We start from the raw sequence: 53,050 nt of genomic DNA on the forward strand, positions 1-53,050 counted from the left end.
GGGCGAGTGGACATGGACCAACGCGGTAAGCGAGGACCCCCGACCTGCCCATGCGCGACCGGCTTGATTACGGCTTGCGCCAGGCGATCGCCTTTGCGGATGATGTACGTATCGTTCGGATAATATCCGAAATAATCCCACTCGTTCTCTAACGACATTTTCGAACCGAATGGCCGCCGAGCGGCCATTCCATGAAAATGCTCTAGGAGTATCGCCATGGCAATGAGTGCCGGAAAAGAAGATGGCGAACCGATGGTGGAAATGAACACGACGCCGTTGATCGACGTCATGCTCGTTCTCCTCATCATGTTCATCATCACCATCCCGATCCAAACCCACGCGGTGAAGATCGACCTGCCGCAGAACGCGCCGCCGACCGACAGCGTCATTGACCCTGTCAAGAACAAGGTGGCGATCGATCCCAGCGGCATCATCACCTGGAACGGCGCGGCCATCGACCTGCTGACCCTGCGTCAATATCTGCAGCAGTCGCTGCGGTTGCCGGTCGAACCCGAACTCCAGTTCCAGCCCAATGCCGAAACCCGCTATGTCGTCGTTGACGAGGTGCTGGCGGAGATCAAGCGTGCTGGCGTGACGAAGCTGGGCTTTGTCGGGAACGAACAGTACGGGCGCTTCTGACAAGATCGGGGACTGGCCTTGGCCTTGGCTGACCGTCAGTTCCCCGTGCTAACGTGACGGAAATGGGAGCGCGCGGTCTGGCTGTTTTCAGCCGGGGGCCATGCTCCAGCGGGCCGATACGCCGCCGCCGTCTGGCCGGGAATGTTTGACTTCCCGTTTCCGGGCGCGGGCAGGGGTGACGCAATCGGCCTGCAACTCTGCACAGACTGAGACGGGGCTGCTTCGGCGGCCCCTTATTTTATCTGTGGAATATGTCCCCTTAATGCTTCCTTCACCCTGGCGGCGCATGATCCGGATGGTCAAATTCGGTATGGGATCATGGGCGCCAAACTTCAGTCAGAACCCTATCGCAGTTCCAACCGTCTGACGGAGCGGTGGCCGGTGCTGATCGGCGTTCGGGTGCGGCGACCGGGTGAAACCTGGTTCAAGAGCCAGATTACGGACGTCACCACCCAGGGTTTCCGGCTCAAGAGCTTCATGAAGCTGGCCCCGGAGGACGACCTTTGGATCATGCTGCCGGGCTTCGAAGGACGGCGGGCTCGTGTGTTGTGGAGCCGGGCGCATGAATCGGGCTGCGTGTTCGAGCGTCCACTCCATCCCGCGATTCTCGATCACATCATCAGGATCAGCCAATAGGACCGCCCTCTGCAAAATTGCGCGATCGGCGGTTCCATAGGGCGGTGGTGCTCAAGCTCTCAAGTGTTTGTAAGGGGGCTTTAGGGTCGGATAACTGTCGGAGAGCACTTCTCTACGCCCCTCCTTGCAAATGAGCGGCGACCTTAGCAGGACGCCAACGCCAGCAGCCTCAGCCCGAGACAGCATCCTGAAACTGGAGGTTGGCCAGTCGCGCATACAGACCTTTGTGCGCCATCAGTTCCGCGTGGTCGCCCTGTTCCACCAATTGCCCTTCGTCGAGCACAATGATCCGGTCTGCGGCGCGGACGGTGGCAAGGCGATGGGCTATCACGATGGTCGTGCGCCCCTGCATCAAACGGCCCAGCGCGTCCTGAACCAGCCTTTCGGACTCGGCGTCGAGCGCGGAGGTCGCCTCGTCCAGCAGCAGGATCGGCGCGTCCCGAAGCAGGGCCCGGGCGATGGACAGGCGTTGGCGCTGGCCGCCCGAAAGGCGGGCGCCTCCTTCACCCAGAAAGCTGTCGAGTCCCTGCGGCAGGGCGCGCAGGAAAGCCTCTGCATTGGCGGCGCGGGCGGCGGCCCATATGTCATCGTCGCTGGCGTCCCATTTGCCGTAGCGAAGGTTGTCGCGGGCCGATGCCGCGAAAATGATGCTTTCCTGCGGCACCATCGCCATCATGGCGCGCACGGCCGCAGGATCGGCCTGGGGCAAAGCAACGCCGTTCAGGCGGATAGTACCCGAATCGGGATCGTAGAAACGCAGCGCCAGCTGGATGAGCGTCGATTTGCCGGCGCCCGAGGGGCCGACGATCGCCACCGTTTCACCCGGCAGGATATCAAGCGAAATGCCGTGAAGGGCGGCCTGATCCGGACGGCTGGGGTAGCGGAAATGCACATTCTCAAACTGAAGATGCGCGCCGTGGGTGGAACGTGGAACGGGCAGGGGATCCGGCGGCGCCAGAATCTGCGGGGCCGCCGTCATCAGTTCATGCAGCCGCCCGGCGGCGCCCGCGCCACGCAATAGATCGCCCCAGGTCTCTGACAGCGCGCCAAAAGCCCCCGCGACCAGACCGCCCGTGAGTACGAAGGCGGCAATGCTGCCGCCCGACAGCCGCCCTGCGGCAACGTCCAGCGCACCCTGCCACATGACCGCGGTGATCGATCCGAACACCAGGGCGATGACGATCGCCGTCATGCCCGCGCGCAGGGCAATGCGGCGGCGGGCGGTGGAGAATCCTGTTTCGACCGTGGCATCGAAGCGGGCCGCCTCCCGCGCTTCCTGCCCGAAAGCCTGCACGATCTTCATCGCGCCCAGCGTTTCCGACGTCACGCTGCCGACTTCGGCCAGCCGGTCCTGACTGGCGCGCGACAGCTGGCGCACGCGGCGGCCAAGTCCGACGATCGCAACCAGGATCATAGGAATGCCGAGCAGCAGCAGGCCCGCCAGCTTCGGCGCGAGGGCAAAGAGATAGATGAGGCCGCCCGTCCCCGTCACCAGATTGCGCAACGCGATGGAGACGGTCGATCCCACCACCTGATCGATGATCGCCGTATCGGCCGTCATGCGGGACGCGATTTCAGAGGGGCGATTTTCCTCGAAGAAGCGGGGTTCCTGCCGCAGCAGATTGGCCTGGGTCGCCGACCGGATGTCGGCAACGACCCGTTCGCCCAGCCACGACACGAAATAGAAGCGCGATGCCGTCGCGACGGCCAGCACCGCAACGATCAGGAACAGATATTCGAACCAGCGGCTGATGTCGCCGCCGCCCATGAACCCCCGGTCGATCACCAGCCGGAAGCCGCTGGGGATAGCCAGCGTTGCGGCGGAGGAGACGAGCAGCGCGGCGAGCGCTCCGGCAATGCGGCCGGGATAACGGCTGGCAAAGCGCCAGATCATCGCCAGGCTGCCAAGTGCGGGGCGCGCCCTGCCGCGCGGCGGTGATGGTTCGACCTCTTCCATGAAGGGGCGCTTAGCAGTCCGCTGCGCCCGCCTCAATGCGGATCGAGAGGCCAGAGGATCAGATCGCGGGCGCGATTTCCGCGGCAAGCGCCATGACGCGTTGCGGGCTGGCGCGGCCGGTCAGCGCATAGGCCATGTCGCCCGCTTCCCAATAGGCGATGACGTCCTTTGCGCGCCGGGCGAGCAGCGGGCGGGCTTCGGCAGGGGTTTCGGCCCGGTCGGCGAAGAAGGAAAGCTGTTCGCCCCGCGCCGTGGTGATCGAGACGGCAACCGCCGGACTGTCCGGTGTGGGATAGAGCTGGACATCGTCGATGCGCCATGCGGCGGGCAGGGGCGGCAGGACGATTCCGGTGGAGCGCTGAATCTCGACGGGGTTGAGCGTGGCGCTTTCGACCTGCGAGGCCATCGCCTTGCGGAGCAGGCCGGTGCGATGGGAGGCGGCGGCTTCATCGAGGAAGGTGTTGGCCTCTGCCGCCTGCGGGAATTCACCCAGCGCGCCGCGCGCGATCCAGCCGGTAGCGATCAGCGCAGCGATGCTCGCGGCACGGGCAAGGTGGCGCCAGCTGCGGCCCGCATCATCGTCATTGGCGACGGGAATGGAGGTGTCGCGGCGGCGGCCGATCAGTGTGCCCTTGGTCCCGTCATGCATCAGCCGGAAGTCGATATGCGGCCAACGTTTGCGCCAGCGCCGGGCGACGATGCGCTCGCCGGGACGGGCGGCGTCGTCGAGCAGGACCACGGCATTCGGGGACAGGCGGGCGAACAGCATATCCGCAGCGCCGCGCACCAGCGGATGGACGGCCCAGGGCGGGCCATCGATGATCAGCAGGTCGATGCTCTCGGGCAACTGATCGATGTGATACCAACGGCCCGGCCAGTCCTGACTTTCGCTGGTGAGCGGGGCGTGGCGCAGATCGGCATGCAGGCCCTGATCGGCCAGCCAGTTGCGGGTGGCGTCGACGAAGCCGCCATGCTGGTCGAAGCTGGTGAGCCGTCCGCCGCCGTGCAGTGTCAGTGCGCGGGCGGCGATCAGGGTGGAGGCGCCCGCGCCCAGTTCGACCACATGGGCCGGGCGGAGCCGCGCGATCTCGCGGACGATGTGGCGCAGGAAGCCGACATCAGCCTTCCAGCTGCCCAGATGCGGCAGCGCGTCATGCGGCAGGCCGAGTTCGTCGAGCAAGGCGCGCTTGTCCGCCTTGCGTCCGCCCGACAGGCTGGCGAGCAGCCATGGCCAACTGATCGCGCCGAAGCCGATGCGCCACATCATGTCCGATAGCCGGCGCTGGGCGTCCGAGCCGTCGGCGTCGCTGAGGGGCAGGAAGCCAGTCAATTCTCTGGAGGTCACGGGATCGCCTATCCTTGTATGTGCGGGCTCAGAGCGTTTTTGAAGTCGGCCGGGACAGCCGACGGGTCGCAAAATGCGGCAAACAAATGACTCTGGAGCATGATCCGATTCACTCGCACGGGATCATGCTCTAGAGTGGTTATGCGGCGGGATTGCCTGTTCGTATAGACCCGTCAATTGTCACCACAGGGAAGGCCGATGACCCGCATGATATCCGCGACTGTTGAACGCTGGCCAGTGGCGGGGGCCTTCATCATCAGCCGGGGCGCGAAGACGGTGGTGGACGTCGTGGTCTGCACCGTCAGCGATGGCGAGCATGTCGGACGCGGGGAAGGCACGGCGATCTATTATGAGGGCGAGACGGCGGAGGGCTGCGCGGCAGCGATCAACGCCTATGCCGGGCCGCTGGAGCGGGAGGCGCTGCTGGAGGCGATGCCGCGCGGCGCGGCGCGCAATGCACTGGACTGCGCGCTTTGGGATCTGGAGGCGAAGCGTGCCGGGATGCCGGTGTGGAAGCTTGCCGGGCTGGAGGAACCCGGGCCTTTGCCGACCGCTTTCACGATCAGCCTGGGCGCACCGGAGAAGATGGAGACCGATGCGCGGGCGGCGGCGGATCGCGGCTTTGGCCTGCTGAAATGCAAGCTGACGGGCGAGGGGGACCGGGCGCGGATCGCGGCGGTGCGGGCGGGCGCACCGGACGTGCGGCTGATCGTCGACGCCAATGAGAGCTGGCACGATCTGGATATCGTGGCCGAGGCACGGGCGCTGGCCGATCTGGGCGTGGAGATGGTAGAGCAGCCGATCGTCCATGGACGGGAAGAGAGGCTGGCAGGGATCAGGGCGCCGCTGCCTCTCTGCGCGGACGAGAGTTGCCATATGCGGGCCGATCTCGACCGGCTGGGCGACTTCGATGCAGTCAATATCAAGCTCGACAAAGCGGGCGGGTTGACCGAGGCGCTGGAGCTCTCCCGCGAGGCCAGAGCGCGGGGCTTCCGGGTGATGGTCGGCTGTATGCTGGGGACCTCGCTCGGGATCGCGCCGGCGGCGTTGGTGGCACAGGGTGCGGACTGGATCGATCTGGATGGAGCGCTTCTGCTGGCGAAGGACCGGGAGGGCGGGCTAGTCCTGCGGGATGGGCTGCTCCATCCCGGCCGGTTGTGGGGAATGGGTTAAGTTGCGGATATTCGGTACGGATCAAACCGGCCAATTCAGGACATCCCCCCTCCCGCCTGCGGGAGTTGATGACGACTCCCCACCCCATCCGGAAAATCAATAGCCCAGCGTCAGGCCGACGGCATAATATTTCGGCCCAACATTGGCCTTGGCATGCAACGTGGGGATCAGCGGCATGGCGATCGTGGCATAGGGCCGGGTGTTATCGCCGCTGAACCGCACGCCCGCGCCGATCGTCGCGAAAGCGGGCAGGCTGTAAGTCGCCTCGACCCGGCCATAGAGTCTGGTGTCGCCGTCGCGCAGATAGACGCCGCCGCCGGGCGTCAGGCTGAAGCCGCCGACATCCAGCGCATAGCCCGCGCCGATTTCCGTGCCCCAATGGCCGTCGGCGCGGCCATAGTTGAGTTCAGCGCCGATCCCTTCGGCATGGGCCGCAGGAGCGAAGGTCAGCGCGGCGATGGCCGCCAGCAGATAGGTGGATTTCATGATATTCTCGATCTGTCCATAGTCGGTGGGCCGGGCCTGACTCCCAAGGCCGCATCAGGCAAGCAGCCGCGGGACGGGCCGAGTCCGATATGCGGTCAGGCGAGTCGGTCGGTGTCGGTATGCGCCTCGGGATAGGGCATGATTGCGCGGCCATCGGGCGCGGCGGTGAAGCTGGTTTGCGTGGGATAGGCGAACTCGATCCCCTCTGCATTGAAGCGCTTCCAGATGGCGAGGCCGACCTTGTGCCGCGACTGGAAATAGTCGTGGGCGTCGGGATCGGGCACATCGAAATTGAGCTGATAGTCGAGCGAGCTGGCGCCGAAGCTCACCAGCCCCGCATTCACGAAAATATGCCCCTGCGCCTCGACAATCTCCCTGAGCATGTCGGGGATCGCCGCCGCCTTCTCCTCGGGCGTCTGGTAGATGATGCCGATCGCGAAGGTGACGCGCCGCTGCGCCAGCGTCTGAAGGCTGGTGATCTCCTTTTGCAGCAGATTGGCGTTGGAGATGACCTTCTTCTCGCCGCTCATCGCCCGCAGATGCGTGCTTTTGAGTCCGATATGCTCGACCCGCGCGGTGGTCTGGTCATAGGTGATCACCTCGCCCTGACGGAAAGGCCTGTCGAAGATGATCGAGAGCGCAGCGAACAGGTCGGAGAAGATGCCCTGCGCCGCAAGGCCGATGGCGATGCCGCCGATGCCTAGCCCCGCAACCAGACCGGTGACGTTGACGCCAAGATTGTCGAGCACCACGATCAGCGCGATGGCGAACAGCGCCACCGTCACCAGTACCCGGATCAGCCCCATCGCGTTGGCCAATGTTTCGCCATGTCCGTCATCGGCGGCGGTGCGCTTTTCGACCAGCCCCAGAATGATCTCCCGCGCCCAGATCGCGCACTGGAAGACGGTGGCGATGGTGAACAGGAATGCGACGGTCTTCAGCATCATCTGCGGCGGATTGGCGTAGCTCACCACCAGCCGCGCGGCGACCATCGCCATGAAGAAATGGGTGGTGCGCGCAAAGGCCCGCCCCGCGACATTGGCAAAGCCCAGCGTGTCGCCGGGCACCCCCTTCAATCTTCCGCCGACGCTCCGCAGCGCCGTCAGCAGCGAATAGATGACGACCGCCGCGCCGACGGCGATCAGTATTTGCAGGGAATGGAGCGAAAACCAGTGGATGGTCGATTGCCACATTTCCACCAGATTGGGCGGGCGCACATCAATGTCGGGAAGGGCGGCGGTGTCTTTGGCGGCCATGAATGTCCTTGCGGTTATAAGTCCGGATCAGGCCGCCAGCGGGAGAGCGGTCTTGCCGCTCATCTCCTCCAGAAAGGCGATCAGTCCGCGTTCATAGCGGGAGAGATAGCGGGTTGCGCGCGGCAGGCGAAGCCCTTTGCGCCATTCATTCTGCCCGTTGCGGCAAAGCTCTATCAGCGCGGGATGAATATAGCTTTTCCGGCTGATCGCGGGCGTGTTGCCGAGCGCCTGCGCCACCGGTGCGATCATCTGCTTCAGGGAAACGCTCTCCCGCGCCAGCGTCTCGAAGGCGATGGTGGAGGCGCCCCAGGTGCGGAAATGCTTTGCGGTGAAATCCCCGCTCATCGCTTCTGCGATATAGGCGTTGACGTCGCTGGAGGTGATCGGCCGGGCTTCCCCCTCCTCGTCGAGATACTGGAAGAGGTGCTGGCCGGGCAGGTCCTGCACTGCGCGCACGAATCGGGTGAGGCGGCGGTCGGTAAGGGTCAGTTCATGCTCCCGCCCCGATTTGGCGCGGTAACGCAGGCGCAGCGCTTGCCCCCGAATATCGACATGGCGGCGGCGCAGGGTGGTAGCGCCGAAGCTCTTGTTGGCAGCGGCATATTGCTCATTGCCGATGCGGACCTTGGCGAGATCGAGCAGGCGGACGACGGCGGCAAGGGTCTTTTCCTTGGCGAAACCACGGGTCGACAGGTCCGCCTCGATCCGGGCGCGGAGCTTTGGCAACGCTTCCCCGAAGGCGATGCAGCCCGCATATTTCTCGGCCTCCCGCGCGGCGCGGAAGTCGGCATGATAGCGATACTGCTTCCGGCCCCGGTCATCATAGCCGGTCGCCTGGATATGGCCGTTGCAGGTGGGACAGAACCAGCAGTCGCGATAGGCGGGCGGCATGGCGATGGCGTTCAGACGGTCGATCTCGTCGCGGTCGGTGATGCGTTGGCCGTCGGCGTCGAAATAGGCCCATCCCCGCTTCAGAGCGCGCCGCGTTATTCCGGGCAGACTGTCATTGGCATGGATGATTCGGCTTTGCGGCATGGGGTCCTTCTCATCCCCTCAAACCCGCTATCGGCCGCTTTCGTTCCTTATCTGAGGCCGGCCGGCCGCCGCATGAAGCGATGCACGCCGCCTGCCGGACGCCAGTGCAGCGGATGGCGGCGCATCACCGACAGGTGGGCGAGCGCCAGCGTCAGGCAGAGGATCGCAGCGGGAATTGCGACGCTTTGTGCGACGGGCATCAGCAGCGCGACGAGCATGGCGGCAACAGCGTTCCCCAAGGCGAACAGGGTAGCGCCGGTCTCGCCATCCGGCCCGCGCAGCCAGAAGACGCAGCCGCTGACCCCCAGCGCAAAGGCCATGGCGAAACGGGCGGTCTGTCCCTGTTCCGCCAGCCCGCAGGCGATCAGCAGCAGCAGGATCGCGCCCGCCAGCCCCCGGCGCGGCAGGCGACCGAGCAGATTGGCGATCACTGGATAGATCAGCAGTTCGCCCATCGCGATCGCGATCAGGATGGCGGCGGCCAACCGGGCCTGCTGCGGCCCGGCGATCACCGCGACCACCGCTATTCCGGCCCATGGCGCCAACCGCACCGGCGCCATGCGGATATGGCTGACCCAGCCCCGCAGCCCCGCCCGCGTTTCCCAGCGCCGGTCGGCCAGCCGTAACTGGAAGGCGGCGACGATGAACAGAGCTTCCACGCCCCAGGGCAGCAGCGAAGGCGCGATCAGCGGCGAAGCCAGCACCAGCCCCAGCAGCAGCCCGTGGGCAACGCCCAGAATCTTCAGTTCCCCCTTCATGCGGCACTCCCCTGCGCAGCCATTGGGGTGAAGAACGGCCGGCGCGCGGCAAACTTGCGCTTGCGGGTCAAATAGGTGTCGAGACCGATCTGCAACGACAGCATCATGAAGATGAAGGGCTGATAGGCGATACCCACGAACAAGGATCCGATCATGTAGATGACATGCCCCTGTTGCAGGGCGAGGGCGAAGGGCGCGACCCATGCTTCATCGCCATCCCGCCTGCGATAGAGGCGGCGGATCGCTTCGGTGCGGATGAAGCAGGTCAGGTGCAGCAGCGCCCAGAGGAAAAAGCCGAAATAGCCCTGTTCGCCCAGCATCTCGAAATAGGCGCTGTGATAGGCGCGGCCATGATCGGTGACGATGCGTTTTTCCATCCGTGAACCGGCGGCATCGCTGACCCGCTCCTGCATCACATAGGTAAAGCTGTTCTGGAGATAATTGTCGAAACCGCCGCCGCCCGGATGCTCCTTCACATAGTCCAGCGTCCATTTCCATACGGCCATGCGGGTGGATGCGCTCTCGTCCTGCTGGTGATTCTCGATCGTCGCCATGCGCTGGGTGAAGCTGGCGGGCAGGAAGGGGATTGCCGCCAGCGCCGCGATCGCCATCAGCGGGCCGTAGAGGAAACGCCGCTTCGAGCGCATCAGCATCAGCCCTGCGAGGATGGCGATGCAGACGAGGCCGGTGCGCGCCTCCGTGCCGATCGGCATCAACAGGCAGGCGAAGCAGAGCGCATAGGCGAAGCCCTTCACCCGCCAGTCGGGCGGGAAGATGGTGCCGTGGTTAGCGAGCCAGAGGATCAGCGGAATCAGCGAAATGGCGACGGTCGAAATGATGCTGCCTTCGTAAAGGCCGCTGTTATTGTCGACCATCAGGTTCAGCACGCCATAGCCGCCGCCCGACAGCGCCGTCTTCATGCCGCCATTGATGATGATGGTGCCGGCGCAGAGGACCATGAACAGCGCCAGCGCCTCAATCCGCAGGCGGGTGCGCAGGGTGATCGGCAGGAAAAGGGCGAAGACCATCGCCTTCCACACCCAGGCCCATTTGGTCGCGGCGTTGATCGGGAAATCCGCCGTCGCCGTCGTGTAGCCGCACCAGGCGAGCAACAGCAGCAGGATGACCTGCCGTGCGGAAAAGCGGCAATCCTTCTTGTCATCGACCAGCAGCCACGCGCCCACCGCCATGACGAAGGCAATGAAGCTGATGGGGATGCTGTTCAGCAGGAAATAGGAAAGCCGCTGGGGCGAAACGATGTCGATATAGGCATAGACCGCGATCAGCAGGAACGGGCGCTTGAGGCCCAGCAGGAAAAAGGCGCCGAGGAAAGCGACGAAGAACAGGTCACGCATCGCCGCTCTCCGTCTCAGGGTCGCGGTCGAGATCGGGGCGCGACAGCAGCCGCCAGGCCGCCAGCAGAATGACGCCATGGCTGATGAGCAGGGAGAGGGCGTCGATCATCGCTGGAAGAGTGAGTCCATGAACACGGCCTTCTTCCTAACGCGACAGAGTTGACGGGCCGTTAAACCTTTTCCGGCAAGACTCAGCGTCATGACACGGATTCTCCATGTGCTGGATCACAGCCTGCCGATGCATAGCGGATACACGTTCCGCACCCGCGCGATATTGCGGGCGCAGGTGGCCAAGGGTTGGGAGGTGCGCGGCATCACCGGCCATCGCCACACGATTCCGGGACGGCTGGAAGAGTTGGTCGACGGTCTCCACTTCCACCGCACCCCCGGCGAGCCGACAGCAGGCAATCCCCTGCTGCGTGAATGGCGGGACATCTCTGCCCATGCGGACGCGATCGAAGCGCTGGTGCGGGAGTGGCGGCCCGACATAATCCACGCCCATTCGCCGGTGCTGAACGCCATCGCCGCCCAGAAGGTGGCGAAGCGCCACAATATCCCGATGATCTACGAAATCCGGGCCTTCTGGGAGGATGCGGCGGTGGGCAACGGTACGGGCACCGAAGGCAGCCCGCGCTACTGGCTGACCCGGCAGCTCGAAACCCATGCCGTGCGCGCTGCCGATGCGGTCGCGGTGATTTGCGAAGGGTTGCGCGGCGATCTGGTCGCGCGGGGCATCGACGCCGCCAAGATCACCGTCTCGCCCAATGGCGTCGACATGGACCAGTTCGGCACGCCGGTTCCCCGCGACCCGGCGCTCACGGCGCGACTGGGGCTGACAGGCGCCGATGTCGTCGGCTTCATCGGCAGCTTCTATGATTATGAAGGGCTGGAAGACCTGATCGCAGCGCTGCCGAAACTGATCCGTGCCCGCCCGAAGGCGAAGCTGTTGCTGGTGGGCGGAGGCCCGCGCGAGCAGGCGCTGCGCGATCAGGCCATGGCCTCGCCCTTTGCCGACCATATCGTCTTCGTGGGCCGGGTGCCGCACGATCAGGTCGAGGATTATTATGCGCAGGTCGACATTCTCGCCTATCCGCGCAAGGCGATGCGCCTCACCGATCTGGTGACGCCGCTCAAGCCGTTGGAAGCCATGGCGCAGGGCCGTCTGGTGGCTGCGTCGAGCGTGGGCGGTCACCGCGAGCTGATCGAGCATGGCGTCACGGGCACGCTGTTCGCGCCCGATGATCCGGCGGCCATCGCTGCCGCGCTGGCAGGGATGTTCGCAGATCGCGGCTTCTGGGAGGAGCGCCGGGCAACGGCCCGCGCCTTTGTCGAGCGTGAGCGTAACTGGTCGTCAAACATTCTCCGCTACGAACCGGTCTATCAGCAGTTGCTGGGCCGTTCGCAGCGGGTGCAGGCAGCGGCCTGACCGCTATGCGGAAAAGGCCGCTGATCGTTGCGTTGCTGGGCGCGTCGGGCTTCGCGCTGGCGTTGCTGTCCCTGCCGGTCGGGCTGATCGAGACGGTGGTGGCATCAAGCGGCCTCAGCGAAGCGCTGCCCGCCGCAGCGCCGCCGCTGGGGATCAAGGCCAGACTGTTGCTGGCGGGCTTCGGCGCGGTGATGGCCTGGGGCCTGATTGCCGCCCGGCACGAAACAAGGCGCGTGCACCTGTTGACGCACGAAAAGGAAGGGCGCCCGCAGAGCGCCGCAGGAGTGAGCAAAATGGGTTTTGCATTGTCCAAGCTAAGCTGGCTGTCGCGCGGCCGTGGCTCCATGGGATCCGGCCCGGCGCTGCGCCGGGCCGACGCCCATCCTGACGCGCCGCCGCGGCCGCCGATCTTCGCCAGCCGCGATTTTGGGGGACTCGATATTTTTGCTCGTACCGTGCCGGGGCGCGGCGATGGGGAAGCGGAGTCCGAAATCGCGGCGGAGGATCAAACGCCCGCCGTCGGTCTCTCGATTCCCAGCACGCCGGAAGAGGTGACGGCAGAAGGGGCGTTCGCCCGCCTCCAGCGCGCTTTTTCGGCCGAAGCGGTTGATGCCGGCGATGAGCAGGTGGTGGGATCCTTCCAGCCGCAGGCCGCTTCTGCCCCTATCATGCACCCGTCTCTGGCCGAACTGACCGAGCGGCTGGAACGCGGCCTGGCGCAGCGCAAGCGGATGGGGCGGCCTGCCGCCGTGCTGGCCGACATGCCCGTCGAAGCCGCGGTGCCGGTGCGCGATCATGTCGAACAGAGCGCCGATGAAGCCCTGCGGGCCGCGCTGGGCACATTGCGGAACATGGCCGGGCGCGCCCGTTGAACTGAAGACTGGAGCATCGCGCGCAACGAACGATGCGACGGCCAAAGCGTGGAGCGCGCATGCCGGCGCGCTCCGATCATACCGGCTTACCAATCCTCGATGGTGAGCGCCGACAGCTCGACCCACTCGCCCCCCTCTATTGGATGGCTGTCGTCGATGCTGATGTCCGCGACGAAATGGCCCGCGAGGTTCCATTCGGCTTCCTCGATCCCTTGCATGAAAGCTGTCCGCCGCGCCCCTGCATCCGGGCCGGTCAGGCTGAGCGCGATGATATGGCGGCGTCCCTGGAAGAGGGCGCTGGCCCATGGACGGCTGACGGCGCGTTCCACCGTGGCGGGGTCGCCCGCGCGTTCCATCAACTGGGCCAAAAGCCGGGGGAGGGGATCTCGCCCCTGTCCTGCGCCTTCGCCATTTCGGAGCAGATTGGTCGCGACGGCTTTTATATCGATGCTTGTCATTGGCCAGCGCTCCTGCGATACATGTTCATGAAATGTTCTATCCGTCTTGTTATTCTCGCGCCCGGCTCGCGTCCTCTGCGCAGATCGAAGACCAGCCGTGGATCGCGAACGCTCTCGCGGCCGAACCTCGTCGCCGGGATGCCATTTTCGCGCAGAAATTTTTCGACCGCCCGCAACAGCATCTTCCTGTTTCTCCTCGCTCAATTCGATTCGCCCGCTGCGAATCCGTAGGAGATTTTCTTGTTACCCTATTTCCTACTTGTCTAGGAAAATTCCTATCATTATGGATGAAATATGGTCGGTAATGGAGAAGATCCGCGAATCGTGCTGGAGCGGCTCATCGCCGAGCGGGGAGACAGTTATTCGGATCTTTCCCGCCTGCTGAACCGTAACTCGGCCTATATTCAGCAGTTCATCAAGCGCGGCACGCCGCGCAAGCTGGATGAGGAGGACCGCAGGATATTGGCCCGCTATTTCGGCGTGGCGGAAAATGTCCTGGGGGGATCGGCGGCGCTGCCGGGTGCCGCGCCGGCCAGGATGCGGTCGCTGCCCTCGGTCGTCACCGTGCCGCGCCTGTCGCTGGGGGCTTCGGCCGGATCGGGATCGCTGGATGAGGATGAGCGGACGGCCGGAGTCATGGCGTTCGATGCCAAGTGGCTGCGCCATCTGGGCGTGCGGCCGCAAAAAGTGTCGATCATCCGCGTCGACGGCGAATCGATGGCGCCGACGCTCAGCGACGGCGATGAGATCATGGTCGATCATGATGATGATGCCGGTCGTCTGCGGGACGGGGTCTATGTGCTGCGGCTTGATGGCGTGCTGATGGTCAAGCGAATCGCCATGGGGCCGCGGAGGGGGCTGTTTTCAGTGCTGAGTGACAATCCGCATTATCCCGACTGGATCGATATCGATCCGGCGCTGGTTGTGATCGTGGGGCGCGTGGTCTGGACGGGACGGCGGCTGGTTTAGGAGGCAGGATCTTGAACGATGATGGCGTGGTTATCCGCAAGGCCATGGAATGGCAGGGTGCGCGGTTGGCGTTGGCGACCGTCGTGTCGACTTGGGGTTCCGCGCCCCGGCCGCGCGGCAGTCACATGATCGTGCATGAGGATGGGCGGTTCGAGGGCAGCATTTCGGGCGGCTGCGTCGAGACCGATGTGTTGCAACGCGCTGCCGAAGTGATCGCCGGACGTCCGGCGCATCTGGAGCGCTACGGCGTTGCCGACGGCGACGCCTGGGCGGCTGGCCTGCCCTGCGGCGGGGAGATCAGCGTTCTGGTGCAACCTGTCGGCGAAGCGGGCTTCGCCTCCGCGCTATTCGACCGCATCGCTGCTGAAAGCCGGAAGGGCAGGGCGCTCGTCCTGTCGACCGATCTGGCCACCGGCCTGACGCGGGAAGGTGCGATCGAAGGGCAGTTCCAGAACCGCTATGATCCGCCCCGCCGGGTGCTGATCGTCGGCGCCGTGCAGATCGCCCAGTCCTTGAGCGCGCTGGCGCAGGCGATCGGCGTCACGCCTGTCGTCATTGATCCGCGCGGCCGCTTTCTCACCGAGGAGCGCTTCCCCGGCGTCGAACTGGACGACCGTTGGCCCGACGAGGCAATCGCGGCGCGCTTTCCCGGCGAATCGACGGCGGTGGTGACGCTCAGCCATGACATGAAGGTTGACGATCCGGCGCTGGCGGCGGCGTTACGGGCGCCGACCGGCTATATCGCGGCGCTGGGATCGCGCAAAAGCCACGCGGCGCGGCTGGAGCGGCTGGCGGCCATGGGCTTCACCGCAGAAACGCTGGCGCGGATCGATGGCCCTGCGGGGCTGGACATCGGCGCGGTCGGGGCCGCTGAAATCGCGCTGTCCATCGCGGCGGGGATGATCGCAGGATTTAACGAAAAGCGCTGATCAACAGCATTTTCCGCCATTTTTCCCGCCATAGCGCGCTTCCTGCCGCTCGCGGAAAAAGGCGATGCGGTCCATCGGGGTGCGATCGGGATGATGTTCCCGCATGTGGCGCAGATAAATATCATAATCGGGCACCCCGACCATCATGCGCGCCGTCTGCCGCAGCCGATGAAGGAAGAGGCTCATTCGGCCGGAACCAGCTGAGCCGGTATTTCCCGCGCCGTGGGGGCCGCAACCCTGCGCGCTGCAAGGCAGGTGCGGATGGTGAAACCCAGTGTCGCCAGCACCACGAACAGGAAGATCGCCACCAAGCCGGCATCGACCCGGTCGTTGAAGATGATCGCGTTCATTTCCGCCATCGACCTGGCGGGCGCCAGCACCTCCCCCGTGCTGGCTGCTGCGCTGAACCTGGCCGCATGGGTCAGGAAGCCGACCTTGGCGTCGGCCGAAAACAGTTTCAGAAAACCTGCCGACAGGGTGCAGATCAGCAGCCAGGCGGTGGGGATCATCGTGACCCAGGCGAACCTGTCCCGTTTCATGCGGAACAGTACCGCCGTTCCCAGCATCAGCGCCATCGCCGCCAGCATCTGGTTGGAAATGCCGAATACCGGCCAGAGCGTGTTCACCCCGCCCAGCGGATCGGTGACGCCCTGATAGAGGAAGAAGCCCCAGGCCGCGACCGTCAGCGCCGTGGCGATGATGCCGGGCGCCATGCTTCTGCCCTCCTTGAACCCCGGCACGACGAGAGCGATCAGGTCCTGCAACATGAAGCGGCCGGCGCGGGTGCCTGCATCCACGGCGGTCAGGATGAACAGCGCTTCGAACAGGATCGCGAAATGATACCAGAAGGCCTTCATCGCCGGGCCGCCGACGACATGGGAGAAAATCTCCGCCATCGCCACCGCCAGCGTCGGCGCACCGCCCGCGCGGGAAATGATGCTATGCTCGCCGACATCCTTCGCGGTCTGGAGGATCAGGTCGGGCGCAATCGGAAAGCCCATGGCCGTCACCGCAGCGGCCGCGCTGGCCGCATCCTTGCCGATCACCGCGGTCGGGCTGTTCATAGTGAAATAGATGCCCGGATCGAGGATCGAGGCGCCGACCAGCGCCATGATCGCCACGAACGCCTCCATCAACATCGCGCCATAGCCGATCATCGGCGCATGGGCTTCGCTGGCGATCAGCTTGGGCGTGGTGCCGCTGGCGATGAGGGCATGGAAGCCGGACACCGCCCCGCAGGCGATGGTGATGAACAGGAAGGGGAACAGGCCGCCCGACCAGACCGGGCCATTGCCGTTCACGAACTGGGTGACGGCATGCATCTTCAGGGGCGGCGCCATGATGACGATGCCGATGGCCAGCGCCGCAATCGCGCCGATCTTCAGGAAGGTCGACAGATAGTCGCGCGGCGCCAGCAGCAGCCACACCGGCAGCACGGATGCGACTGCGCCATAGCCGATCAGTATCCAGCACAGCTGCACCGGCGTAAAGGTGAAGATCGGTCCCCAGACCGGCGACTGGGCGATGCTCTGCCCATAGACGATCGCCGCGAGCAGCCCGACCAGCCCCAGCAGCGACACTTCCCCGATCCGGCCCGGCCTGATCCAGCGCGAATAGGCGCCCATCAGCATGGCCAGCGGCACCGTCGCCGCCACGGTGAACATGCCCCAGGGACTTTCCGCCAGAGCCTTCACCACGATCAGCGCCAGCACGGCGAGGATGATGACCATGATCATGAAGGCGCCGAACAGCGCAATGGTGCCCGCGACCTGCCCCATTTCCATGCGGATCAGCTCGCCCAGAGACTTGCCGTCGCGGCGCATGGAAATGAAGAGGACCATGAAGTCCTGAACCGCGCCCGCCAGCACCACGCCCGCGATGATCCAGAGCGTGCCGGGCAGATAGCCCATTTGCGCCGCCAGCACCGGCCCCACCAGTGGCCCCGCTCCCGCGATCGCCGCGAAATGATGGCCGAACAGCACCACCCGGTCGGTCGCGACATAATCCAGCCCATCCGCCCGCCGGATCGCAGGCGTAGGCCGCGACGGATCGAGCCGCATCACATGGCGCCCGATATAAAGCGCATAATAGCGATAGGCGACGAGGAAGCTGCTGACCGCGGCCACCACGATCCACAACGCATTGACCGCCTCGCCGCGCGACACGGCCACCACCGACAGTGCCACCGCGCCGATGATCGCGATGATGATCCATGGAATATGCCGGGTCATCACTCTCTCTGATTGCCTGTTCGTCCAAAGCCGCCACAGTAAGGCCGAACCTTTCAAAGACAATCGTCTCTTGTCCGAAGGGAAATGAACGACCCCCGTATCTGGCGCGTTGGCTCTATGGGATCGGGAGAGGAATTGTTTGCGAAAGGACAGGCGATGTCGAAGAAGAAATGGTCGCAGGCCGTCACTGAAACCAGCGATGCGATGGACCTCAAGCGCGACGTGTTCACGCTGCACGATCCGCGCAGGATCGCGCTGTCGCTCAAAAAATCATCGGAAGCGAGCCACAGGCGAAAGAGCAGCCCCTTCCGATCGGCCATGTCGATGCTGACCTTCTACATCAACCGGGGAGGCAAGGGGCTGGACGAAAGGCAGCGCAAGATATTGGAGCAGGCGAAGGACGAATTGCGCGTCGCCTTCGACCGTCCGCGCAAGGCGTAAGGCGTCAGTCCTCGCGCCCTAACGGCCAGTCCGTGACTCCACTCGCCCAGAGCGCCCACCAGATGATGATCGGCTGCAACGCCAGCCGAGGGCCATGATACCACCAGCTCAGATGCACGCCGTTCAAGCCTATGTCGCTCAGCGCATGGTGGAAATTGGCCGGCCAGACGCACAGCGCATACAGCGCCAGCCCGATGCCCGCCGCTTTGCGCAGCGGCGGAATCATCAGGCCGATCGCGCCTGCAATCTCCGCCGCGCCGGTCAGCGCGACCACCAGCTCGGGCTCAGGCACCCAATCCGGCGTGATCGCGACGAAGCCGCCCGGCCGGGCCAGATGGGCGGCTCCCGCTATGCCATAGGCCAGCGCCAGAACCGTTCGCGCCATCCGTCTCCCGCGCCCCTCCGGCCTCGTGCGGTTTAAACTCATCCAAGCTCCAGTTCGGCCTCATTCTCGCCATCCCAGATATGGGCGCTCTGGACATGGGCTTTTATCATGAGGAGGCCGGGCGTCTCCGTTTCTTCCGCGACCCGTCCTGCCGTTGACTGTTCCAATGCGCCGCTGATTCGCGCGGGTCGCGCATTTGCAAACAGAATCTCAACCGTCGATCGTCACCGTGGAGGGATGGTGCCTGTCCAGATGTCTGCGGACGATCCGCAGATTCTTGGTATTGGACTTGTAGAGAAAGTCGAAAATATCCCCGGCAAAGGGGATGGCGCCGACCAGCGTGTCGACCCCGACATTGGCCGCCATCCGCGTCAGCTGCCATTTCGACATGCCCAGATTGCGCGCTTCCCACACGATCCATGCCCCCATCGCTGCGGTCGCAAAGTCGCCCACCACCGGGATCAATCCTACCAGACTGTCGAGACCCACGCGCCGATTGGTGCCGGGAATGACGAACAGCCCTTCCAGCAGCGCCTCCATCGCCTCGATCCGTCGCCGGATCGAGGCAGGGTCACGCCCGAAACCCGGCATGTCGCGCACGACCCGCTCGAACTGGTCCTGAGAAAGCGCCATTCTTTAGTCCTCCAAGGACTTTAGTTGGTGCTCTTGAACAGATGGTTCAATGGGTGCCGTGCGCGTGGCGACGCCATGAAGCCGGTCAGCCGCCTGGCCACAAGCGACCAGCGCACCGGCGCGCCCAAGGCGATGTAGCCATTATGCGCCTGCATCAGCGCCTCGGCCTGGGCCACCCGCGTCATGCGCTCCTCCAGGCTGCTGGCCAGACTGGCGGCCTGCAACGCGGCATCGGCCTCCGCCGAGCAATGTACCTTTCGCGCGCAGCCGATCCGGCCCAGATACCAGAGGGCGCTGTCATAAGCGGCGACTTCATCGACCAGTCGCAGATCGGCATCCTTCTCCATCCCGACCCGCTCGACCGCCAGCCCGATCTGCCCCAGACCATGCCGCACCAGCCCGAACAGCATCGTCGCCCCCGGACCCTGCGGCAAAGCCACGCGCAGCACCGGCGGATCCCCATTGTCGCTGCGCCAGCGCTTCATCACAGCCTGACCCTGTGCCCAGCGGTCCTCCATCGACAGGCCGGTCCAGTCCGGCACGGCGGGGGGCACCGGCAGGTCGAGTTGCCCCGGCACGATCTGCTCGGTCGTGGCCCAGCCGCCCACCGGGAACATCGCCGGCAACTGGCTGCGGTCGATCGCCATGTTGATCGCGCGCCGCACGCCGTCATCGTCCAGCAGCTTGCGCCTGCTGCCGCTCTCGTCCGCGATCGACAGCCCCAGCAGCCCCTGCACCGGATCGATCCGCACATCGTCGCGGTCGACCCCTGCGGGCACCAGCATCGGCAGGTCGGAAAAGCGGCCGCCCAGCACCAGGGCCGATTTGCCCTGCTGAAACCGGATGATGGCCAGCGCTGCCCGCTCGGCGCGTACGATTCGCGTCTGCCATGCGGGCACCGGCAGTTCGTCTCCGGACTCGTTGGTCGCGCGCTCCACCGGGGTCAGGACCAGCGCTCCGCCGGGCACCCTTTCGCGGGCCTCGCGGCGATAGGGACCGGTCCCGCCGTCGCGGGTCAGGATCGCCATTTGCGGCTGGGCCAGCATCTGCAGCACATAGGGCTGCGGCGCCGCGAGGCGGATTTCGATCACCTCGCCGGTCATCGCCACCACGTCCCGGATCGCGTCCAGCGGCCCATCGGGGTCCAGCCGCCGCAGCGTTTCGATCCGCGCGGTCAGCAGCCGCGCGACATCCCTGGCCGTCACCTTGGCCCCATCGGGCCAGAAGGCGCGGCGCAGGCGGAAAATATAGCTGCGCCCGTCATCCTCGACGATCCAGCGCTGGGCAAGCGCGGGCAATATCTCCCCGCTGGCGTCGAAGGCGACCAGCCCCTGCGCCGTCGCCTCCAGAAACAGCTTCGATCCCGGATTGGGAAGATTTTCCAGTGGCTTGGCGAAATCGGCCGCCGTGCCGATGACGCTGACCGTCACCGGGCCGCTGCCTTCGTCCGAACAGCCCGTCAACATCATGCTCACAAGAGCGACGCCCCCAAAGGCGAGGCGGGCGAGCGGCAGGCGGGGCGGAGCAAAAGCCATGGTTCCCGACAGGCTTAACCCGCAACCCGCCTATCGCCAACCGCCTTTGCAACCACCGGCCAATGCCCTGTCATCAGGGGCGGAGCGCGATGAAAGGCCTGTCCCATAGCGGAACAACTTTCCGTTAACCATGACTCGGCATTGGCCCCGCCATCCCAGCTGCCTATAACTTTCGATATGCGCGTCTTTTCGACCATCCTGCTGCTGTCGGCCGCCGTCACCGCGACTGCGTTGGCGCAGGGCGTGACATCGCCCTTCACCGTGGCTGAAAGCGGGCGCAGCTATGCGGCGCTGGGCGACGCGATCAAGGCGATCGGCAATGGCAGGGGCACGGTGCTGATCGCGCCGGGCAGCTATGCGCAATGCGCGGTGCAGCAGGGGGGCGACGTCACTTTGCGGGCGCAGAAGCCGGGCACGGTGATTCTGGACGGGGTGACCTGCGAGCAGAAGGCGGCGTTGGTGCTGCGCGGGCGGTCGAGCACGGTCGACGGCATCATCTTCCAAAATCTGCGCGTTCCCGATGGCAATGGCGCGGGCATCCGGCTGGAAAGCGGCAACCTCACCGTCACCAACAGCCTGTTCCGCAACAGCGAGGAAGGCATATTGACCGGCGATGCGCCGGGCAATGTCATCAGCATCGACAGGTCGACCTTCCGCCATCTGGGCCGTTGCGACCGCGATCTGGCCTGCGCGCATGGCATTTATGTGGGCCGCTACGGCAGCCTCAGCGTCACCCGGTCGCGATTCGATCAGGGCGATGGCGGCCATTATCTCAAGACCCGCACGCCGCGCGTCACCATCACCGACAACAGCTTCGACGACAGCGCGGGACGGCTCACCAACTATATGATCGACCTCTCCAATGGCGCGAGCGGGACGATCAGCGGCAATGAGATGGTGCAGGGCCGCGACAAGGACAATTACAGCGCCTTCATCACCGTCGCGCCCGAAGGGCGGGAACAGGACAGCAGCAGTCTCTCCATCGCCGGCAACAGCGCGTCCTTCGTGCCGGGCCTGCAGCGCAACAGCAGCTTCGTCGCCAATTTCACCGACGACGCGGTGAAGATCGGCCAGAACCGGCTGGCGAGCGGCATCAGGATCACCGATCGCCGCTGACGGGTTCTGGCCATTTTCCGTCATCCCAGCGAAGGCTGGGATCTCAGGAGAGGATGCGTAACCGGGCCGGAGACCTCGCCGGGAGTCATGTGCCTCCCAGCGACCTTCGCTGGGGTGACGGTTTGGGGGAGTGTCTTGAACCACCCAAAAAACACATTCGATCTGACTTGCGCCCTCTTCTCCCCAAGCTGATAATCGGCGGATGCGCACCACCTACAACTCGGCCACCGTCCGCCTCTATCATCTCAGCGATGCCGATGGCGGCGGCGCGGCGACGACGCTTTTCTATGGCCCTTTGAGCGAGGCGATGCTGATCGCCGAACAGCAGCCGCAGGATGTGCAGGACGGCCTGTTCCTTGCCACGGACAATGATGTGGTGGCTTATCTCGATCTTATAGAGGGTTAGCCTTTCGGCGCCATCAACGCTTCTGAAGGCCCGGAACAAAGCCCGTCGAGGCCGGTTGATCCCGCGTTGGCGGCGGGCGTCAGTTGCGGCTTTCGAAAGGGGGCCGTGAGGAGAGAGATGTCATGGTCACATTGACCCCGCTGGAAGTCGGTTTGGCGCTTCTGGCGCTTGTTCTGGTTGTCGCCATCACGATCATGATCGTGAACAATCGCCGTCGCGCCCAGCTTCGCGCCCGCTTCGGGCCGGAATATGAACGCACGGTGGAAATGACCGGCAGTTCGCGAAAGGCCGAGGCGGAATTGCACGAGCGCGAAAAGCGGGTCGCCGCCTTCACGATCCATCCCCTGTCACCGCAGCAGGCCGATGCCTTTACCGACGCCTGGGTGCGTGTGCAGGCTCAGTTTGTCGACGATCCGCAGGGCGCCGTGACCCGCGCCGATGCGCTGCTGACCGAAGTGATGGAAGTGCGCGGTTATCCGATCGTGGATTTCGAGCAGCGCTCCGCCGACCTGTCGGTTGATCATCCCGAGGTCGTCCAGAACTATCGGACGGCGCATGATATCGCCCTGCGTCATGCACGGGGCGAAGCGGATACGGAAGATCTCCGCCGGGCGATGATCCATTATCGCGCGCTGTTCGACGATCTGATCCATGAGCCGGTGGATCACCGCATGGCGCCGAGCATGTCGCGTTTGCGGCAGGATGATCTGCGCAGGCCCGACCTGCGCTGAATGGAAAAAAGGGGCTGACGGGTCCGGCGCAGGTCAGCCGGACCCGTCAAGACGGTCTACCCATTCGCGAAACCGAAGGGCGCGTGGGTCCGCCGGAAATCCTCCGGCAGCATGTCGCGCCCGATCGGTGGGGCGGATCGCGCCATGCACTGGCTGCGATGGCACAGGCGGCAGGTGACGCCGATGGGCGTGGGGTCGGGCGGCGCGGCGTCCGTCGCGTAGATCAGCCTATGGGCATGTTCCGCTGCGCAGCAGAGTGCTACGGCGCGCTCGACCTTCGGCGCATTCCAGCTCCCGCCACCCGCCGTCACCGTCCGCGCAATGGAAAAGAAGCGTTCGCCACCGGGAAGTTCCAGCCATTGCGTCAACAGTTCGCGCGGCCGTTCGAAGGCGTGATGGACCGACCAGAGCGGGCATGACCCGCCATGACGGGCAAAGGGAAAGCCTGCCCCGTCCAGCCGCTTGCTGACGTTGCCTGCCTGATCGACGCGCAGGAAGAAGAAGGGCACGCGTTCCTGCCCCGGCTTTTGCAGCGTCGTCAGCCGATGTGCGGTCTGTTCGAAACTGGTGCCGAACTGCCGGGCCAGCGCCTCGACATCGTAACGCCGCGCCTCCACCGCCCTGGCGAAGGCGCCATAGGGCATCAGCAGCGCCGCTGCCCCATAGTTGGCCAGCGCCCGCCGGGTCAGCCGCCGCCCGCCTTCGCTGGCAAATTGCCCGTCCTTCAGCAGCGCTTCGAAATCGCGGCGCATTTCCAGATAGGCGATTTGCAGGGCGAGCTGATATTGGGTGCTGGCCCCGTCCAGCGCATCGTCCAGCAGCACCGCATCGCGATGCCGGTCCAGCCGCCGCATAGACCCCGCCATGACATCGGACGGCAGCCGTCGCACGCGCAGATTATGCCTGGCCTTGAGCCAGCCCGCCAATCCCCCGGCGGCCTCGGCCTCCTGCGCCAGCTTTTCGGCCAGATCATCCAGCAGCGGAAAGCTGTTGCGCCGCGCGGCCAGAAAGCGGCGCGATTCGGCGACCGGATCGGGCGCGTCGATGGCATCGTCTCGCTCCGCCCCACTCAGCCCCGCATCCCGGTCGGCCAGCGCCAGCTGTTCCTCCCGATAGGCGGTGTGCAGTCGCAGCAGCGCTTCGGTAATGCCTGGATAGTTGACCGCCACATCTCCGGTGGCGAGCGCGGGCAAGTCGATATCGGCGAACATCGGGTCTTTCAGAACCGCCTGCAACCGCGCGGTCTGCTCGGCGCCTCCGTCACCCGCCAGCTCGCTCATGTCCATCTTGTAGGTGCGGGCAAGGCGCAGCAGCATGTCGGCGGTCAGCGGTCTCTGGTTGCGCTCCAGCAGTGCGACATAGCTGGCCGAAATCTCAAGGTCGGCGGCCATGTCCGCCTGCGTCAGCCCCAGCTCGCGTCGCAGCCGGCGCAGCCGCGGGCCCATGTAAACCGGACGATCCTTGGCCATTCGACAAGCGCTCCTGTGCAGCCTTTACAACTTTACACTCAATTATTGTAAAGTTCTACAACTGAACTTCGCGCCCTCTGCCCCGTCCGCGAGCCGACCCGTAAGACGACCCCATCAATTCGCCACTTGAAACGGAATCGACGCTCATGACCTACCAACAGGAAATCACCAAGGCTGGCACTGTCATCGGCGGCCAGGGCCATTGGGATGGCATCGCGCCCGAATCGGTTGCGCGCATGCGTCTGCAGAACCGGTTCCACACCGGTCTCGACATTGCGCGCCATACCGCCGCGATCATGCGACGCGACATGGCGGCCTATGATGCCGATCCGGCCAATTACACCCAGTCGCTGGGCTGCTGGCACGGCTTCATCGGCCAGCAGAAGCTGATCAGCATCAAGAAGCATTTCGGCACCACCAGGGGCAAATATCTCTATCTGTCCGGGTGGATGGTCGCCGCGCTGCGCAGCGAATTTGGCCCGTTGCCCGACCAGTCCATGCATGAAAAGACCAGCGTTCCCGCGCTGATCGAGGAACTTTATACCTTCCTGAAGCAGGCCGACTCTCGCGAATTGGGGATGATGTTCCGCGATCTCGACAAGGCGCGCGAGGACGGCAATGAGGTCGAAATCCAGCGCCTCACCAACGCGATCGACAATTATGAAACCCATGTCGTTCCGATCGTCGCGGACATCGACGCGGGCTTCGGCAATGCCGAGGCGACCTATCTGCTCGCCAAGAAGTTCATCGAGGCGGGCGCCTGCTGCATCCAGATCGAAAATCAGGTCTCGGACGAAAAGCAGTGCGGGCATCAGGACGGCAAGGTCACCGTGCCGCATGAGGACTTCCTCGCGAAAATCCGCGCGGTCCGCTACGCCTTCCTGGAACTGGGCGTCGACGACGGGATCATCGTTGCGCGCACGGACTCGCTGGGCGCGGGGCTGACCAAGCAGATCGCCTACAGCAAGGAAGAGGGGGATCTGGGCGACCAGTATAACAGCTTCCTCGATGTCGAGGAGGTTGCCGACATTTCCGCGCTGCGCGGGGATGTCGTTCTGGCCCGCGACGGCAAGCTGTTCCGTCCGAAGCGTCTGCCGTCCAACCTGTTCCAGTTCCGCGCCGGCACCGGCGAGGACCGCTGCGTCCTCGACTGCATCACCTCGCTCCAGAACGGGGCGGACCTGCTGTGGATCGAAACCGAAAAGCCGCATATCGAGCAAATTGCGGGCATGGTCGACCGCATCCGCGCGGTCGTCCCCAATGCGAAGCTGGTCTACAATAATTCGCCCAGCTTCAACTGGACGCTGAACTTCCGTCAGCAGGTGTTCGACCGCTGGACGGCGGAAGGCAGGGACGTCAGCGCCTATGACCGGGCTAGGCTGATGAGCGCGGACTATGACGCGACCGAGCTGGGCGTGGAGGCCGACGAGAAGATCCGCACCTTCCAGAAGGATGCGTCGGCGCGGGCCGGTATCTTCCATCACCTCATCACGCTGCCGACCTACCACACGGCTGCCTTGTCGACCGACAATCTTGCCCGGGAATATTTCGGCGAGGCAGGCATGCTGGGCTATGTCGAAGGCGTTCAGCGCAAGGAAATCCGTCAGGGTATCGCCTGCGTGAAGCATCAGAACATGTCGGGTTCCGACATTGGCGATGACCATAAGGAATATTTCGCAGGTGAAGCGGCCCTGAAGGCCGGCGGCATTCACAACACGATGAATCAGTTTGCGGCCTAAAGGCCGCGACAAAACCGGCTTGCGGTGCCAAACCGCTGAACGATCCGGATCGCGGAGCTGACGCTCCTTGCGATCAGGGTGGAAGGACCTGGCGGCCCGGAGTGCAGTCTCCGGGCCGTCTTTTCATAAGGGCAGCTTGTGAAGCCTTGCAGCGGTTCAGGCTTTTTCCGCGACGCGACGGTGTCTATTCGTGAAGCGCCTTTCAAGGGGAGAAGCCGATGTCCTACACTCTCATCACCGCCAACCGGAATTATTCAAGCTGGTCGCTGCGCCCATGGGTGCTGATGAGGGCGCTCGCCATCCCCTTCACCGATCGGATCGAGCCGTTTGAAGCGGCGGAAAACTACGCCGCCTTCCGTTCCTTCTCGCCCACGGGGCAGGTGCCCGCGCTGATCGACGGCGAACGAACGGTGTGGGACTCGCTGGGAATCACACTCTACCTTGCCGACCGCCATCCCGGCGTCTGGCCGCAGGAGGAGGCTGCGCGGGCCTGGGCGCAATCGGCTGCGGCGGAAATGCACAGCGGCTTTGCGACGCTGCGCAATGATTGTCCCATGAACGTCGGCGTTCGGGTCGAAATGCAACTGCCTTCGCCGGCGCTGAACCGGAACATCGCCCGCCTAACCGAGCTTTGGGGTGAGGGACTTGCTCGATTTGGCGGCCCTTTTCTTGCCGGGGACCAGTTCACGGCGGTGGATGCCTTCTATGCGCCTGTGGCGTTCCGGGTGCGGACCTATGGGCTGGAGGTCGGGCCGGTGGCGCGAGGCTGGGTCGATCATATGCTTTCCCACCCCGCCATGCGCGAATGGGAAGCCGCCGCGCTGGCCGAAACATGGCGCGAAGACAGCCACGAAGCCGAAATGGGCGCTGCCGGCCGCATAGTGGAGGACTATCGCGCGGCCTAGTCTGGTCTTAAGCCGTTGACGCTGCGTAACCGCAGGGCGGCTATCCGCGAAAACAGGAAAAATTGGCCGCTTTCCCTCTTTTCCCCTGTCCGGTCTGGGTCTAGGGGGAACAGACTATGGGTAAATCGCGCACGCTGTATGAGAAGATTTGGGACGCACACGTTGTTGAACGCCGTCCCGATGGAACCTGCCTGATCTATATCGATCGCCACCTCGTCCATGAGGTGACGTCGCCGCAGGCATTTGAGGGCCTGCGCCTTGCCGGGCGCAAGGTGCGCCGCCCCGATCTCACCATCGCGGTGCCCGATCATAATCTGCCGACGACCCCGCGCCGTGACGCAGCGGGCAATCGGATTCCGATCGCCGACCCGGAAAGCGCGCAGCAACTCGCCGCGCTGGAGAGGAATGCGCCTGAATTCGGTATCCGCTATATTGGCGACGCCGATCTTGAACAGGGCATCGTCCATGTCGTCGGGCCGGAACAGGGCTTCACCCTGCCGGGCACGACGCTGGTTTGCGGCGACAGCCATACCAGCTCGCACGGCGCTCTGGGCGCGCTGGCCTTCGGCATCGGCACCTCGGAAGTCGAGCATGTGCTGGCCACCCAGACGCTGCTGCTGAAGCAATCCAAGACGATGGAAGTCGTGGTCGAGGGCGAGCTGGGCTTCGGCGTCACGCCCAAGGATGTGGCGCTGGCGATCTGCGGCCGCATCGGCACTGCGGGCGGCACCGGCTATGTCATGGAATATCGCGGCTCGGCGTTCCGCGACATGTCGATCGAAGGCCGCCTGACTGTCGCCAACATGTCGATTGAGGCGGGTGCGCGCTCGGGCCTGTTCGCGCCGGATGAAAAAACCTTCGCTTACCTCAAGGACCGCCCGATGGCGCCCAAGGGAGCCGAATGGGATGCCGCCGTCGCCTATTGGAAGACGCTGGTGACCGACGAGGGTGCGGTGTTCGACAAGACCGTCGTGATCAACGCCGCCGACATCGTGCCCAATGTCACCTGGGGCACCAGCCCTGAGGATGTGGTGCCGGTGACGGGCACCGTCCCCGATCCGGAGGGCTTCGCCGATGCGTCCAAACGCGCCGCCGCGCAAAAGTCGCTTGACTATATGGGCCTCACCGCCGGACAGCGGATGGAGGACGTCGCGATCGAGCATGTCTTCATCGGCAGCTGCACCAACAGCCGGATCGAGGATCTGCGCGCCGCTGCCGACCTGCTCAAGGGGCGCCATATCGCCGCTGGCGTCAAGCATGCGATGGTCGTGCCTGGCTCCGGTCTGGTAAAGCGTCAGGCCGAGGAAGAAGGCCTCGACCGCATCTTCCTGGACGCCGGTTTCGAATGGCGCGAGCCGGGCTGCTCGGCCTGCCTCGGCATGAACCCGGACAAGGTGCCCGCCGGCGAGCGCTGCGCCTCGACCAGCAACCGCAATTTCATGGGTCGGCAGGGACCGGGCGCGCGGACGCATCTCGTCTCGCCCGTCATGGCTGCCGCCGCCGCCATCACTGGCCATCTGACCGACGTGCGCGAATTGTTGGGTGAAAAAAGGCAGGGAGAGGCGGTCGCATGAAGAAGGTTTTCTGGCTGCTGGCGCTGGGTGCGCTGGCAAGTGCTGCCATGGCGGCGACCCTGGGGCGCGCGGAAGAAAAGCCTCATTCCCAGATCAGGCAGGCGCACTGATGGAAAAGCTGAATATCGTTGAGGGCAAGGCCTATCCGTTCGGGATGAAGAATGTCGACACCGACATCGTCATCCCGGCGCACTGGCTCAAGACCATCAGCCGCGCAGGGCTGGGCAGGGGCGCGTTCGAGGTTTTGCGCAAGGAACCGGGCAATGTCTTTGACGACCCGGCTTATGCGGGCAGCCCCATCCTGATCGCGGGCGACAATTTCGGTTGCGGTTCCAGCCGCGAACATGCCGCATGGGCGCTCGCCGATCTGGGCATCAAGGTGGTCATTGCGCCGAGCTTCTCCGACATTTTCTCTGGCAACGCCTTCAAGAACGGCATCCTGACCGTCGTGCTGCCGCAGGAAGCGATCGACCGGCTGCTGGAAGTGGCCAGGACGGACCCGATCCATGTCGATCTGGAGCATCAGACCGTCACCACCCGGTTCCAGGACCGTTTCCAGTTCGAGATCGATCCGTTCCGCAAGCATTGCCTGCTGGGCGGTCTGGACGAGATCGGCCTGACGCTGGATCAGGCGGATACGATCAGCGCGTTCGAGGCGAAGGATGCCGGTGCGCGTCCCTGGCTCGTTCCAGCCGTTGCGTAAGCGGCCTGTTCAACCTATCTCGGACTGGACGATCCGTTTCTTTTACAGGGCAGAGGCATGACGACCTTCGACGACCGCGAAAAGGCCTTTGAAAATATGTTCGCGCACGATCAGGAGATGCAGTTCCGCATCCAGGCGCGCCGCAACCGGCTGCTCGGTGAATGGGCAGCTTTGAAGATGGGTCTCACCCCGGAAGAGACCGACGCCTATGCCAAGGCCGTCGTGCAGGCCGATTTCGAGGAAGCCGGCGACGAGGATGTCATCCGCAAGCTGTTGGGCGACATGACCCAGGCTGGCGTCGACATCGATGAAGCCGATGTGCGGACGGCTCTGGACGAGCAGCAGGTCATCGCCCGCCGCATGTTCATCGAATAAGCGCAAGGACCAATTGCCGTGCCGATGGCCGCCGACGAGATTGCGGAGATGATCCGCGCTGCGATCCCAGATGCTGAGGTCGAGATCACTGACCTTGCCGGGGATGGCGATCATTATGCGGCGCGCGTCGTCGCGGAAAGTTTCCGGGGCAAGAGCCGCGTCGCACAGCAGCGCGCCGTCTATGCCGCGCTGGGTGGGCGCATGGGCGGCGTCCTTCATGCCTTGCAACTTACCACTGCCGTTCCCAATTAGCGGCGATCACACATAGTGCGCGCCTTGAAGCATGGCGCCTGACAGGAATGGACCATCCAATGACCGACGCCGTGCAGCAGCGGATCGCCGATATCGTCACTGGCAATGACGTTGTGCTTTTCATGAAGGGGACCCCGCTCTTCCCGCAATGCGGCTTTTCCAGCCGGGCAGTGGCGATCCTCGAACATCTGGGCGTCGCCTATGAAAGTGTCGATGTGCTTCAGGATCAGGGCGTGCGTCAGGGCATCAAGGCCTTTTCCGACTGGCCGACCATCCCTCAGCTCTATGTGAAGGGCGAATTTGTCGGCGGCAGCGACATCATGATGGAAATGTATGAAGCTGGCGAATTGCAGCAGCTCATGGCGGATCAGGGCGTAGCCTCGGCCAACTGATCTTCGTCAGACCGACGACAGGCGGTCCGGTTTCCGGGCCGCTTTTTGTTTGTGCGGAGATGGGGGCCACCGGGTGGGGGAGGAGGCGGAGACTGCCTCATCCCCCGGGTAGTCGAACGGTGGGTAACGGTCCCTGTTACGCAATCGGCGTGCCAGATCGATGAAAGGGCGCAAAACCGCATGGAGCGAAGGTTAACCGTCGAAAGGCGACTCGGCTCCCTGTAAACTGCACCGACAGTGCGGCGCATCCTCGCCCAGGCGCACTTGACTACATTTGTAATCAATGCGATTACATCTGTAGTCGATTCAGGGTCGGAGCGGTATCCGGTGAGCGAAAAGATCAGCGAAGCGGAACTCGTGGTGATGGAGGCGCTCTGGCAGCATGCGCCCCAGACGGCCACCGAGGTCGCGGACAGGGTTGCCGCTGGTCGCGACTGGAGCGCCCAGACGGTCAAGACACTTCTCTCCCGCCTGATGGCTAAGGACGTGATTGCGGCCGATCAGGATGGCCGCCGTTTTTTGTATCGCCCGCTGGTCGCGCGCGAGGAGTATGTTGCCAGCGAGTCGGGTCGGCTGGTGAACCGGCTGTTCGGCGGGCGCGTGTCTCCGCTGGTGGCGCACCTCGCCAGTCAGGACCAGTTGACTGCGGAAGATATTGCCGAGCTTGAGGAAATCCTGAGAGGATTGAAATCATGAGCGTCTGGATCGCCGAAACGCTGATTGCCACGACCCTGCTGATGGCGTTGGTCATGCTGCTGCGGCGGCCGGCGGCGCGCTGGCTGGGGGCGGGCGCGGCCTATGCACTATGGCTGTTGCCGCTGGCGCGCATGGCGCTTCCCGCTTTGCCGCAGGAGGTTGCCAGCCCCTCTCCCTTGCAGCGGGCAGTGGATCAGGCGGGACTGCCGACCCTGCTCGACGCCGCGCCCGCGCTTCCGGTCCAGCCGGACTGGAGCATTCCCTGGCTGGAGATTGGCGCGTCGCTCTGGCTGCTCGGCGTCATGTTCTTTCTTGCGGCGCAATCGGTGGGTTATGCGCGCTTCCGGCGCTTTATCCTGTCGGGCGCGACTTTGCTCAGTCAGGAAGGCCGCATCCAGATCGTGGCCAGCCCGCGGGCGGGCGGGCCCATGGCTTTTGGCCTGCTGCGGCCGGTGATCGTCCTGCCAGCCGATTTCGCGCTGCGCTTCGACCGGCAGGAGCAGGCCATGGCGATCGCCCATGAGCGGGCTCATCATGAACGGGGCGATCTGGCGGCCAATATGGTGGCGCTGCTGCTGCTGGGCCTGCATTGGTGCAATCCCGTCGCCTGGCTCGCCTATCGCGCCTATCGCGCCGATCAGGAACAGGCCTGCGACGCTCGTGTGCTGGCGCTTTACGGGCGGGATCAGGCCCAGACCTATGGCCGGGCCATATTGAAGGCCGCCGGGGGTCGCCGGTTCGCGGCGGCCTGTCATCTCAATCGCATCACTGCGCTCAAAGGGAGGCTGAAAATGCTCTCTACCCATGAAATGTCGCTGCGCCGGATCAGCTGGGGCATGGTGGCGGTCGCTCTGGTTACCGTGTCGGGACTCGCTCTGACCGCTTCGGGCAGCCGCGCGGCGCAGCAGGTCGCAGCCATCACCGACAAGGTCGATTCGATGAACTTCGGTCGTCTCTCCGGTCTGGTCGCGCAGCCCGCCTCCGCCAGCGAGATGGCGGTGCCAAAGACGCCGGAAACGCCTGCGGCGCCCGCAGCCCCGGCTCCTGCCGCGCATCTCAAGGCAATCAGCAGCCATGACGTCGCTCCGCCGGTTTCCCCGGTTCCGCCTGCATCTGCGGCGGACATGGCGCCGCCCGCTCCCCCGGTGCCCCCGATGAGCTTGCGCGATGGCGACGCCCCCTTGATCCCCAGCGAAGCCGAAATCCGCCGCATGGTGCCGCGTGTCGACGTCGCCGACGGTTGCGAGGACGGCAAGAGCGTGACCCGGCGCGAGACGGTGGATGCCGATGGCCGCCGCCATATCCGTGTTCGCATCTGCCAGGCGCAGATCGAGGCGCAGGCCCACAGCGCCGCCCGCGCCGGACTGATCGCGGCCCGCGCCCAGATCGCCGCCGCCATGAAAATGTCGGACAAGGTCAAGGCCGATGTGCTGCGCGATCTCGACAGGGAGATCGCCCATATGGACGGCGAAGACTGAAGCCGGAATTGAGAGCCGTGATCTGATCCAGTCAGATCGAAACCCGCTCTAGACGGCCACCACTTCCGGCAGGATCGCGTCGAGCAGCAGCATGCCCGCTGGCTGGATGGTCAGACGCTGATCCTGTCGCCGGATAAGACCGTGCGGAGCCAGCCGGGCAATGGCTCCGTCATCGATCAGGGCGGAGACGGGCAGGCCCGACAGTCTCGCGATCCGGTCCAGATCGACCCCTTCCGCCAGCCTCAACCCCATCAGCAAAGCTTCCCGCGCCCGGTCGGCGGGAGCCAGCGGTTCCTCACTCTGCAAGCCATGCCCATTGCGGGCGACGGCGTTCATCCAGTTTTCCGGCTTCCTGTGTCGCAGCGTCGCCAGGCCTCTGCGACGGCCATGGGCGCCTGGCCCCACGCCCGCATAGTCGCCATAGCGCCAATAAGTGAGATTGTGACGGCTTTCCTGTCCCTTGCGGGCATGGTTGCTGATCTCATAAGCCGGGATTCCGGCCGTGGCCGTCATCGCCTGCGTCTGTTCATAAAGGGTGGCGGCATGGTCAGGATCCGCGGGGTTCAGCTTGCCCTGCGCCACCAGCGTCGCAAAGCGCGTCCCCGGTTCGATGGTGAGCTGATAGAGCGAAAGATGATCGGTGCCGAACGACAGGCCTCGTGCCAGTTCGGCTTCCCAATCGGCCTCGCTCTGGCCCGGACGGGCGTAGATGAGGTCGAAATTCACCCGGCCGAACACCGATTGCGCGACGTCCAGCGCCGCCAGCCCCTCGCGCACGTCATGGGCGCGGCCCAGAAAATGCAGCGCTTCATCCTCCAGCGCCTGAAGGCCGAGCGACACCCGGTTCACCCCCGCCGCCGCCAGATCGGCAAAGCGCGCCGCCTCGACCGAGCTGGGATTGGCCTCTAGCGTGATTTCAATGTCGGCCGTGGGCACCCAATGGCGCGCGGCCGCGTCGATCAGCGCTTCTACGATGCGCGGCGGCATCAGCGAAGGCGTTCCGCCGCCGAAGAAGATCGACGAAAGCGGGCGCCCCCCGTTCAGCGCCGCTTCATGGGCCAGATCGTCCAGCAATGCCGCGCGCCAGGCATCGCTATCGATGTCCGACCGAACATGGCTGTTAAAATCGCAGTAGGGACATTTCGAAACGCAAAATGGCCAATGCACATATAAAGCCATGGGGGCGGACGCGTCAGGCGCGGAAGCGGGGATAAAAGGGTCAGGCGACATGAATGGGGGCGTCTCTAAAGCATCCTGCGCAAAAGTGGGAAACGGTTTTGCGTCCAAAGGATGCGGCAACGGGAAATCGGAGCGCGTCACGCGCTCCGCAGGTCTTTGGCCTGCGTGGTTGGCGCTGGCGGTTGCGTTGCTGGCCGGCGCGGCGGGGCAGGTCGGAGCGGCGCCCGCGCATGCCCTGCGCTCCATGCCCCGGGCCATGCCCGCTTCCTATTATGGCATGGAAGAAGCGGAGCGGGATGATGGCCTGCTGCGCGAAGTCGCGCTGGGCATGCACAATGAGGAGCGCGAATCGCTTGGTCTTGCGTCGCTGGCCTGGGACAGCGCGTTGGCGGCGGACGCGGCGAGCTATGCCCGGCAGATGGCGCAGACCAACATCTTCCGCCATTCTGCGCGCACCAGCCGTGCCGTGCCCAGCGGCGAAAATCTGTGGATGGGATCGCGCGGCCTCTATGATTATGCGGTGATGGTGGGTTCGTTCCTGGACGAAAGGCGTTATTTCCGGCGCGACGGAAAATTGCCCGATCTCAGTTCCACCGGGCGCTGGGAGGATGTCGGCCATTATACCCAGATCATCTGGCGTGGCACGCGCAAGGTAGGTTGCGCACTCGCCGAAGGGCAAAGCTACGACTATCTTGTGTGCCGCTATTTCCCCGCCGGGAATGTCTTTGGTCAGAACCCGCTGGATCGGGATGACGGCGTACCCTCGCGCTACGCCGGCGGCGGGCGCTGACCCGGCGCGCCCGCTGGGTTTTTCAGAAGACTGCGGCCACCAGTTGCCGGAAGGCGTCGGCGCGGTGACTCATGCCGTGTTTCTTCTCCGGCTCCATCTCGCCGAAGCTGATGTTGTGACCGTGCGGCTGGAAGATCGGGTCATAGCCGAAGCCCTTATCTCCGCGCGGCGGCCAGCTGATGATGCCGTCGACCCGGCCTTCGAACACTTCGACATGGCCGTCGGGCCAGGCGAGCGCCAGCGCGCAGACGAAATGCGCATCATGCCCGGCGTCCGGTCCCTTCGCCTCGATATTGTCCCACACCAATTGCATGGCGAGGCCGAAATCCTTGGTCTCGCCAGCCCAGCGCGCCGAGAAGATGCCCGGATCGCCGTTCAGGGCCTCGACGCAAAGACCGCTGTCGTCGGCCAGCGCGGGAAGGCCGGACAGGTCCGCCGCCTGCATTGCCTTCAATTCTGCATTGGCGATGAAGGTGGTGCCGGTTTCGTCCGGTTCAGGCAGGTCGAGCTCGGCCGCCGACACGGTTTCAATGCCAAAGGGTGCCAGCAATTCGCCGATCTCGCGCACCTTGCCGGGATTGTGGCTGGCGATCACCAGCTTGCCGGGACCCAGTTTGCGGATCGCCTGTTCCTGTCCGAATTCGTCGCTCATCTTTTCATCCTACGGCCGCGTTGGACGAAGTCGAGATGGTTTCTCGACTTCGCCCGTTCAGTTCTCGGAGCCTGTTTGAGAATGCGCTTATCGGCGCCTCGGAAATCGCTCTTCCGCGATTTCTCAAACGGACTTTCAGCGGCCGGTTGCCTTGTCCTGCGCCGCGAAGATCTGTGCGCAGCCGATGCGGGCGAGGCGCAGCAGGCGCAGCAACTCTTCCTCGTCATAGGCCGCACCTTCCGCCGTTGCCTGCACTTCGGCAAACTTGCCGTCGCCGGTCAGGATCAGGTTGGCGTCGGTTTCGGCGTTGCTGTCCTCCGCATAGTCGAGATCGAGGACAGGCGTGCCGTTATAGATGCCGCAGCTGATTGCCGCGACCTTCTGCACGATCGGATCTTCCTTGAGCGCGCCCGACGCCATCAGCTTGTCGATGGCGATGCGCAGTGCCACCCAGCTCCCGGAAATGGCGGCGGTGCGGGTGCCGCCATCGGCCTGGATCACGTCGCAGTCGACGACGATCTGACGCTCGCCCAGCTTTTCGAGATCGACGACCGCGCGCAGCGAGCGGCCGATCAGGCGCTGGATTTCCTGCGTGCGGCCCGACTGCTTGCCCTTGGCGGCTTCACGGCTGCCGCGGGTGTGGGTCGCGCGGGGCAGCATGCCATATTCGGCCGTGACCCAGCCCGAACCCTTGCCGCGCAGGAAGGGAGGCACCTTTTCTTCGACCGAGGCGGTGCAGAGGACGCGGGTGTCGCCGAAGCTGACGAGGCAGCTGCCCTCGGCATGGATGGTGAAGCCGGGTTCCATGGTGATTTCGCGCATCTGGTCGGGCGCGCGGCCGGAAGGACGCATAAAATTTCTACTCCGAAGCGTTGATTGGGTGCGGCTTAGCGGCAGGCGCGCAGTCTTGCCAGTGGCGATAGAGCCGAAAAATGCTAGAGAGCGGGACATGGGGACGAAAACGAAAGTTATTTTGGCAGCCACGGCATTGCTGGGCGCATGCGCCACGGAGCAGGCGGAGCTGGAGAAGCCGACCAAGGTGGGCGATACCATCCGATTTTCCGCTGGTCCCTGTTTCGGCGCCTGTCCCAGCTACACGCTGCGAGTGACCCCGGATGGATCGGGATTGATAGAGCCGCAGCGCTTTACCGCTGTGCCAGGACCGACGCGCTTTACCGTGACGCCGCTGCAATATCGCCGCTTCCGTGCCGCGCTGGCACAGTTCCGACCCGCGCAGGGGACGGTCAAGCGGATCGGGCAGGGCGAGAATTGCGTCCGGTTCGCCACCGATATGCCCGGCTATGTCATCGAATGGACGCGTGGAGAGGCTGAACCGACAAGGCTGGAATTTCAATCGGGCTGCATGGATGCGGGCTATGGCAAGCTGCGCGCCACGATCGCGTCGATCCCTCGGATGCTCGACATCGCCGCGATGGTGAAGCCCATCGCCAAGGGCAAGTGACGGGCGGGCTTGAGCGTGATGGATTGCTTGCCTAGATAGATCGGATGGCGGTCACCCCGATCACCGAATTGAATGAACGCGCCCGCGACGTTTTCCGGCTGGTGGTCGAGAGCTATCTCGGCACCGGGCTGCCTGTCGGCTCGCGCACGATCAGCAAGCTGGCGTCCCTGAGCCTGTCGCCTGCCTCGATCCGCAACGTGATGCAGGATCTGGAGGAGCTGGGCCTGCTCGCTGCGCCGCATACGTCCGCCGGGCGGATGCCGACCGAAACGGGCTTGCGGCTGTTCGTCGACGGGATGATGCAGGCGGCGGAACCGTCGGTCGAGGAACGGCGCGCCATCGAAGCGGGCATTTCCGAGGGTGGCCCGATCGAGGAAGCCCTGTCCGCCGCGACCGCAGCGCTGTCGGGTCTTTCCGCCTGCGCGGGCATTGTGATGGTGCCCAAGCGCGAGCCGGTGCTGCGACAGTTCGGCTTCGTGCCGCTGAATGACCGGCAGGCGCTCGCCGTGCTGGTGGGGCAGGACGGATCGATCGAAAATCGCGTTGTCGACCTGCCCGCCGGCGTCACGCCGATGATGCTGAACGAGGCGGCGAATTTCATGTCGGCGCGCTTTGGCGGGCTGACGTTGGCGCAGGCTGGCGAAACCTTGCGGCGCGAGCTGGAGAGTGAGCGCCACGCGCTGCAGGGGGCGGCCCGGGAGCTGGTGGAGCGCGGCATCGCCATCTGGTCGCAGGATGCCGACGACCGGCCGGTGTTGATCGTCCGGGGGCAGGCGCATCTGTTGGACGACGGCACCGCCGCCGATCTGGAACGGGTGCGGCAGCTGTTGGAGCAGCTGGAGGGCAAACAGGAAATTTCCCGCCTGCTGGAAGATGCTCTGGCAGGCAGCGCGACCAAAATCTTCATCGGCTCGGAAAACAAGCTCTTTTCCCTTTCAGGTTCTTCGGTCATAGCCGCGCCTTACCGGAGCGGGGACGGCCGGGTGGTCGGCGTGGTCGGCGTAATTGGCCCCACGCGCTTGAACTATGCGCGAGTGATCCCCATGGTGGACTTCACTGCGCAGACGCTGTCGAGATTGATGAGATGAGCGAAGACAAACAGAATATCGAAAATACCGAACTGGTGGACGAACTGCCCGAGGATGCCGCGCCCGCTGGCGATGCGGCGGCCGAGCGGATCGCGGCGCTCGAAAATGAGCTGGCGACCGCCAGGCAGGACGTTCTCTACGCCCATGCCGAGACGCAGAATGTGCGGCGGCGGCTGGAAAAGGAACTGGCCGATGCGCGGGCCTATGCCGCGACGGCCTTTGCTCGCGACATGCTGTCGGTGGCGGACAATCTGGGCCGCGCGCTCCAGGCGATTCCCGCTGACCTGCGCGAGGATGAAAAGTTCAAGGGGCTGGTCGCCGGTCTGGAAGCCACCGGCCGCGAACTGGAAGGCGTTTTCGGCCGAAACGGCATCGAGAAACTGGTGTCGGTCGGCCAGCCGCTCGACCCCAACAAGCATCAGGCCATGATGGAGGTGCCCTCCGCCGATGCCGAGCCGGGCACGGTGCTGGTCGAGATGCAGGCCGGCTATACGATCAAGGACCGGCTGCTGCGTCCCGCGCTGGTCAGCGTGGCGAAGAAGCCCGACTGACCACTGCACAGGCATGAAAAGCCAAAGGCCTGCCGGACCCACTCCGGCAGGCCTTTTTCGTACCAGCCGTTCCGCGGCTGTTTCATAAGATGCAAAAAGATATATCGCAGTTCTTGACGCGTCCTATTTTAAGATATATCTAAATGCATCATGAAACAATTTAGAGAATCTCATATGCATGTTCATCATTCTCATCGCGGACGCAGCCATCATGGCCATGGGCGTGTCTACAGCCGCCTCTTCGGGCCGGATGGCTTCGATCGCGGCGGCGGTTGGGGCGGCCATTTCGACGGCGGGCCTCTGGGTGGCGGCCGGGGTGGTCGCGGGGGCGGCGGTCGCCGTCGCCTGTTCGGCAACGACGCGCTCAAGCTCATCCTGCTGAAGCTGATCGCGGAAAGTCCGCGCCACGGCTATGACCTGATCCGCGAGATACAGGCGCTGTCGGGCGACGTTTATGCGCCTAGCCCGGGCGTCGTCTATCCGACGCTGACCCTGTTGGCCGACATGGACCTGATCGCCGAGCAGCCGGGCGAAAGCAGCCGCAAGCTCTTCGCGATCACCGAGGCCGGCGCGGCCCATCTGGCTGGGCATGAGGCAGGCGTGAAGGAGGTCATGGACCGGCTGGGTTCACTCGCGCGGAAGGCGGAACGCACCGATGGCGCGCCGATCCGCCGGGCCATGCACAATCTGGGCATGGCTGTCCGGGCGCGGCTTGAAAAGGAAGGTGCCGATGCCCAGACCATGTTCGACGTCGCATCGCTGATCGACGAAGCCGCCAGCAAGATCGAAAGGCTCTGATCATGACCCTGACCGCTCATGTGCCAACCACCAGCGGCAGCCGCTATCTCCAGCAGCTCTGCAAACATTGGAGCCACAAGTTCGAAACGGACTTCGACGCGCAGCAGGGCAGCATCGCCTTCCCGATGGGACCGATCCGGCTGGCGGCCGGGCCGGACGCGCTGACGGTCACGATCGAACCGCAGGAAGGGGTCGATGTCGAACGCTTCAAGCAGGTGGTGGCCGACCATCTCGACCGCTTCGCCTTCCGCGAAGCGCCGCTGACTTTTGACTGGCGCTGATGGGAGATGGGCTCCCTTCCCATCCTGGCGGGAAGGGGGCGCTCATCACATTCAGGCGACTTGTTTGCCGAATTCGGAGGAGGCCATGCGCAGGCTGGAAAGCTTTCCTTCGACGCTCATGAAGCCGCGTTCAAGCTGATCGATTTCAGAGGCGACGACTTCGGTATCCTGTCGGATCGCGCTGATGGTCGAAGACATGGAGTCGGCGGCAAGGGCAGTTTCATCCACGGCGGCTGTGATCATCGTCACTGTCTGCGCCTGCGCATCCATGGCGTGGCGAATGCGTTCGGCGCTCGATTGGACCTCGCCCACCGTGTCGCGGATGCGCTCGTTGGTTTCAACCGACTGGCGGGTCGAAGCCTGGATGTCGGCGATCTTTCCCGCGATCTCGTCCGTCGCGCGGGCGGTCTGGTTCGCAAGGCTCTTCACTTCCTGCGCGACCACCGCAAAACCGCGCCCGGCATCGCCTGCGCGAGCGGCCTCGATCGTGGCATTGAGGGCGAGCAGATTTGTCTGGCCAGCGATGTCGCGGATCAGCCCGAGAATCGATTCGATCGACTTGGCATGTTCGGACAAGGTCGCCGACATGGCCACGGCGTCGCCCGACTGGCGCGCGGCCCGCTGCGCAACGCCCGCAGCGCTTTCCACCTCGGTGCGGGCATCCTCGATCGCGCGGATCAGGCCAGCCGATGTGCGGGCCGCCTCCCGCATGGCGAGGGCAGACTGTTCCGCGGCGGCGGCGACTTCGGATGCCTTGCCGAGCATCCCGCGGGTGGCGGCGGAAGCGTCCTTCGCCTGTTCGCGCAGCGACTCGCCCAACTGCGATGCGCCGTCGATTTCGCCCATGATCCGCTGCTCGAACATGGTGCTGTACCGCTGACGTTCATTGCGCTGGGCTTCGGCCTCGTCGCCGGCGACGGCGTTGGCCAGCCGCCCCGCATCCGTCATGCCGACATGGATCATGACGTCGACAAGACGGCGGCGCTCCGCATCGTCCGGCGCGCGTTCCCAGATGAGGTCGATCAGCTTTTCGTTGGCGGCCGCAACCGGCATCAGCACGGCGCGCGTCGGCGCGCCCTGCTTGCGGGCGTGGCGCACGCAGGCAATGGAGGAAATCGCCCATTCGCCCGCTTCATAATAGCCCAGCTTCTGGCGCACATATTCATGCGCTTCGGTCTCGATTTTCGCCAGCGTGGCTGGATTGAGTTTCGACTGAAGGCCGGTCTGTTCGACATAGGACTCGTAAAATGTGCGGGCAGCCAGATTTGCGCTGTCGCCCACCAGGTCGCGAATCTCGCGCAGGCCCTTGGCAAGTTCGCCCTGCGGGTCGATTTCCCTCAGCATGACGGCAATGGCGCTTCTGGATGTGGCGGCGGAAATCATGTGCGGCAGAACCCCAAATTCCTGTCGTTGGTAGATCGCCTGATAGCGCCATTTGGTTAATCACTTCTTAGAGACAAGTTCGTTGCGGGGGCGATATGTCTGTACGCCGCCGGGCGCGCGCGGCCATTTCACCGCCCGAACGGGGCGTCTTGCCCTCCGGGGCGTTCGTGCCTAAGGGGACGGGACTCGAGGGACAACATCAGGGACGTAGGGAAATATGGCGCGAACCACGAGCCGGCCGCTCTCGCCGCATTTGACGATCTGGAAATGGGGACCAGCAATGGCCGTTTCCATCATGCACCGTGTGACCGGCAATGGCCTGGCGACCGTGGGTGCGCTTGGTCTGGTCTGGTGGCTGATGGCCGCTGCGAGCGGGCCGGAAGCCTATGCGACCTTCGTCGCCTGCGCGACCTCACCCATCGGCTATCTGGTGATGGCGGGTTTGAGCTGGTTCTTCTTCCAGCATCTGTTCTCGGGGCTGCGCCATTTCGTGCTCGACATGGGTGCGGGCTATGAGCTGAAGAACAACAAGGTCTGGTCGCTGCTGACCTTCGTCCTGTCCACTCTCGCCACCCTGGCCTTCTGGGCCGCGATCTGCACGGGGAAATTCTGATGGGAACCGGAACCGGAATCGGCCGCGTACGTGGTCTGGGCTCGGCCCGTCACGGCGCGCATCACTGGCTGGCGCAGCGCTACACCGCCGTCGGCAACCTGTTGCTGGTGCTGTGGCTGCTGTTCAGCCTGATCGCCCTGCCGGGCCTCGACTATCAGAGCGTCCATAACTGGATCGCCCATCCGCTGGTCGCGGTGCCGCTGATGCTGATGCTCGTCAGCATCTTCATGCACCTGCGCCTCGGCATGCAGGTGATGCTGGAGGATTATGTCCATGACAAGGGCCTGGCCTTCTTCTCCATGCTGCTGCTGAACTTCTATGCCTTTGGCGGCGCGGCCGCGGGCGTCTTCGCGATCGCCAAGATCGCCTTCACGGGGATCGTCAAATAATGAGCGACGCCTACAAGATCATCGACCATACCTATGACACGGTCGTCGTGGGTGCTGGCGGCTCGGGCCTGCGCGCCACCATGGGCAGCGCCGAAGCCGGCCTTAAGACCGCCTGCATCACCAAGCTGTTCCCGACCCGCAGCCACACCGTGGCGGCGCAGGGCGGCATTGCGGCGTCGCTGGGCAACAACTCGCCCGACCACTGGACCTGGCACATGTACGATACCGTCAAGGGGTCGGACTGGCTGGGCGACCAGGACGCGATCGAATATATGGTGCGCGAAGCGCCTGCGGCCGTGATCGAGCTGGAACATGCCGGCGTGCCGTTCAGCCGCAACGACAACGGCACCATCTACCAGCGCCCCTTCGGCGGCCACATGCAGAATATGGGCGCCGGCCCGCCGGTGCAGCGCACCTGCGCGGCGGCCGACCGTACCGGCCACGCCATGCTTCACGCGCTCTATCAGCAGAGCCTGAAATATGATGCGGACTTCTACATCGAATATTTCGCCATCGACCTGATCATGGAAAATGGCGAGTGCCGCGGCGTCATCGCCATCTGCATGGAAGACGGTTCGATCCACCGCTTCCGCAGCAAGGCGGTCGTGCTGGCGACCGGCGGCTATGGCCGGGCCTATTTCTCCGCCACCTCGGCGCACAGCTGCACCGGCGACGGTGGCGGCATGGTGCTGCGTGCGGGCCTGCCGCTGCAGGATCTGGAGTTCGTTCAGTTCCACCCGACCGGCATCTACGGCGCGGGCGTGCTCATCACCGAAGGCGCGCGCGGTGAGGGGGGCTACCTCACCAATTCCGAGGGCGAGCGCTTCATGGAGCGCTATGCCCCCTCGGCGAAGGATCTGGCGTCGCGTGACGTCGTGTCGCGCTCGATGGCGATGGAAATGCGCGAAGGGCGCGGCGTGGGTCCGAACAAGGACCACATCTTCCTGCACCTCGATCATATCGATCCCAAGGTGCTGGCCGAGCGTCTGCCGGGCATCACCGAAAGCGGCAAGATCTTCGCGGGCGTCGACCTGACCCGCCAGCCGCTCCCCGTCACTCCCACCGTCCATTACAATATGGGCGGCATCCCCTGTAACTATCATGGGCAGGTGGTGACCAAGGTCGGCGACGATCCCGAAGTCGTTGTGCCGGGCCTCTATGCGGTCGGCGAAGCGGCATGCGTGTCGGTGCATGGCGCGAACCGCCTCGGCTCCAACTCGCTGATCGACCTTGTCGTGTTCGGCCGCGCCACCGGCCTGCACCTTAAGGAAACGATCAAGCCCAACGGTTCGCACCGTCCGCTGCCCAAGGATGCGGCGGATCTGGCGCTGTCGCGCCTCGACCATTATCGCAACGCCAAGGGCGGCTCGCCCACCGCGAAAATCCGTCTCGAAATGCAGCACACCATGCAGAAGCATGCCGCCGTGTTCCGTGACAGCGCGCTGCTGGCCGAGGGCGTCACCAAGATGGCCGACGTCAATGCGCGTATGCAGGATGTCGGCGTCAGCGATCGCTCGCTGATCTGGAACACCGACCTTATCGAGACGCTGGAACTGGACAATCTGATGTCTCAGGCGGTCTGCACCATGGTCAGCGCCGAAAACCGCAAGGAAAGCCGTGGCGCGCATGCGCATGAGGATTTCCCTAACCGCGACGACGACAACTGGATGAAGCATACTGTCAGCTGGTTCGAGGGCTGGGGCGGCAAGGGCGGCAAGGTAACGCTCGATTACCGTCCGGTGCACGATTACACGCTCACCGACGAAGCGGAGTATATCAAGCCCAAGGCGCGCGTTTACTAAGACGCGCTGTCAGCTGCGACATGATGAGGGGCGGGCTGCACGGCTCGCCCCTTTTTTGGATGGCAGGGAGAGGGCGATTCGCACCGAAGTTCACGGTGGGTGCGCGCGTGCGCGACGGGGCGATGCATTCTGACATTTCAAAGAGGGAAGCAGGATAGGCCCAATCGCGGGCAACAGGACCGGCTGGATCCCGTCCTGTTGAAGAAATAGGATTTTTTTGAGGGGGTTGCGACCATTGGGCTACAAATGGTCCTCGGCCGGTAAACCCGGCTTGGTCTGGATGCGTGAGGGTCTGACTTCGACCAATGCCGGACATTCCTGCTGCGTTCACGCAGACCCAGTAGCGGCCAGTCAGCGTTCTATGGTTTCGCAGCGCATGGAGGTTTTGCTGTGGCCTGATCCACGCGGGGAAGTGTGGAAAACGGATAAGCCGTCTCTGAGTAGGGCGAACGAGGCAACACAAGCCAATCTGTCGGGGACAGCCTTGTTCAGCACGACCTTAATGCCACCGTCGCGATACAGATCGAACGCGCATTGATGTCCTGTGCGCGTCTTACCGCATCTTAGTTCTTGAATGTGGAGGTCTGGAGCGGTGTCGTTGCCTGCCTGATACCAAAGTGAGGCAAGCCAGTTACCATTCCCGATCATCGCATTGAGTTGAAGGTCAGCCCATATCGCAGATTGAAGCTGGCCTTTCAAAGGCTCTGAAGGGGTCGTAAAGGTCGTCGATGCGGCGGCAAGAAGGATGGCAAGCATGACCGAGCAATAACATGCAGTCCGTCCGCTATCTACTTCTGGCTTGCCGAAAGAAGACAGCCCCTTTCCCACCCAACCTCGTCACCCCGGCCTTGAGCCGGGGTTTCGTTGCCTTTCAGGCGAGCAGGTCGAACATGTCCTGCCAGTCGGGGTTGCTGTGTTCGATCAGGTAGAATTTCCACGTCCGTCGCCAGCGCTTGAGACGTTTTTCCTGTTCGATGCAGGCTGCGATGTCCTCGCCATGTTCGGCCCAGACCAGGCGGGACAGGCCGTAGCGGGCGCAGAAATCGGAGCCGGCGCCGGAACGGTGCTGATCGATCCGGGAGGCGAGGTCGGAAGTCACCCCAATATAGAGCGTTCCGCGATAGCGGTTGCTCATGATGTAGACCCAGCCGCCTTTGAACGTTCGTTGCACAGGCGGCAGCTTCAAGAAACGGGACCCCGGATCAAGTCCGGGGTGACGGGAGGGAGAGAGCCGATCTCACGCCATGGCCACCCTTATACCCGGTCCGCCTGCACCACCGTATCCAGTGCGCGGAGCGCCGAGAGGATGCGGTTCAAGTGCTGGGCGTCGGCCACTTCCAGATCGATGATGTCGGTGTGGAAGGGGCCTTCGCGGTTCACCAGTTGCAGGTTCAGAATGTTCGCCTTGGTCGCGCCGAAGACGTTCGTCACCGCCGCCAGAGCGCCCGGCTGGTTCTTGACGATGACCTGGAGGCGCGCCGTGCCGCCCTTGGACTTGCTGTCCCAGCTGAGGTCGACCCAGTCGTCGTCCTGCCCGGCCTCCAGCGAGCGGCAGTCGATGGTATGGACCTCGATCGGCTCTCCGGTGCGGCGGACGCCGACGATGCGGTCGCCGGGGACGGGGTGGCAGCAATCGCCCAGATTATAGGCGATGCCCGGCGTCAGGCCGCGGATCGATACCGGAGCGTGCTGGCGCGGATGCGCTTCCTCCACCCCTTCCGCGCTGGTCGAGCCGGGGATCAACGCCTCCATCACTTCCGAATCGAGCAGGCGGTGTGTGGCGATGGCGACCATCAGCGAGGCGCGATCCTCCAGTCTCAGACGCTTCAGGGCAGCCTTCAGCGCCTTGTCGCCCAGTTCGCTCGCCAGTTCCGGCGAGAAACGGCCGATGATTTCCTCATAGAGCTTCTCGCCCAGCGCGACTTCCTCGCCGCGCTGTTTCTGGCGGATGTAACGGCGGATGGCGGCGCGGGCCTTGCCGGTGATGGCGAAGGTCAGCCAGCCGGGCTGAGGCTCCTGCCCCTCCGACTTCAGGATTTCGACCTGATCGCCATTTTCCAGCGGCGTGCGCAGCGGCACGACGCGGCCATTGACCTTGGCGCCGACCGTCTGGTTGCCGAGCGAGGTGTGCACTGCATAGGCGAAGTCCACCGGTGTCGACCCCTTGGGCAGCTGGTGCAGTTCGCCCTTGGGCGAGAAGGCGAAGATGCGGTCCTGATACATCGCCATGCGGGTATGTTCGAGCAGTTCGTCCGCGTCCTGACTTTGCTCCAGTATCTCGACCAGATCGCGCAGCCAGGCGGCATGGTGATCGCCCGCATCGCCCTTTTGCTTATAGGCCCAGTGCGCGGCGAGGCCGAGTTCGGCGTCATGATGCATGTCGCGGCTGCGGATCTGCACCTCGATCCGGGCATTTTCCTGATGGATGACCGTGGTGTGCAACGAGCGGTAGCCGTTGCGCTTGGGCGTAGAAATATAGTCTTTGAACCGGCCCGGCACCATCTTGTAGGTCCGGTGGATGACGCCCAGCGCGCGGTAGCAGTCGTCCTCCGTATCGGTGATCACGCGGAACGCCATGACGTCGGTCAGCTGTTCGAAGCTGATGTGGCGCTCCTGCATCTTCTTCCAGATGGAGTAAGGATGCTTTTCGCGGCCCGACACCGTGACCGACAGCCCCTTGCCGCCCAGCAGCAGTTGCAGCTCCGCGCCGATGCGGTCGACCTTGTCATGGCCGCCTTCCTTCAGCTGCTCCAGCCGCTTGGTGATGCTGTCATAGGCTTCCGGTTCCAGCTCGCGGAAGGCGAGGAGCTGCATCTCGCGCATGAAGTCGTACATGCCGATCCGCTCGGCCAGCGGGGCATAGATGTCCATCGTCTCGCGCGCGATGCGTCGGCGCTTCTGCTCATTCTTGATGAAGTGCAGCGTGCGCATATTGTGCAGCCGGTCGGCGAGCTTCACCAGCAGCACCCGGATATCGTCCGACATGGCGAGCAGGAATTTGCGCAGATTCTCCGCCGCCCGCTCATTTTCGGACATGGCCTCGATCTTCGACAGCTTGGTGACGCCGTCGACCATCCTGGCGACGTCCTTGCCGAAGGCGTGCTCAATCTCCTCATAGGTGACCAGCGTGTCCTCGATCGTGTCGTGCAGCAGCGCGGTCACGATCGTCTGGTCGTCCAGATTGAAGTCGGTCAGAATGCCGGCGACTTCGATCGGGTGGCTGAAATAGGGGTCGCCGCTGGCGCGTTTTTGCGAACCGTGCTTCTGGACGGAAAACACATAGGCGCGGTTGATCATCGCTTCGTCCGCATCCGGATCGTAGCGTTTTACCCGTTCGACAAGTTCATACTGGCGTAGCATTGCTTCCCGATTGTCCGCGATGCCCCTTGCAGTGCAACAAAAAAATCCCATTTAGCTATAAACGCGCTGCACTTTTGCAACAGCGATGGCTTTGAGCTATCTATGAGACCCATGAAACATAATCTGGCGCAGGATCTGGAACAATGCGCGCTGCCGAGCGCGCTGGAGGCGATGGGTGAACGCTGGTCGTTCCTGATTTTGCGGGGCGCCCTGTCGGGCATCCGCCATTTCGAGGAGTTTCAGTCGACCCTCGGCATTGCCCGCAACATTCTGGCCAACCGGCTTGCCCGGCTTGTCGAAAACGGCATCATGCTGCGCCAGCCGATGCAGTGCGACCGGCGGAAGGTCGAATATCGGCTGACCGAAAAGGGGCAGGATCTGGCCCCCGCCATGATCGCGCTGCGTCAGTGGGGCGAAAAATGGGGTTGCGGCCCCATGGCCTGTCAGGTGCTGGCGGACAGCCGCGACCGGCAGCCGATCCGCAAGATGACCATTCAGGCCCATGACGGCCGCGCGCTGGATCTCAGCGATCTCGTCTGGCTCTGCGTCGATGAAGAGACCCCCGTGGCGGCGGCGCCGTCGCCGGAGGTTGTGAAGGCGGCCTGACAGGCGCGGTTGTACCGGGAACCATGTCGCTTTTTGCAAAAAACCGGTTCCCACTTTTTTGCGTGATGCTCTAGTCTGGCCCCAATGTCAGTGCATCGCTTTCAGCCCCAGCCCTTCTTCGCGGACAAGAACCGCGCTTTCTGGAACCTCCAGTCGGTGGGCTGGGCCGGCGCCTTCCTGCTGCGCGGCTCATCGACCATCGCCAATGGGCAGCCGCTTTCCAGCCTGATTCCGGTGATGATATCGACCGTGTCGGGCTATTCGGTGACGCTGCTGATCGCGGTGGTCTTCCGTTTCCTGCAAAGGCAGCGGCCGATCATCACCTGGGGCGCGTCGATCGTGACGGTGGTGGTCGCGGCGGGACTGGTGGCGTTCATCGACGCCTGGGTCTTCTCGACCCAGAACCGGGGCAGCGATACGGCGGGCCTGCAGCTGTTCCTTGGCGCCTTCTATCTCAGCATGACGCTGCTGGGGGCGTGGTCGGCGCTCTATTACGCCATTAATTTCTATCTGACGGTGGAGGAGCAGGCGGACCAGCTTTTGCGGCTGGAAAATCAGGCGTCGAGCGCGCAACTCGCCATGCTGCGCTATCAGCTCAATCCGCATTTCCTCTTCAACACGCTGAACAGCATTTCGACGCTGGTGCTGCTGAAACAGACCGACCGCGCCAATGCAATGCTTTCACGCCTTTCCTCCTTTTTGCGCTATACTCTGATCAACGAGCCGACCGCGCAGGTGACGATCGAGCAGGAGATCGAGACGCTGAAACTGTATCTGGAGATCGAGAAGATGCGGTTTGAGGACCGTTTGCGGCCGGTGTTCACCATCGATCCGGCCGTCGCCCAGTCGCGTCTGCCCTCTCTGCTGCTCCAGCCTCTGGTCGAAAATGCGATCAAATATGCGGTCACGCCCAAGGAGGAGGGTGCGGAAATCTCCGTCACGGCGCAGCCTGCCGGTGAAAACGTCCGGATCATCGTATCCGATACGGGTCCGGGATTGAATGAGGGGTTCACCCGCCCGAACAATCTGGTCAGCGAAGGAACAGGCGTAGGTCTGGCGAATATCCGCGACCGGCTCATTCAGGCCTTCGGGGAACGACAGAGCTTCGAAACGCGTTCCACGCCAGGCGGTTTTTCGGTCACGATCGAAATGCCGCTGAATTTGGATGAACCATCGAGAGTGGCCGCATGACCATCAGAACAATCCTCGTCGACGACGAAAGCCTGGCTATTCAGGGCCTGAAGCTGCGTCTGGAAGCGCATGAGGATGTCGAAATCGTAGAAACCTGTTCCAACGGCCGTGAAGCGATCCGCGCCATCAAGACGCATAAACCCGACCTTGTGTTCCTCGACATTCAGATGCCCGGTTTCGACGGCTTTTCCGTCGTGCAGGGGCTGATGGAGGTCGAACCCCCGCTTTTCATCTTCTGCACCGCCTATAGCGACCATGCCATCCGCGCCTTTGAGGCGCAGGCGGTCGACTATCTGATGAAGCCGGTGGATGAAGGGCGTCTGGCCGACGCGCTGGACCGCGTGCGCCAGCGCCTGAGCGAAAAGAAGCAGGTTCAGGAAGCCGAAAAGCTGCGCGAGGTGCTGGCGGAAGTGGCACCCGACGCGATGAACGAATTCAGCGCCGCCGATGAGGATGCGCCGGCCGCCAATCGCTTCGAAAAGCTCATCAACATCAAGGATCGCGGGCAGATTTTCCGTGTGGACGTGGATTCGATCGAGCGGATCGACGCCGCGGGCGATTATATGTGCATCTACACCGCCGACAATTCGCTGATCCTGCGCGAAACGATGAAGGACCTCGAAAAGCGGCTGGATCCGCGCAATTTCCAGCGCGTGCACCGCTCGACCATCGTCAATCTCAGCCAGGTGCGGCAGGTCAAGCCGCACACCAACGGCGAATGTTTCCTGGTGCTGGAATCCGGCGCGCAGGTGAAGGTCAGCCGGTCCTATCGCGACGTGGTCGCGCGCTTCGTGCACTGATCATCTGAACACCCATTGCCGGTTGAGGCCGAACACCACGGCCGGCGTCACGAACAGCATGGCCGGGATGGGCGACCATTCCGGCCATTGCATATGGGTGACGCACAGCCACACCCAGAATGCGTTCAGCGCATAGCTGACCAGCGAAACCGCGACGAAGCGCACAGTGCGGGCAGCCTGATTGTCGCGGCTGCCATGGCCGCGGAAGGTGAAGGCGCTGTGCGTGACATAGCCGACCAGCACGGCCGCCAGATAGCCGATGCCGTTGGCGATCTGGGGATGCAGGCCGACGGGCGCGGCCAGGGTCCAGTAGATGGCGGCCTGACAGGCCGTCACGAACAGTCCGGTCAGGCCGTAGCGGACGATCTGCCAGAACAGGGCCTGTTGATGCGGTGTCAAGATCTGGAGGATTTTCATGCCGCCCCGTTGCGCTTTGATGCGGAGCCTCTAAGGCGGATTTCGCTTTCACGAAACCGCTTTGGATGTTTTTTTGATGCCGCATTTTCCGAGCCGCCGACCGATGCCGGTCGACTTGAAAATGCTCTGATCGAGCGCCCATGAACCTGCAAAGCTGGCCAGCCCTGCGCGCTCACGCCGCGTCCCTTGCGGCGACATCGTCCCTTTATGCCGAGCGGCACTGGAAATGGCTGACGCTGCTGCTGTGGATCGCGCTGATGGCCGGGTTTCTGGTGACGCGCTGGCCGCAAATTCACTGGCTGACGCTCAGCGACACTGACGACAATATGCGGATGATGCAAGTGCGTGGCCTGCTCGCCGGGCAGGATTGGTACGACCTTCGCCAATATCGGCTGAGCCCGCCGCAAGGCCTCGACATCCACTGGTCGCGGCTGGTGGACCTGCCGATCGCCGGGTTGATGCTGTTCTTCCGCGCCTTTCTGGATCAGGGACTGGCCGACCGGATGGCCTGCGCCATCGCGCCGATGATCCCGCTCCTGCCGCTGATGCTGGGGCTGGGCTTCATCGCCCGCCGGCTGGCCGGCGGCAATGGCTGGATATTGGCGGCCGCCGCGCCCTTCGCCGCGCAGATGGGCATCAGCATGTTCATGCCGATGCGAATCGACCATCATGGCTGGCAACTGGCCTTCACCGTGCTGATGCTGGCGGGGCTGATCGACAGAAACTGGCTGCGCGGCGGGATCGTCGTCGGGGTCAGCAGCGCGCTGTCCATCGCCATCGGCATGGAAATGATCGTCTATCTGGCCGCTGGCGGCGCGCTGATCGCCCTGCGCTGGGTGTTCAAGGAGGGCGCAGCGCGCCGGATGCTGCCTTATGCCCTCAGCCTGACCGGCGCGACGTCGCTCTCCTTCCTGATCTTCGCAAGCTATGCCAATCGCGCCATGGTGTGCGACGCGATCTCCCCCATATGGGTGGCGATCTTCGCGGCGGCGTCGGCAGGGATGGCGCTGCTGGCGCTGCTGCCGCTCAAAAGCCGGACCGCGCGGCTGGGCGCCGGGATCGTCGTCGGCGCGGCGGTGGCGGCCTTTGCCTGGCTGAACTGGCCGCAATGCCTGTCGGGCGCCTATCAGATCTCCCCGGAACTCGAAAAGCTGTGGCTCGCCAATATCCGCGAGGCCAAGCCCATCACGGTGCAGTCCTGGAGCCTGATCGTGCCGCTGATGGCGATCCCGGTCGCGGGCGTCATCGGTCTTGTCTGGGCCTTGTGGGAATCGCGCAAGGATGGCGACCGGCTTTGGGCCTGGGCGACGGTGGGGCTGATGATGCTCTTTTCGACCTCGCTGCTCTTCTGGCAGTTGCGGGCCGGGCCGGCCGCGCAACTGCTCGCCATTCCGCCTGCCGCCTGGGCGGCCTATCGCCTGCTTTGCCTCATCGCGACGGGACGGCCATGGGCGCGCGCGCTGGCAGTGCTGGGGGCAGCGCTGATCGCCATGGCGGTCTTTGCGACGCCGCTCTATCCGCAGATGAACGCGCTCTGGGCAAAGGCGACGGGCGAAGCGCCCAAGCCGCAAAAGCCCGCCGCAACGGCGCGCCGCGCCGCGATCAACAAGGCCAATGGCCGTTGCCGTTCGCTGCCCGCGCTGGAAGTGCTCGATCAGCTCCCGCCCGCGACCATCTTCACCATGGTCGATCTGGGGCCGCGTCTGATCGCGACCACCCATCACAGCGCGGTTGCAGGTCCCTATCATCGCAATGGCGCGGTCATCCTCGACATGCATCACGCCTATGACGGTCCGGCGGAGGCGTTCCGGCCGATCGCGGCCCGGCATCATGCGACCTATTTGCTGGTCTGCCCCGGATTTCCGGAAGGCACCATCTACCAGTCGCGCAGCCCCAGGGGGTTTTATGCCGGGCTGATCCGGGGCGACGTGCCGGGCTGGCTGAAGCCCGTGCCGCTCAGGACGGGGCTGACCCTGCCTTACACGCTCTACAGGATCGATTACAGCGCGCCGCGTTGACGGCGTCGCGCCGTCGTTTCTGGGTGCATCATTGCAGGCGCAAGCCGGCTCCCACTTTTTCCCTGATGCTCCGCTCAGCGCCGGGCGGCGAAAAAATCCCGCAGCAGCGCTGATGCCTCGGCAGCGGCCAGATCCCCATAGACTTCGGGCCGGTGCAGACATTGGGGCTGGGTGAAAAGGCGCGGTCCCTGCTCGATCGCGCCGCCCTTGGGATCGGACGCGGCATAATAGAGGCGCGTGATTCGGGCGTGGGAAATCGCCCCGGCGCACATGGGGCACGGCTCCAGCGTGACCCACAGATCGCAGCCGGCAAGGCGGAAATCCCCGATATGGGCCGCTGCGGCCCGGATCGCGACGATTTCGGCATGGGCGGTGGGGTCATTGTCGCGCCGGTTGCGATTTTCGCCCTCGCCGACGATGTGCCCGTCCAGCGTAACGACCGCGCCGATGGGCACTTCGCCCGCCGCCTGCGCGGCGCGGGCGAGGTCAAGCGCGCGCCGCATGGGATCGGGCAGGGGAAAGGGCGATGACATGCGTCGCCCTTACAGCATCGGCCCGGAAAGGGAAAATCAGGGCTTCTTGACGTCCACCGTCGGCACTTCGACCGTTTCCTTTCGCTTGCCGACCTCGACCCTGGCCACATTGGCCTCATATTTGGGAAGGGTGCCGCCCTTCACGGCGATTTCGGGCAGGCGCCCCTCCTGCGTCTTTTGCAGGTCGATGAAACCCGTCGCCACGCCAACGCCCAGCAACAGCAATATGATCAGCAAAAGGCCACCAATGAATCGCATTTCCGCCTCCTGTCGGTTAAGGGGAGAACGTCCCGGAGTCGGAAAGGGTTGCGCGAGTGGTCCTGAAAGCTCCCGGCGGGTTGACGACGGGAAGGAATCCCGTTATCGGCGCCGCTTTCCGAACGAACCCGAATTACAAGGTTGATTGACTATGTCGCGCATTTGCGAGCTGACCGGCAAGGGCCGCCAGGTGGGTCACAATGTTTCCCACGCCAATAACAAGACCAAGCGTGTGTTCCTGCCCAACCTGCAGAACGTCTCGCTGATCTCTGAAGCGCTGGAAACGACCGTGAAGCTGCGCGTGTCGACCCATGGTCTGCGTTCGGTCGAACATAATGGCGGCCTGGACAACTGGCTGCTGAAGACCAGCGACGACAAGCTTTCGCTGAAGGCTCGCCGCCTGAAGCGCGACATTGCGAAGAAGAAGGCTGCCGTCGCAGCCTGATTGCTTGTCATTCGTTCGCTCAGAAGCGGCCTGGCAACAGGCCGCTTTTTTGCGTTGCGCGATGGGACGGCTATCTTGG

At 64.1% G+C, this 53,050-nt stretch carries 60 protein-coding genes; 34 read left to right on the forward strand and 26 right to left on the reverse strand.

Translation table 11 applies throughout. The annotated features are described in order from the left end of the window. A partial coding sequence (locus tag ACFC3J_RS03265; protein ID WP_375194850.1) for a hypothetical protein occupies positions 1 to 290 on the reverse strand: 290 nt, incomplete at its 3' end. On the opposite strand from ACFC3J_RS03265, the gene ACFC3J_RS03270 reads away from it, so the two are divergent. Both ACFC3J_RS03270 and ACFC3J_RS03275 read left to right on the forward strand, forming a co-directional pair. Beyond that, entirely contained in the window at positions 217 to 639 is a 423-nt protein-coding gene (locus ACFC3J_RS03270) for an ExbD/TolR family protein (RefSeq protein ID WP_375194779.1), read from the forward strand. The genes ACFC3J_RS03265 and ACFC3J_RS03270 overlap by 74 nt on opposite strands. Positions 640 to 957: 318 nt before the next feature. Beyond that, positions 958 to 1,275, forward strand: coding sequence for a PilZ domain-containing protein (locus ACFC3J_RS03275; protein WP_375194780.1), 318 nt, complete (start codon positions 958 to 960; stop codon positions 1,273 to 1,275). Positions 1,276 to 1,444: 169 nt separating this feature from the next. On the opposite strand, the gene ACFC3J_RS03280 is transcribed toward ACFC3J_RS03275, so the two are convergent. Beyond that, positions 1,445 to 3,232, reverse strand: a complete 1,788-nt coding sequence (locus ACFC3J_RS03280) for an ABC transporter transmembrane domain-containing protein (protein WP_375194781.1) — start codon at positions 3,230 to 3,232, stop codon at positions 1,445 to 1,447. A 58-nt stretch (positions 3,233 to 3,290) separates the two neighbouring features. Further along, the gene (locus tag ACFC3J_RS03285) at positions 3,291 to 4,577 is read right to left on the reverse strand and encodes a class I SAM-dependent methyltransferase (protein ID WP_375194782.1); all 1,287 of its coding nucleotides are present in this window, start codon (positions 4,575 to 4,577) and stop codon (positions 3,291 to 3,293) included. Positions 4,578 to 4,775: 198 nt separating this feature from the next. Between ACFC3J_RS03285 and dgcA the strand changes: the two genes are divergently transcribed. Next, entirely contained in the window at positions 4,776 to 5,750 is a 975-nt protein-coding gene (dgcA, locus tag ACFC3J_RS03290) for an N-acetyl-D-Glu racemase DgcA (RefSeq protein WP_375194783.1), read from the forward strand. 96 nt (positions 5,751 to 5,846) lie between these two features. Here dgcA and ACFC3J_RS03295 read toward each other — a convergent pair whose 3' ends face one another. The 5 genes from ACFC3J_RS03295 to ACFC3J_RS03315 form a co-directional block, all read right to left on the reverse strand. Further along, positions 5,847 to 6,236, reverse strand: a complete 390-nt coding sequence (locus ACFC3J_RS03295; RefSeq protein WP_375194784.1) for a hypothetical protein — start codon at positions 6,234 to 6,236, stop codon at positions 5,847 to 5,849. 95 nt (positions 6,237 to 6,331) lie between these two features. Next, positions 6,332 to 7,492 carry a mechanosensitive ion channel family protein gene (locus tag ACFC3J_RS03300; RefSeq protein WP_375194785.1) on the reverse strand — a complete coding sequence of 387 codons (1,161 nt, stop codon included), beginning with the start codon at positions 7,490 to 7,492 and terminating at the stop codon, positions 6,332 to 6,334. Positions 7,493 to 7,519: 27 nt separating this feature from the next. Next, on the reverse strand, positions 7,520 to 8,527 hold the full coding sequence (locus ACFC3J_RS03305; RefSeq protein WP_375194786.1) for a DNA topoisomerase IB: 1,008 nt from the start codon (positions 8,525 to 8,527) through the stop codon (positions 7,520 to 7,522). Between the two features lie 47 nt (positions 8,528 to 8,574). Continuing rightward, positions 8,575 to 9,285 carry a hypothetical protein gene (locus ACFC3J_RS03310; RefSeq protein WP_375194787.1) on the reverse strand — a complete coding sequence of 237 codons (711 nt, stop codon included), beginning with the start codon at positions 9,283 to 9,285 and terminating at the stop codon, positions 8,575 to 8,577. After that, on the reverse strand, positions 9,282 to 10,640 hold the full coding sequence (locus ACFC3J_RS03315) for a putative O-glycosylation ligase, exosortase A system-associated (protein ID WP_375194788.1): 1,359 nt from the start codon (positions 10,638 to 10,640) through the stop codon (positions 9,282 to 9,284). Before ACFC3J_RS03315 ends, ACFC3J_RS03310 begins: the two co-directional genes overlap by 4 nt. A gap of 199 nt (positions 10,641 to 10,839) precedes the next feature. Here ACFC3J_RS03315 and ACFC3J_RS03320 point away from each other — a divergent pair, with 199 nt between their 5' ends. Together ACFC3J_RS03320 and ACFC3J_RS03325 are read left to right on the forward strand one after the other, a co-directional pair. Next, positions 10,840 to 12,066 carry a TIGR04063 family PEP-CTERM/XrtA system glycosyltransferase gene (locus ACFC3J_RS03320; RefSeq protein ID WP_375194789.1) on the forward strand — a complete coding sequence of 409 codons (1,227 nt, stop codon included), beginning with the start codon at positions 10,840 to 10,842 and terminating at the stop codon, positions 12,064 to 12,066. A gap of 5 nt (positions 12,067 to 12,071) precedes the next feature. Beyond that, positions 12,072 to 12,938 (forward strand): hypothetical protein, encoded by an 867-nt coding sequence (locus tag ACFC3J_RS03325; RefSeq protein ID WP_375194790.1) that lies wholly within the window; start codon positions 12,072 to 12,074, stop codon positions 12,936 to 12,938. 86 nt (positions 12,939 to 13,024) lie between these two features. Here the strand turns inward: ACFC3J_RS03325 and ACFC3J_RS03330 are convergent, their stop codons facing one another. Further along, positions 13,025 to 13,396: a hypothetical protein gene (locus ACFC3J_RS03330; RefSeq protein WP_375194791.1), complete on the reverse strand. Its 372-nt coding sequence runs from the start codon at positions 13,394 to 13,396 to the stop codon at positions 13,025 to 13,027. After that, positions 13,393 to 13,578 carry a hypothetical protein gene (locus ACFC3J_RS03335; protein ID WP_375194792.1) on the reverse strand — a complete coding sequence of 62 codons (186 nt, stop codon included), beginning with the start codon at positions 13,576 to 13,578 and terminating at the stop codon, positions 13,393 to 13,395. Before ACFC3J_RS03335 ends, ACFC3J_RS03330 begins: the two co-directional genes overlap by 4 nt. 112 nt (positions 13,579 to 13,690) lie before the next feature. On the opposite strand from ACFC3J_RS03335, the gene ACFC3J_RS03340 reads away from it, so the two are divergent. Both ACFC3J_RS03340 and ACFC3J_RS03345 read left to right on the forward strand, forming a co-directional pair. Then, positions 13,691 to 14,365, forward strand: coding sequence for a helix-turn-helix transcriptional regulator (locus tag ACFC3J_RS03340; RefSeq protein ID WP_375194793.1), 675 nt, complete (start codon positions 13,691 to 13,693; stop codon positions 14,363 to 14,365). Between the two features lie 11 nt (positions 14,366 to 14,376). Continuing rightward, positions 14,377 to 15,294: an XdhC family protein gene (locus tag ACFC3J_RS03345; protein ID WP_375194794.1), complete on the forward strand. Its 918-nt coding sequence runs from the start codon at positions 14,377 to 14,379 to the stop codon at positions 15,292 to 15,294. Here ACFC3J_RS03345 and ACFC3J_RS03350 read toward each other — a convergent pair whose 3' ends face one another. Both ACFC3J_RS03350 and ACFC3J_RS03355 read right to left on the reverse strand, forming a co-directional pair. Further along, positions 15,295 to 15,480, reverse strand: coding sequence for a YbdD/YjiX family protein (locus ACFC3J_RS03350; RefSeq protein WP_375194795.1), 186 nt, complete (start codon positions 15,478 to 15,480; stop codon positions 15,295 to 15,297). Then, positions 15,477 to 17,525, reverse strand: coding sequence for a carbon starvation CstA family protein (locus ACFC3J_RS03355; protein ID WP_375194796.1), 2,049 nt, complete (start codon positions 17,523 to 17,525; stop codon positions 15,477 to 15,479). The genes ACFC3J_RS03350 and ACFC3J_RS03355 overlap by 4 nt, the downstream gene beginning before the upstream one ends. A gap of 156 nt (positions 17,526 to 17,681) precedes the next feature. Here ACFC3J_RS03355 and ACFC3J_RS03360 point away from each other — a divergent pair, with 156 nt between their 5' ends. Next, complete coding sequence (locus ACFC3J_RS03360) at positions 17,682 to 17,966, forward strand: DUF3175 domain-containing protein (protein ID WP_375194797.1); 285 nt, start codon at positions 17,682 to 17,684, stop codon at positions 17,964 to 17,966. A 4-nt stretch (positions 17,967 to 17,970) separates the two neighbouring features. Here the strand turns inward: ACFC3J_RS03360 and ACFC3J_RS03365 are convergent, their stop codons facing one another. The 3 genes from ACFC3J_RS03365 to ACFC3J_RS03375 all read right to left on the reverse strand — a co-directional run bounded on the left by ACFC3J_RS03365 (position 17,971) and on the right by ACFC3J_RS03375 (position 20,519). After that, positions 17,971 to 18,351: a DoxX family protein gene (locus ACFC3J_RS03365; protein WP_375194798.1), complete on the reverse strand. Its 381-nt coding sequence runs from the start codon at positions 18,349 to 18,351 to the stop codon at positions 17,971 to 17,973. 210 nt (positions 18,352 to 18,561) lie between these two features. Then, positions 18,562 to 18,984, reverse strand: a complete 423-nt coding sequence (locus ACFC3J_RS03370; RefSeq protein WP_375194799.1) for a DUF4112 domain-containing protein — start codon at positions 18,982 to 18,984, stop codon at positions 18,562 to 18,564. A gap of 20 nt (positions 18,985 to 19,004) precedes the next feature. After that, positions 19,005 to 20,519, reverse strand: coding sequence for an ABC transporter substrate-binding protein (locus tag ACFC3J_RS03375; protein WP_375194800.1), 1,515 nt, complete (start codon positions 20,517 to 20,519; stop codon positions 19,005 to 19,007). 177 nt (positions 20,520 to 20,696) lie between these two features. On the opposite strand from ACFC3J_RS03375, the gene ACFC3J_RS03380 reads away from it, so the two are divergent. The 3 genes from ACFC3J_RS03380 (at position 20,697) to ACFC3J_RS03390 (ending at position 22,772) form a co-directional block, all read left to right on the forward strand. Beyond that, on the forward strand, positions 20,697 to 21,635 hold the full coding sequence (locus tag ACFC3J_RS03380; RefSeq protein WP_375194801.1) for a right-handed parallel beta-helix repeat-containing protein: 939 nt from the start codon (positions 20,697 to 20,699) through the stop codon (positions 21,633 to 21,635). Between the two features lie 202 nt (positions 21,636 to 21,837). Further along, positions 21,838 to 22,041: a hypothetical protein gene (locus tag ACFC3J_RS03385; RefSeq protein ID WP_375194802.1), complete on the forward strand. Its 204-nt coding sequence runs from the start codon at positions 21,838 to 21,840 to the stop codon at positions 22,039 to 22,041. Positions 22,042 to 22,163: 122 nt separating this feature from the next. Beyond that, positions 22,164 to 22,772: a hypothetical protein gene (locus tag ACFC3J_RS03390; protein ID WP_375194803.1), complete on the forward strand. Its 609-nt coding sequence runs from the start codon at positions 22,164 to 22,166 to the stop codon at positions 22,770 to 22,772. Between the two features lie 56 nt (positions 22,773 to 22,828). Here the strand turns inward: ACFC3J_RS03390 and ACFC3J_RS03395 are convergent, their stop codons facing one another. Continuing rightward, the gene (locus tag ACFC3J_RS03395) at positions 22,829 to 24,241 is read right to left on the reverse strand and encodes a short-chain fatty acyl-CoA regulator family protein (RefSeq protein WP_375194804.1); all 1,413 of its coding nucleotides are present in this window, start codon (positions 24,239 to 24,241) and stop codon (positions 22,829 to 22,831) included. Between the two features lie 146 nt (positions 24,242 to 24,387). On the opposite strand from ACFC3J_RS03395, the gene ACFC3J_RS03400 reads away from it, so the two are divergent. The 9 genes from ACFC3J_RS03400 to ACFC3J_RS03440 all read left to right on the forward strand — a co-directional run bounded on the left by ACFC3J_RS03400 (position 24,388) and on the right by ACFC3J_RS03440 (position 32,355). Further along, entirely contained in the window at positions 24,388 to 25,980 is a 1,593-nt protein-coding gene (locus ACFC3J_RS03400) for an isocitrate lyase (RefSeq protein WP_375194805.1), read from the forward strand. A gap of 218 nt (positions 25,981 to 26,198) precedes the next feature. Then, entirely contained in the window at positions 26,199 to 26,885 is a 687-nt protein-coding gene (locus ACFC3J_RS03405; RefSeq protein ID WP_375194806.1) for a glutathione S-transferase family protein, read from the forward strand. A 116-nt stretch (positions 26,886 to 27,001) separates the two neighbouring features. Beyond that, entirely contained in the window at positions 27,002 to 28,459 is a 1,458-nt protein-coding gene (gene leuC, locus ACFC3J_RS03410; protein ID WP_375194807.1) for a 3-isopropylmalate dehydratase large subunit, read from the forward strand. 109 nt (positions 28,460 to 28,568) lie between these two features. Beyond that, positions 28,569 to 29,162: a 3-isopropylmalate dehydratase small subunit gene (gene leuD, locus ACFC3J_RS03415; RefSeq protein ID WP_375194808.1), complete on the forward strand. Its 594-nt coding sequence runs from the start codon at positions 28,569 to 28,571 to the stop codon at positions 29,160 to 29,162. A gap of 57 nt (positions 29,163 to 29,219) precedes the next feature. Continuing rightward, positions 29,220 to 29,537: a DUF1476 domain-containing protein gene (locus ACFC3J_RS03420; RefSeq protein WP_375194809.1), complete on the forward strand. Its 318-nt coding sequence runs from the start codon at positions 29,220 to 29,222 to the stop codon at positions 29,535 to 29,537. An 18-nt stretch (positions 29,538 to 29,555) separates the two neighbouring features. Then, entirely contained in the window at positions 29,556 to 29,789 is a 234-nt protein-coding gene (locus tag ACFC3J_RS03425; RefSeq protein WP_375194810.1) for a BolA/IbaG family iron-sulfur metabolism protein, read from the forward strand. A gap of 59 nt (positions 29,790 to 29,848) precedes the next feature. Continuing rightward, positions 29,849 to 30,181: a Grx4 family monothiol glutaredoxin gene (grxD, locus tag ACFC3J_RS03430; RefSeq protein WP_375194811.1), complete on the forward strand. Its 333-nt coding sequence runs from the start codon at positions 29,849 to 29,851 to the stop codon at positions 30,179 to 30,181. 327 nt (positions 30,182 to 30,508) lie between these two features. Next, positions 30,509 to 30,877: a BlaI/MecI/CopY family transcriptional regulator gene (locus tag ACFC3J_RS03435; RefSeq protein WP_375194812.1), complete on the forward strand. Its 369-nt coding sequence runs from the start codon at positions 30,509 to 30,511 to the stop codon at positions 30,875 to 30,877. After that, complete coding sequence (locus tag ACFC3J_RS03440; protein ID WP_375194813.1) at positions 30,874 to 32,355, forward strand: M56 family metallopeptidase; 1,482 nt, start codon at positions 30,874 to 30,876, stop codon at positions 32,353 to 32,355. Before ACFC3J_RS03435 ends, ACFC3J_RS03440 begins: the two co-directional genes overlap by 4 nt. A 48-nt stretch (positions 32,356 to 32,403) precedes the next feature. Here the strand turns inward: ACFC3J_RS03440 and hemW are convergent, their stop codons facing one another. Then, a complete protein-coding gene (gene hemW / locus ACFC3J_RS03445) occupies positions 32,404 to 33,585 on the reverse strand; it encodes a radical SAM family heme chaperone HemW (RefSeq protein ID WP_375194814.1) in 1,182 nt (393 codons plus the stop codon). A 205-nt stretch (positions 33,586 to 33,790) separates the two neighbouring features. Here hemW and ACFC3J_RS03450 point away from each other — a divergent pair, with 205 nt between their 5' ends. Next, on the forward strand, positions 33,791 to 34,324 hold the full coding sequence (locus ACFC3J_RS03450; RefSeq protein ID WP_375194848.1) for a CAP domain-containing protein: 534 nt from the start codon (positions 33,791 to 33,793) through the stop codon (positions 34,322 to 34,324). A gap of 22 nt (positions 34,325 to 34,346) precedes the next feature. Here ACFC3J_RS03450 and rdgB read toward each other — a convergent pair whose 3' ends face one another. Together rdgB and rph are read right to left on the reverse strand one after the other, a co-directional pair. Next, a complete protein-coding gene (rdgB, locus tag ACFC3J_RS03455) occupies positions 34,347 to 34,976 on the reverse strand; it encodes an RdgB/HAM1 family non-canonical purine NTP pyrophosphatase (protein ID WP_375194815.1) in 630 nt (209 codons plus the stop codon). 135 nt (positions 34,977 to 35,111) lie between these two features. Then, positions 35,112 to 35,828 (reverse strand): ribonuclease PH, encoded by a 717-nt coding sequence (gene rph / locus ACFC3J_RS03460; RefSeq protein WP_375194816.1) that lies wholly within the window; start codon positions 35,826 to 35,828, stop codon positions 35,112 to 35,114. A 97-nt stretch (positions 35,829 to 35,925) separates the two neighbouring features. On the opposite strand from rph, the gene ACFC3J_RS03465 reads away from it, so the two are divergent. The 5 genes from ACFC3J_RS03465 to ACFC3J_RS03485 all read left to right on the forward strand — a co-directional run bounded on the left by ACFC3J_RS03465 (position 35,926) and on the right by ACFC3J_RS03485 (position 39,156). Then, positions 35,926 to 36,438 (forward strand): DUF6438 domain-containing protein, encoded by a 513-nt coding sequence (locus ACFC3J_RS03465; RefSeq protein ID WP_375194817.1) that lies wholly within the window; start codon positions 35,926 to 35,928, stop codon positions 36,436 to 36,438. A 44-nt stretch (positions 36,439 to 36,482) separates the two neighbouring features. Further along, entirely contained in the window at positions 36,483 to 37,526 is a 1,044-nt protein-coding gene (hrcA, locus tag ACFC3J_RS03470) for a heat-inducible transcriptional repressor HrcA (RefSeq protein WP_375194818.1), read from the forward strand. Then, positions 37,523 to 38,077, forward strand: a complete 555-nt coding sequence (grpE, locus tag ACFC3J_RS03475) for a nucleotide exchange factor GrpE (protein ID WP_375194819.1) — start codon at positions 37,523 to 37,525, stop codon at positions 38,075 to 38,077. Before hrcA ends, grpE begins: the two co-directional genes overlap by 4 nt. Before the next feature lie 174 nt (positions 38,078 to 38,251). After that, the gene (locus ACFC3J_RS03480) at positions 38,252 to 38,875 is read left to right on the forward strand and encodes a PadR family transcriptional regulator (RefSeq protein WP_375194820.1); all 624 of its coding nucleotides are present in this window, start codon (positions 38,252 to 38,254) and stop codon (positions 38,873 to 38,875) included. A gap of 2 nt (positions 38,876 to 38,877) precedes the next feature. Next, positions 38,878 to 39,156 carry a DUF2218 domain-containing protein gene (locus ACFC3J_RS03485; RefSeq protein ID WP_375194821.1) on the forward strand — a complete coding sequence of 93 codons (279 nt, stop codon included), beginning with the start codon at positions 38,878 to 38,880 and terminating at the stop codon, positions 39,154 to 39,156. A 51-nt stretch (positions 39,157 to 39,207) separates the two neighbouring features. Here ACFC3J_RS03485 and ACFC3J_RS03490 read toward each other — a convergent pair whose 3' ends face one another. Then, positions 39,208 to 40,539, reverse strand: coding sequence for a methyl-accepting chemotaxis protein (locus tag ACFC3J_RS03490; RefSeq protein WP_375194822.1), 1,332 nt, complete (start codon positions 40,537 to 40,539; stop codon positions 39,208 to 39,210). A gap of 217 nt (positions 40,540 to 40,756) precedes the next feature. Between ACFC3J_RS03490 and sdhC the strand changes: the two genes are divergently transcribed. Genes sdhC through sdhA form a run of 3 tightly spaced genes read left to right on the forward strand, consistent with a single transcriptional unit; the run spans position 40,757 to position 43,343 of the window. Beyond that, the gene (sdhC, locus tag ACFC3J_RS03495) at positions 40,757 to 41,152 is read left to right on the forward strand and encodes a succinate dehydrogenase, cytochrome b556 subunit (protein ID WP_375194823.1); all 396 of its coding nucleotides are present in this window, start codon (positions 40,757 to 40,759) and stop codon (positions 41,150 to 41,152) included. Then, entirely contained in the window at positions 41,152 to 41,541 is a 390-nt protein-coding gene (sdhD, locus tag ACFC3J_RS03500; protein WP_375194824.1) for a succinate dehydrogenase, hydrophobic membrane anchor protein, read from the forward strand. Before sdhC ends, sdhD begins: the two co-directional genes overlap by 1 nt. Further along, positions 41,541 to 43,343 carry a succinate dehydrogenase flavoprotein subunit gene (gene sdhA / locus ACFC3J_RS03505; RefSeq protein ID WP_375194825.1) on the forward strand — a complete coding sequence of 601 codons (1,803 nt, stop codon included), beginning with the start codon at positions 41,541 to 41,543 and terminating at the stop codon, positions 43,341 to 43,343. The genes sdhD and sdhA overlap by 1 nt, the downstream gene beginning before the upstream one ends. Positions 43,344 to 43,694: 351 nt before the next feature. Here the strand turns inward: sdhA and ACFC3J_RS03510 are convergent, their stop codons facing one another. The 3 genes from ACFC3J_RS03510 to ACFC3J_RS03520 form a co-directional block, all read right to left on the reverse strand. Continuing rightward, on the reverse strand, positions 43,695 to 44,099 hold the full coding sequence (locus ACFC3J_RS03510) for a hypothetical protein (RefSeq protein WP_375194826.1): 405 nt from the start codon (positions 44,097 to 44,099) through the stop codon (positions 43,695 to 43,697). Positions 44,100 to 44,214: 115 nt separating this feature from the next. Continuing rightward, a complete protein-coding gene (locus ACFC3J_RS03515; RefSeq protein WP_375194849.1) occupies positions 44,215 to 44,514 on the reverse strand; it encodes a GIY-YIG nuclease family protein in 300 nt (99 codons plus the stop codon). 83 nt (positions 44,515 to 44,597) lie between these two features. Beyond that, the gene (locus ACFC3J_RS03520) at positions 44,598 to 46,703 is read right to left on the reverse strand and encodes a RelA/SpoT family protein (protein ID WP_375194827.1); all 2,106 of its coding nucleotides are present in this window, start codon (positions 46,701 to 46,703) and stop codon (positions 44,598 to 44,600) included. A 111-nt stretch (positions 46,704 to 46,814) separates the two neighbouring features. Between ACFC3J_RS03520 and ACFC3J_RS03525 the strand changes: the two genes are divergently transcribed. The 3 genes from ACFC3J_RS03525 to ACFC3J_RS03535 all read left to right on the forward strand — a co-directional run bounded on the left by ACFC3J_RS03525 (position 46,815) and on the right by ACFC3J_RS03535 (position 49,300). Further along, the gene (locus ACFC3J_RS03525) at positions 46,815 to 47,309 is read left to right on the forward strand and encodes a winged helix-turn-helix transcriptional regulator (protein WP_375194828.1); all 495 of its coding nucleotides are present in this window, start codon (positions 46,815 to 46,817) and stop codon (positions 47,307 to 47,309) included. An 84-nt stretch (positions 47,310 to 47,393) separates the two neighbouring features. Then, positions 47,394 to 48,500, forward strand: a complete 1,107-nt coding sequence (locus ACFC3J_RS03530) for a histidine kinase (RefSeq protein WP_192667727.1) — start codon at positions 47,394 to 47,396, stop codon at positions 48,498 to 48,500. Next, complete coding sequence (locus ACFC3J_RS03535; protein ID WP_192667728.1) at positions 48,497 to 49,300, forward strand: LytTR family DNA-binding domain-containing protein; 804 nt, start codon at positions 48,497 to 48,499, stop codon at positions 49,298 to 49,300. Before ACFC3J_RS03530 ends, ACFC3J_RS03535 begins: the two co-directional genes overlap by 4 nt. Here the strand turns inward: ACFC3J_RS03535 and ACFC3J_RS03540 are convergent, their stop codons facing one another. Further along, positions 49,301 to 49,717, reverse strand: coding sequence for a GtrA family protein (locus ACFC3J_RS03540; protein ID WP_375194829.1), 417 nt, complete (start codon positions 49,715 to 49,717; stop codon positions 49,301 to 49,303). A gap of 140 nt (positions 49,718 to 49,857) precedes the next feature. Here ACFC3J_RS03540 and ACFC3J_RS03545 point away from each other — a divergent pair, with 140 nt between their 5' ends. Next, entirely contained in the window at positions 49,858 to 51,735 is a 1,878-nt protein-coding gene (locus tag ACFC3J_RS03545) for a hypothetical protein (protein ID WP_375194830.1), read from the forward strand. A 74-nt stretch (positions 51,736 to 51,809) separates the two neighbouring features. Here ACFC3J_RS03545 and ACFC3J_RS03550 read toward each other — a convergent pair whose 3' ends face one another. Then, positions 51,810 to 52,268, reverse strand: coding sequence for a nucleoside deaminase (locus tag ACFC3J_RS03550; protein ID WP_375194831.1), 459 nt, complete (start codon positions 52,266 to 52,268; stop codon positions 51,810 to 51,812). A 36-nt stretch (positions 52,269 to 52,304) separates the two neighbouring features. Continuing rightward, entirely contained in the window at positions 52,305 to 52,526 is a 222-nt protein-coding gene (locus ACFC3J_RS03555) for a hypothetical protein (protein ID WP_375194832.1), read from the reverse strand. 151 nt (positions 52,527 to 52,677) lie between these two features. On the opposite strand from ACFC3J_RS03555, the gene rpmB reads away from it, so the two are divergent. Then, positions 52,678 to 52,971 carry a 50S ribosomal protein L28 gene (rpmB, locus tag ACFC3J_RS03560; protein WP_007687480.1) on the forward strand — a complete coding sequence of 98 codons (294 nt, stop codon included), beginning with the start codon at positions 52,678 to 52,680 and terminating at the stop codon, positions 52,969 to 52,971. Positions 52,972 to 53,050: the final 79 nt, after the last annotated feature.

Source organism: Sphingobium sp. (genome assembly GCF_041987595.1).
Taxonomy (GTDB): Bacteria; Pseudomonadota; Alphaproteobacteria; order Sphingomonadales; family Sphingomonadaceae; genus Sphingobium.

Bases quoted from the DNA above. Each gene is read 5' to 3' on its own strand.
- ACFC3J_RS03270 (WP_375194779.1), top strand. From the start codon at position 217: ATGGCAATGAGTGCCGGAAAAGAAGATGGCGAACCGATGGTGGAAATG.
- ACFC3J_RS03275 (WP_375194780.1), top strand. From the start codon at position 958: ATGGGCGCCAAACTTCAGTCAGAACCCTATCGCAGTTCCAACCGTCTG.
- ACFC3J_RS03280 (WP_375194781.1), bottom strand. From the start codon at position 3,232: ATGGAAGAGGTCGAACCATCACCGCCGCGCGGCAGGGCGCGCCCCGCA.
- dgcA (WP_375194783.1), top strand. From the start codon at position 4,776: ATGACCCGCATGATATCCGCGACTGTTGAACGCTGGCCAGTGGCGGGG.
- ACFC3J_RS03295 (WP_375194784.1), bottom strand. From the start codon at position 6,236: ATGAAATCCACCTATCTGCTGGCGGCCATCGCCGCGCTGACCTTCGCT.
- ACFC3J_RS03300 (WP_375194785.1), bottom strand. From the start codon at position 7,492: ATGGCCGCCAAAGACACCGCCGCCCTTCCCGACATTGATGTGCGCCCG.
- ACFC3J_RS03305 (WP_375194786.1), bottom strand. From the start codon at position 8,527: ATGCCGCAAAGCCGAATCATCCATGCCAATGACAGTCTGCCCGGAATA.
- ACFC3J_RS03310 (WP_375194787.1), bottom strand. From the start codon at position 9,285: ATGAAGGGGGAACTGAAGATTCTGGGCGTTGCCCACGGGCTGCTGCTG.
- ACFC3J_RS03315 (WP_375194788.1), bottom strand. From the start codon at position 10,640: ATGCGTGACCTGTTCTTCGTCGCTTTCCTCGGCGCCTTTTTCCTGCTG.
- ACFC3J_RS03320 (WP_375194789.1), top strand. From the start codon at position 10,840: ATGACACGGATTCTCCATGTGCTGGATCACAGCCTGCCGATGCATAGC.
- ACFC3J_RS03325 (WP_375194790.1), top strand. From the start codon at position 12,072: ATGCGGAAAAGGCCGCTGATCGTTGCGTTGCTGGGCGCGTCGGGCTTC.
- ACFC3J_RS03330 (WP_375194791.1), bottom strand. From the start codon at position 13,396: ATGACAAGCATCGATATAAAAGCCGTCGCGACCAATCTGCTCCGAAAT.
- ACFC3J_RS03335 (WP_375194792.1), bottom strand. From the start codon at position 13,578: ATGCTGTTGCGGGCGGTCGAAAAATTTCTGCGCGAAAATGGCATCCCG.
- ACFC3J_RS03340 (WP_375194793.1), top strand. From the start codon at position 13,691: ATGGTCGGTAATGGAGAAGATCCGCGAATCGTGCTGGAGCGGCTCATC.
- ACFC3J_RS03350 (WP_375194795.1), bottom strand. From the start codon at position 15,480: ATGAGCCTCTTCCTTCATCGGCTGCGGCAGACGGCGCGCATGATGGTC.
- ACFC3J_RS03355 (WP_375194796.1), bottom strand. From the start codon at position 17,525: ATGACCCGGCATATTCCATGGATCATCATCGCGATCATCGGCGCGGTG.
- ACFC3J_RS03360 (WP_375194797.1), top strand. From the start codon at position 17,682: ATGTCGAAGAAGAAATGGTCGCAGGCCGTCACTGAAACCAGCGATGCG.
- ACFC3J_RS03365 (WP_375194798.1), bottom strand. From the start codon at position 18,351: ATGGCGCGAACGGTTCTGGCGCTGGCCTATGGCATAGCGGGAGCCGCC.
- ACFC3J_RS03370 (WP_375194799.1), bottom strand. From the start codon at position 18,984: ATGGCGCTTTCTCAGGACCAGTTCGAGCGGGTCGTGCGCGACATGCCG.
- ACFC3J_RS03375 (WP_375194800.1), bottom strand. From the start codon at position 20,519: ATGGCTTTTGCTCCGCCCCGCCTGCCGCTCGCCCGCCTCGCCTTTGGG.
- ACFC3J_RS03380 (WP_375194801.1), top strand. From the start codon at position 20,697: ATGCGCGTCTTTTCGACCATCCTGCTGCTGTCGGCCGCCGTCACCGCG.
- ACFC3J_RS03385 (WP_375194802.1), top strand. From the start codon at position 21,838: ATGCGCACCACCTACAACTCGGCCACCGTCCGCCTCTATCATCTCAGC.
- ACFC3J_RS03390 (WP_375194803.1), top strand. From the start codon at position 22,164: ATGGTCACATTGACCCCGCTGGAAGTCGGTTTGGCGCTTCTGGCGCTT.
- ACFC3J_RS03395 (WP_375194804.1), bottom strand. From the start codon at position 24,241: ATGGCCAAGGATCGTCCGGTTTACATGGGCCCGCGGCTGCGCCGGCTG.
- ACFC3J_RS03400 (WP_375194805.1), top strand. From the start codon at position 24,388: ATGACCTACCAACAGGAAATCACCAAGGCTGGCACTGTCATCGGCGGC.
- ACFC3J_RS03405 (WP_375194806.1), top strand. From the start codon at position 26,199: ATGTCCTACACTCTCATCACCGCCAACCGGAATTATTCAAGCTGGTCG.
- leuC (WP_375194807.1), top strand. From the start codon at position 27,002: ATGGGTAAATCGCGCACGCTGTATGAGAAGATTTGGGACGCACACGTT.
- leuD (WP_375194808.1), top strand. From the start codon at position 28,569: ATGGAAAAGCTGAATATCGTTGAGGGCAAGGCCTATCCGTTCGGGATG.
- ACFC3J_RS03420 (WP_375194809.1), top strand. From the start codon at position 29,220: ATGACGACCTTCGACGACCGCGAAAAGGCCTTTGAAAATATGTTCGCG.
- grxD (WP_375194811.1), top strand. From the start codon at position 29,849: ATGACCGACGCCGTGCAGCAGCGGATCGCCGATATCGTCACTGGCAAT.
- ACFC3J_RS03440 (WP_375194813.1), top strand. From the start codon at position 30,874: ATGAGCGTCTGGATCGCCGAAACGCTGATTGCCACGACCCTGCTGATG.
- hemW (WP_375194814.1), bottom strand. From the start codon at position 33,585: ATGTCGCCTGACCCTTTTATCCCCGCTTCCGCGCCTGACGCGTCCGCC.
- ACFC3J_RS03450 (WP_375194848.1), top strand. From the start codon at position 33,791: ATGCCCGCTTCCTATTATGGCATGGAAGAAGCGGAGCGGGATGATGGC.
- rdgB (WP_375194815.1), bottom strand. From the start codon at position 34,976: ATGAGCGACGAATTCGGACAGGAACAGGCGATCCGCAAACTGGGTCCC.
- rph (WP_375194816.1), bottom strand. From the start codon at position 35,828: ATGCGTCCTTCCGGCCGCGCGCCCGACCAGATGCGCGAAATCACCATG.
- ACFC3J_RS03465 (WP_375194817.1), top strand. From the start codon at position 35,926: ATGGGGACGAAAACGAAAGTTATTTTGGCAGCCACGGCATTGCTGGGC.
- hrcA (WP_375194818.1), top strand. From the start codon at position 36,483: ATGGCGGTCACCCCGATCACCGAATTGAATGAACGCGCCCGCGACGTT.
- grpE (WP_375194819.1), top strand. From the start codon at position 37,523: ATGAGCGAAGACAAACAGAATATCGAAAATACCGAACTGGTGGACGAA.
- ACFC3J_RS03480 (WP_375194820.1), top strand. From the start codon at position 38,252: ATGCATGTTCATCATTCTCATCGCGGACGCAGCCATCATGGCCATGGG.
- ACFC3J_RS03485 (WP_375194821.1), top strand. From the start codon at position 38,878: ATGACCCTGACCGCTCATGTGCCAACCACCAGCGGCAGCCGCTATCTC.
- ACFC3J_RS03490 (WP_375194822.1), bottom strand. From the start codon at position 40,539: ATGATTTCCGCCGCCACATCCAGAAGCGCCATTGCCGTCATGCTGAGG.
- sdhC (WP_375194823.1), top strand. From the start codon at position 40,757: ATGGCGCGAACCACGAGCCGGCCGCTCTCGCCGCATTTGACGATCTGG.
- sdhD (WP_375194824.1), top strand. From the start codon at position 41,152: ATGGGAACCGGAACCGGAATCGGCCGCGTACGTGGTCTGGGCTCGGCC.
- sdhA (WP_375194825.1), top strand. From the start codon at position 41,541: ATGAGCGACGCCTACAAGATCATCGACCATACCTATGACACGGTCGTC.
- ACFC3J_RS03510 (WP_375194826.1), bottom strand. From the start codon at position 44,099: ATGCTTGCCATCCTTCTTGCCGCCGCATCGACGACCTTTACGACCCCT.
- ACFC3J_RS03520 (WP_375194827.1), bottom strand. From the start codon at position 46,703: ATGCTACGCCAGTATGAACTTGTCGAACGGGTAAAACGCTACGATCCG.
- ACFC3J_RS03525 (WP_375194828.1), top strand. From the start codon at position 46,815: ATGAAACATAATCTGGCGCAGGATCTGGAACAATGCGCGCTGCCGAGC.
- ACFC3J_RS03530 (WP_192667727.1), top strand. From the start codon at position 47,394: ATGTCAGTGCATCGCTTTCAGCCCCAGCCCTTCTTCGCGGACAAGAAC.
- ACFC3J_RS03535 (WP_192667728.1), top strand. From the start codon at position 48,497: ATGACCATCAGAACAATCCTCGTCGACGACGAAAGCCTGGCTATTCAG.
- ACFC3J_RS03540 (WP_375194829.1), bottom strand. From the start codon at position 49,717: ATGAAAATCCTCCAGATCTTGACACCGCATCAACAGGCCCTGTTCTGG.
- ACFC3J_RS03545 (WP_375194830.1), top strand. From the start codon at position 49,858: ATGAACCTGCAAAGCTGGCCAGCCCTGCGCGCTCACGCCGCGTCCCTT.
- ACFC3J_RS03550 (WP_375194831.1), bottom strand. From the start codon at position 52,268: ATGTCATCGCCCTTTCCCCTGCCCGATCCCATGCGGCGCGCGCTTGAC.
- ACFC3J_RS03555 (WP_375194832.1), bottom strand. From the start codon at position 52,526: ATGCGATTCATTGGTGGCCTTTTGCTGATCATATTGCTGTTGCTGGGC.
- rpmB (WP_007687480.1), top strand. From the start codon at position 52,678: ATGTCGCGCATTTGCGAGCTGACCGGCAAGGGCCGCCAGGTGGGTCAC.